Genomic DNA, 57,671 nt, shown 5'->3' with positions numbered 1-57,671 from the left:
TCGGGGGGAGTACGAGGTGATCTTGGAGACCGTCGCCGAACCTGGGACGATGAAAGTGTTGGATTATTTTTTGGAAGGAGAGACGAAAGAGACCATTCTCTTCAACGCCCATGATTGCCACGCGGGACAAGCGAACGACGACGTCTCCGGGATCGTCGTGACGGTGGAGATCATGAAGCGTCTGGCCCAGAGAAAGAAGAGAAAATACAGCTACCGGGCGATCATCGCGCCGGAGCATTTGGGAACCGTTTTTTATCTGGCGAACCTCCCGGAGGAGGTGGTGAAGACGTTCCGAGGGGGGATGTTTCTCGAAATGCTTGGACATCAAAACCGATTTGCCTTGCAGAAATCGTTCACCGGAGAGAGCCTCATCGACAAAGCGGCGAAGGTCTATCTCACGCGAAATTTCTCCGACATCCATGAGGCCGACTTTAGGAAGGTGGTCGGAAACGACGAGACCGTCTGGGAAGCCCCCGGCTTCGAGATCCCCTTCATCTCGCTCTCCCGCGCCCACCCGATGTATCCGGAGTATCATTCCAGTCTTGATGACGAGCGGATCATCTTCGAGGACAAGCTGGAGGAAGCGGTCCAGACCGTCTTGGGGATGCTCAATATCCTCGAGACGAACACGACGTTGAAGCGCCATTTCAAGGGACTGGTCGCCCTCAGCAACCCGAAATATGATCTCTACATTTCGACCGCTGATCCGAGCATCCGTCCGACGGTGGCCGAAGATCAGAAAAAATGGAATTATCTGATGGACTGTCTCGGCCGGTATTTCGACGAAAAGACGACCCTGCTCGAGATCGCAATCAAACACGATATCGATTACACCAAGCTCCATCAGTACGTTCAGAAGTACGAGGAAAAGGGACTGGTTTCCTTTGTTGATAAGGAGTGAGAGCGTGATCGATCAAGAGATCGTTCAACGGTTGCTGGATGGCGCTTCATTAAGGACCTTTATGGTCCCGGATGACGCCATCGCATCCAACCGTCCTGAACATATCGAGACGTATGACCTGCCGCATGTCCTCATCAATGGATATTCTTTCTGGGGGAAATCGGAAACGACCCATCTGGGGCACGCTCCGGGATCGGGGAAGACGGCAGAGGTCGCCTTTGCCTATACCAATATCGGGCCTCTCTTTTGCAGCTACAACCCCTTCACGCGGGGGGCGAGATTGATGAGCAAGAAGCGATACAAAAAACATGAATGGGTCCTTAGAGATCATTTCAGATTGGTTTGGGATTCGGAGAAAGGGGATGCGACAGAAGAGATCAGACGAGAGATCGAATCGGCCTCTAAATTCAAAATCGCCATGCTCGATTCGGAGGAGATCTGGAATATCCATCCGGTCGACCTGCCGATGTATTACTCGAAGGAGGGATTTTTCGAGTTCAAAACCGTCGTGGATCAGTATCCAACTTTCTTCCGGTATCCGGCGCAGACAGGGGAGATCCTCCAAAGATATTCCGATTTCCTCAATCATCGACCCGCAGACGGCGACCCCGAAATAATCCGACTGAGCGAATGTCCGCAGTTCCATACTTTTTACGCAATTCGGTCCGACGGCAGCTATTATAATTTCTTCGATATCCCGAGAAACACGGTCCAGAGATACAAGAGGTTAATGGTGTTTGCCGATGTCTCGAATGGATAAGCGCTTGAAAGGAGTTCGTTTGAGACAAAACGCTGATTAGACAGTTTCAGATTAATCAATTTTAACCATCTGGGCGCCGGGAGTGGACGGGTTCGAGGGGACGAAATCATGAGGGAGCTCGAAAGTGGATGTATTCCGACTGCATGATTTCCAAAAAGGAGCAACTTCTTTGTCGTGAAGGAGATCAAGGCCGGGGAGATGTTTACCGAGGAAAACGTCCGGTCGATTCGGTTTGGATTTGCCTTGCCCCAAAATACCTTGGAAAGGTCCTTGGGAAAAAATAGAAGTGTCACATTCAAAGAGGAGCGCCGCTGACATGGGCGCTCGTCGAAGGAAAATCAGATGACGACTGAATCGTATACGGCCAATTATCATTCGGGCCTCTCCTATCTTAAATTGAACTTGAAGGATCCGGCCAGGGAGACGCTAAAAAGGGCGCTGACGCAGGTCTCCCAGGAAGAAATACGGGAAGACAACCCGGTCTATTTGGGGATCGTATCGACCCTCGCCGTTCTCTCGCTGGAACAGGCCGATTTCGAGGGGGCCTGCCGATATGTCGATCAAGGGCTTTCCGTCAAAAAAGATTATCTCGATTTTCTTTTTATCAAAGCGCTTCTCCTGATGGACCAAAAAAGATATGACGAGATGCTGGAGACGCTGATCCATTATCTGTTGGCGAAGGGGAATGGAGACGCGGCGGTTTATGATTATCGATACAGCCACGAAGGGGTCTTAAAAGAGGTCTACGAAAATCTCCTTCCGACGTCGTATCGGCTCGCCTTCCAGCAGGTCGAGATTAAAGCGCTCGTCCGGAAGTTATCCTACGCCGCCCGGAATGAATGGCTCAAAAAAGCGTATGAGATTATCGACAAAATCGACTGCCCGCGGAATCAACAGGAGCATTGATGAAAAAGTTATTGTTGCCGATCGGCCAAAGAGATTATGAAACGACCCAAGGAAGGATTGGGAACCTGGTGAAATTATTGTCGAAGACGTTCCGGGTGGAGCTGATCACCAATTCCAAAGAGGTTTGCGACGACCTGAATCAAAAACTCGGCCCGGATCATCCTATTGTCGTCACGTTTGTCGAGCCGAAGTTTCTGCCGCTCACGTTTGACTATCGGGATAACCTTGCAAAGATATTCGTTCAATATACGCATGATCTTTGCCTGCCGAAGACCGATCTGGAAATATGGAAGACCGCCGCGTTCGACGACTTCTGGGGGCATATCTCCACCTGCGCTTTTCCCGAGATACAGACGGTCGACGCCGATGTGGTGATGTTCCCGTTGATGTCTCATGACGACGCGCCGTGGGAGGAGACCGATATTTTTTACACCACCCTCCTCTTTATGGCGAAGGAAGCCGGGATCAAGGTGGTCGGTTATCAGCTTTATCCTGTTTTCAACGGGGTGAAGTTGATGCCGCAGTTGATGGACGCGATTATCGTCCGGAAGGAATTTGAAAGGGAATTCCATGTCAAGATGGGGATCGCTCCTGAAAAGATCCACCTGCTGACGGAGGAGAAAGACATCTATTCCCTTTCCACCATCGAGGACACGTATAAAAACCATATCTACAATTCTCAAATCGAAATAAGCCGGGATGAGTTGGGGGTCGTCGTTTGCAACCATGGAAAACTCAGGCCGCAGATTATCGAAGTTTTTAAGGCGCTCGAGGAATCGAAGATACCGGTGGTGTTGTTTTTATTGAAGCGGGATTTCGTAATTCGAGAATTGCAGGAAGACGAAATCATAAAAGATCTCTTCTTCGATCCGATCCGGAAGATCGGTTGTCGATTCTATTTGGTAGAGCAGCCGAGTCTGGTCCCGATTGTAATGACCTCCGATGTGGTGATTGCGCCAACTTATGTCGTGCCGTTGGAATTTGCCGCCCGATACGGTATTAAAGCGTGGGTGTATAACCCCTGTTATGATCCGCTCCCGGATGTGAATGGGGTGAACTTTAAGAACCGTCTGGAAGACCTCACGGCGTCGCTGAAGAAAGCCTATGAGGAGAAGAGAAAAAAGGTGGGGGTCGTCGATATCTTAAATCGTTGCGTGAGGACATTCCATGAAGTTGAAAAATAAAAAGATTGCCTGTTTTCTGGCGCTCCCCCACCATACTCGGTTTTTCATCCCGCTTCGGGAGGAGATTAAAAAGCAGGGAGGGGAGATCACTTTCATCGTCCCCTTGTCCGACTATCCCTTCGAAAGGGATTTGATCAAACGAAATCTTTCTTTTAAGTATTTTACCGATTATATGACGGCGGACGTGCGACAGAAGATCCGAGAGACCCACATCGAATTGTCCGGTCGCTGGACGGAGACCAGTTATAAATGGGATGGATTCAGTCGATGGTCTTTGTTCAAGCAGGGCTGGTTTTTCGATTCCCTCGTTGAAGAGTACTTCTGCATGGAGAAGTATATTGAGGTGGAAAATCCGGATATGTTCATCGCCCACCATGAGTGTAATCGATGGGGCCAAATCATCGGACATCTGGCCCGGGGAAAAAAGGTTCCCTTCGTGACGTTTCAGGAGGGAGATTACTACAACGACTACATTGGGCTCATCGTTCATACCGAATACTCGAATGTCGATTTATTGTGGGGAAACAAAACGAAGGAGGTATTAAAAGAATATCTCTGCTCGGACGATAAAATGTTTTTGATCGGAAACACCCATATCGACAGCGCCATCAAGACGTATGGCTCCCCGGGAACGGTCGATCAGATCAAGAAGGAGCTGTCCATCCCCGGCGATAAGAAGGTCATTCTTTTTCTGGTCGATATTAAATATGGGGGGATCGTCGATCGAGAGAACTGGCAGAGTTTCCTGAAAGGTCTGGACCAACTCGATTCGGAGGCGGTGCTGCTCTTTAAGTGGCATCCCAACGTGATACAGGGGGCGTATGAAAAAATCGAAGCGATGTTCAAGGAGATCTATCCGTCGGCTACTCTTTATTACATGTACGACCCTTATAAATTAATCGCCATCTCGGATTACTGCGTGTCGTTGGGAAAAACCACCCTGGCGATCGAGGCCCTGGCCTTCGGGAAACCCCTTTTCACCCTTCCGACGGCGGATACCCTGGATGACTATTACGTCAAGATGGGGATCGCTCAAACCGCCTTTCCCCCGGGGAATTGGTCGAATCTGCTGAATACGGTTCAAAGCGGCGTCCCTCCGGAGGTGACGGTAAAAGTGGATCAATATCTGAAGGAATATTTTTATAAAATTGACGGCAAGTCAGTCGAGCGGGCGGTCGAGGTGATGGGGACGATTTTTGAGACGCGGAGCGGGCGCGCAAAATCGAAACGGCTTAAATTGCAAGAAGCTGTTGCGGGCCGCGTCAGCGTGATCGTCCCTTCCGGTTCCGACGCTGAAGCGCTCCTCGCGACAATGACATCCCTCGCCCAAAAAGTTCAATGGCCCGATTGGGAAGTGGTGATCGTTGTGAACGATGAGGAGATGAAGCCATTCCTCCCGGCGCTTTCCGGCGATCTGAGGATCGTAGAGGCCAACGATGACCGTCTTCCGTTTCTTTACAACCGGGGGGCGGAGTGCGCCACGGGCGATCGTTTCATTTTTATGAAGCCGGGGGTTCTTTATCTTAAAGGGACCGGGTGGCCGGAGGCCATCCAGGAGGGGATCGCGGGAGCGCCGATCCGGAATGTCGACATGACCCCTTATTGTCTTGGGATGGCGTTTGATTTCAATGCGGCCCCTTATCGAATCATGACGGAGATTTGGGCGAATGAGGGATTTCAGAATCCGGAGTTCGTCGGAGGGGGGATGATCGGCGTGGCGCGGGCGCTCTTTGAATCGATCGGGGGATTCGATGAAGGGATCGCGAATCATCTTGTCGAGGTCGATTTTTGTCTTTCCGCAAAAGAGAAAAATCATCCACCGCAATATCTTCCGGAATGTCTCGGTGTTTTGTTTAAAGACACGTTCAATCCTGTTACCGGCGACGAGGTCTCAGATTCCGATGATACGTGGAAACGGAGAGTCCGGTTTTTCGCCAAATGGGTTGGACAGCTTCCGAAAGACGAGAACTTCATGCAGTTCGCAAAAGATCTATTGAAGGTGTGATGCACAAGCGGGAGGCCTTACACAAGTATGGAAACCGAATAGGAGATCGGAGTCGATGGTCATCGAAGTCAACAGCGCGAAATTGGGACCTCTGAAGGTGGAATCGGATCAGCTGATTACTTTTCCGGACGGCATTCCGGGATTTCCGAATGTGAAACGGTATTTCCTCATCGAGAATGATATAGGACATCCCTTGGGTTGGCTCCAAGCGGTGGAGGACCCGGAGCTTGCTTTTGTCGTGACCGATCCGATGCTCTTCAATCCGGATTACAAACCTCAAGTCCCCTTGGAAGAGTTCAAGCATCTTGAAATTGACGGGGGAGAGTCGCTCGCCTTGCTGGTCATTGTGAATGTTCCTCAAGAAGACCCCCTTAAAATGACCGCCAATTTTATGGCGCCGCTGGTCATCAATGCCAAAATTCGTGTGGGAAAACAAGTCATTCTGAATGATACGCAATATAGCCACAGGGAGCCTCTATTGATGCCGGCCGCCTCCGGCCGAACCTAAAGTTTTTCTTTTCCGAACCGATAAGTAAAGGGAGCGGGAACACTATTCCTATGGAATCCCGTTCGGAGAAGAGAAACAGGGTCTTAATCATTCGGGCAAGGAGGCCCGGCGGTGTCTGGGGCGTTTTATCGCGCGTTCCGGCCCGACACAATTCAAGGAGGACTTTTCATGGCTTTAACAGTTAATACCAACATGTTTTCAGTCATCGCGCAGGGGAACCTATCTAAAACGGAAAGACCGTTGATGACGTCGATGCAGCGCCTCTCTTCGGGCCTTCGAATCAACTCTTCCAGGGACGACGCGGCCGGTTTGGCCATCGCCACCCGGATGACCCGGTCGATCAACGGTCTCACCGTCGCCGCGAGAAATGCCAACGACGGCGTTTCTTTCGCTCAGACGGCGGAAGGTGCCATGGGGGAGATGCTCAACAACCTTCAGAGAATTTATGAATTGGCCAACCAGGCGGCGAGCTACAATACATCGACCGATCGGAGTTCCATGAACCAGGAGGTCGCCCAGCTGGTTTCTGAATTGAACAGGGTGGTCAGCCAGACCCGATTCAATGGGGAAACCTTCTTGAACCAGGCGTTCAGCGGCGCCTTCCAGGTGGGGATCGAGGTCAATGAGACAATCTCGATCTCGACCACCAACGTGTCGCCCGACACGTTGGGTGTCCAGTCATCGAGGACCGATTTTACCGACACCGCCACTAACCGAACGGTGATCGCGAGTGCGGTCGCGGGGGCCACCCTCCGGGCGAACGGTATCTCAGCGTCCGCGACATTGGCCGGGGTCGATTTAGGAAACGCCATTACCCAAAGCGATGCGAAGAACAACAGTCTCTCCATCATTAACCGGGTCAATCAATTTACCGGGTCGACTAATGTGACCGCATTTTCCTTCGGGAATGCCTATGTCGGAACCGCAGCGACCGGTAACGCGAGCGCAGGCGATGTTAACAGCGGCTATATTACGATCAATGGTATCGCCATCGGCTCAACCTCGTTGGGGGCGCTTTCGAGCGGTTCCGTGGTGGCCGCCGCCCTCGCTTCGGCGATCAACGCCAAAACAGCCTCCACGGGGGTTTATGCCATTGTGCTCGGCACCTTTGATGTCGGTTCTGCGAATACCGCCAGCATCGCGCTGGTCAATACGACCGGCGCGGCGATCACCGTGGCCATTGCAACGGTGAACGCCGGAGCGGGGAGCGCGGCGGTCGCTTACTTCGGGGCAACCGGAGGGAGTGTCTCCGCGGGGCAGAATGGACAGATCATCGTCAGCACCCCCTTGGGGACAACCAGCGCGGCGACCAACGCCGCCTCGGATACCCTCGGGCTTGGTTTCGGCTCTGCGGCCGCGTCGATTTCGATCAGCGGCAGCGCGTCGATCAACTCGGTGACCGTCAATACGGTCGGGAGCGCCAACCTGGCGATCTTGGCGGCGAAGCAGGGATTGGACAGCCTCAACGCCGAAAGATCCAAACTCGGTGCCGTCATGAACAGGCTTCAGTCGACCATTGCCAACATCATGAATGCCAATGAAAATACCACTGCAGCGAGATCCCGAATCATGGACACCGATTTCGCGGCAGAAACCGCGAACTTAACAAAATCGCTCATCACACAGCAAGCCGGTATCTCGATCCTCGCTCAAGCGAACACCCTGCCTCAGCAGGTGTTGGCGCTATTACAAGGAGCATAACTCAGTCAAGGAGGAAGGGGGGTGGGGGTTCCCCACCCCCTTTTGAGATAATATGGAGATAAAAAGCATAGACGCGGGCTCTCCCTCCATTGTTCCCGAGATTGGCCGGACCAAAAAGGGTGGGAAGAACGTCCAAAAAAAAGAACAGGTGGCAGCGCAGATCAGCGCGAAGCATCAGGATGCTCAAAGTGCTCCTGCAGCCACAAACTTTGAAACCATCGCTTTTAAGGCATTTTTTGCGATTGATGAGAACAAGAATGTGGTGATCAGAATTAAAGACGCTGAAGGGAATGTCGTCAAACAGATCCCGCCGGCAGAGTATTTGAAAATGGCGGAAACGCTTTTAGAAAACAGCAAAACCCTATTCCACCTTGAGGCATAAATGGCGACGAACCCCCTTTCCGGAATGTTATCCAACATCACCGGCATAGAGACCACTACTATTATCAGTCAGTTGATGATTGTCGAAAGACAGCCGCTTCAGTCGCTGACCAACAGAAAGGCCGCTTTTGAATCGAAGATCACCGCCTATGGAAATCTTTCGAGCACCCTTTCCAAGTTGAAGACCTCCCTTTCTTCCCTTAAATCGGCATCGATCGAGGGGATGACCGCTTCTTCCTCGGATTCAGCCGTTTTCACCGCCACCGCCGATACCTCCGCTTCGGAGGGGACGTATAATATCAGGGTAAGCAATCTCGCCACGAAACAAAGCGTTTATTCAGAGACGTTTCTTTCGGACGGATCTGAAGTCGCCGATCTTTCCTCGGTTGCGTCGCAGAAGCTAAGAATACAGGTCGGTTCTACTACCGCCGTCGAGGTGACGGTCGATGCGACGAATAATACGCTGAACGGCGTACGGGACGCGATTAACGACGCAGAGGCGGGGGTGACGGCCTCCATTGTGAACGATGGAACCGGGTACAGACTCATCCTCTCCTCGAACACTACTGGGGCGTCCAACCGGATCATCCTCCAAGCGGATGAAGACAATGACGGGGTCTATTCGGAGGCAGGGGCCGAGTCGGATACGACGGGACTTTCCAAACTCGCCCTGAACGCAACGTATGATGCGGCCGGGGCGGTGACCGGCGGTATCACCAACATGACGCAATCCCAAGCGGCGGTCGACGCCTCTTTGCTGGTAGATGGGTTGACCATTACCCGGAACGCCAACACCATCACCGACATTTTCACCGGGGTCACCCTGAATTTATTAAACGACTCGGACGGGAACACATTGACCCTCACCGTTTCGAAGGATACACAAAAGATAAAGGATAATGTCAACGCATTCGTCGGGGCGTATAACACGGTTATGGGGCTTGCCAGAGGTCTCTCTAAACCCACGCCGGGGAGATCGGTTCTTCTGGCGGGGGACAGCACCGCGAATGGAATTATCAATCGATTGAATTCAGCGATCACCTCCCTCTATGCCGGAAAGAGCCCGGCGAGCCTCGGCTTGAGCCATGATTCGCAAGGGGCGCTTTCTTTGGACACAGAAATTTTGGATGCCGCAATCGAAGCCGACCGACAGGGGGTGATCGATACTTTTGACGGCATGGCGGAGGCGCTTGAAGAGACGGTGACCGATTTTATCAATGTCCAGATTCCCGCGCGCAATGATGGGCTGAACATTTCGAGCAAGGGGGTTCAAAGGAACATCGACAACCTGACCTTCCGGCTTCAAACGATCGAGGCGACCTACAGAAGGCAATTTTCCGCCTTGGAGCAGACGATTTCACAACTTCAGGCGAGCGGCAACTTTTTATCGCAGCGGCTCGCGGCGATCACAAACGGAAGCGACTCATCCGGCGGATGATATTTTGTCTGAACGCCATTTAAAGGAGCGCCACTCACACCAACACGACGGAGCCGACACAATGAATCTCAGTCCCAATTACCCGATGAACGCCTATGTTCAGGCCAGCCTCCAAACCGCGGCGCCTACCGCCGACCCACACAAGTTGATACTGATGTTATTTGACGGGGCGATCGAAGCGGTTCATTCCGCCAATGAATATATGCTCGATCAAAATTATTCAGAAAAAGGCCGGGCGGTTTCCAAGGCGATTGCCATTATCGGGGAACTGGCCAGCAGCTTGAACTATGAAGTGGGCGGGGAAATCGCGGCGAGCCTGGGGCTTTTATACGCGCACATGACCGTTGAGTTGCTCAATGCCAGTATCGACAACAATCCGGAGGATTTAAGCCACGTGGGACAGCTACTGACCGAGTTAAGAAGCGGGTGGGCTGCGATCAACCTTCAGCAAACGGTGGCGGAGAGCGCTCCTGAACCTCACCCGCAGCAGACCGTTACAGGCAGTTATGGAAAGGTCTAGCGCCATGGGTGCGGAGGAGCTCATCAAAGAGTATGAGATGTTCAGAGTATTAACACAGCAGATGTTAGAAAGCGTTAGAAACGATGAATGGGACCGCATTGCTCAAATCGGGGAGCGCCGCGAAGAGCTGCTGAAAGAGTTGATGGCGCTCGATGATACCTTTATGACCGACCTCTCCGAGCGGGTGCGCTGGTCCGATCTGATTCGTCAATGCCTCGAAATGAATGGAGAGATGCAATCGTTGATCGAGGAGAAGATGGGAGCGCTGCAAAAGAATTACAATGATGGAAAGAAAATGTTTCAAGCCTATCACCAGCATTCCGGAGGATAACTCCTGCCGATTCCTCTCGCCTACATCCGTGTTGTTAGTCGACGAAAAAGTTAGAACAAGCATCGCGGTTTAATCATTCTGTTGAAAGATAGCGTGCCCTTACGCCGGGGTCTTCATCGAAATGACCGTTCATCAAATCCATAATGTTCTGAGAACGTACTTTTACCTTTTCAATTCGAAAGAAGTTGAATCAATTTCAAAAGAACAGGAAAGTTTGTCTTCTCGCGACCGTGTGACCATTTCTCCCGAAGCGAAAAAGAGATTAGAGGAAATTCCCCAATCCGAGGAAAGATAACCAGGCGAAGATCTTGCACCTCCATATTAGGTGGAGAAGATAAGCAATACAGGGGAAAAAATGCCGGGACAAGAGTCGATTCAAATCCTCGTCGTGGATGATGAAGATGGACCGCAAGAGGTCCTCAGGATTGCCTTGGCGAGTCGCGGCTTTCAGGTCAAAATCGCCAAAAACGGCCGTCAGGCCTGTCAAATGTTTGACGCGGAACATTTCGACCTCGTTCTAACGGACCTTAAGATGCCTGGGATGGGGGGCATCGAATTGCTCCGGCAGATTCGAGAGAGATCTCCCGAAACGATCGTCATCTTTATGACGGGGTATGCCTCCCTTGACTCGGCCATCGAGGCGGTCCGGGAGGGGGCCTACGATTATTTAACAAAGCCCTTCCGAATCGAGGAGCTTTATATCGCCGTCAAAAATGCAGTTGAACGGATCAAGTTAATCAAGGAAAACAAAAAGCTTTTCGATGAGTTGAAGATGGTCCATCAGAAAATGAAAGAAAATCCTCCTGATGAAAATTTAGGAGGGGAAAATAGAAACTTGGAATTGCTCCAAGCCCTCCAACGTCAGCTCCTGCAAATTTATACTCGGACCGGTCCCATCAATCAGGTAAAGTAAGAATCCCTTCTGATAAATATTTTCCTGCGATAAAAGTGCTCGGAGAGAAGAAGAAATCATTCTTGCCTAGTTTGGTATAGTCATTGCATATATCTTGAGAGAATTTGTTATCCCGGAGCAGGCTCATAATGAAAGAATCGGCTCATATTCTTCTGATTCACCAGAACCTCGATAAAATAGACGGAGAGATTTCGTTTTTAAAAAGCCGCGGTTTTGGCGTTTCTTCTCTTTCGGCTTCGAAGATCGGGTCTTTCTTTAAGGCAATCGATATCGGAAAAGTTGATGTCATTGTTTTAGACGGGGGTCTTTCTCACGCGTCTATTTTCGATTTCCTGAAAAAGCTCCGCTCGATGCAATCCACCGCCTGTGTTCTCCTTTCCGAAGTCGTTTCGGATGGGAATAAGGCCGCTGCGCTTCTTCGAGCCGGGATTTTCGACATGTTGAAAACACCCTGCCCTCTCGATCGACTGGAGAGGATGATTCGGCAAGGTTTAAAGAATCGACAAAAACTGACCCGCATCCTTCAACTCTCCGATCGGCTTGATTCTGCATACAAACAGTTGGAGGAGGATCGAAATCATCTCCAGAAGTGGAGCGACGATCTCGGACGGCTTTATACCTTGAATCAAACCTTAAGCGAATCGCTCGAAATTGAGGAAGTCGCACAATCACTGACCGTCAATTTGCGAAAAGTTATTCCGTATGACATCGCTTGTCTCTTTCTCAAAAACGGGCAGAAAGTGCAGATCTATACCGATCAACAAAAGTCGGCTGCTTTTCTCGAGCGGGTCTCCTCCGACACCATCCGAAGCGCGCAACAGCTGCTTGAGAAGGGGGATCTTCCATCGGGACCGATTGTTCGCAAGGGGGGGGCTGAGATATTGGTTCCCCTCCGGGTCGCGACGGAAAAGATCGGGATTTTGAGGTTGATTCGATTTTCGAAGGAGGTATTTAACGATTATCAATCGAGAATTCTTGCCATGATCTCGACCTCTATTTCATTGGCCATTCGAAATGCCGAGATTCATCAGGAAGTGCAGGAGTTGGCGTCTAAAGATGAATTAACCTCTCTCTTGAATCGGCGCGCCTTTTTGAATGTGGTCAATCGAGAGTTTAAAAGAACGGCGCGTTACGAGACGTCTCTGGCGCTCATCCTCATTGATGTCGATAATTTCAAGGAGATCAACGATGGTTTCGGACATCTGGTCGGCGACCAGGTGCTCCGGGAAATCTCTCAGCTCATCATCAAGAGCGTTCGTGATGTCGATACCGTCGCCCGTTACGGCGGAGATGAATTGGTCGTGGTTCTGCCGAAGACAAATCTTCAGGAAGCGATGATTGCGGCGCAACGAATTCGGAAGCGCATCCGGACCGCGCTCTTTCAGTGCGGCGATCAAACTGTCCGCATTACAATCAGCATGGGAATCGCTCAGTGTCCCGCCTCGTTGATCAAAACACCGGAAGATCTTTTCCGATTGGCCGATCAGGCGTTGTATGCCGCCAAAAAGAAGGGACGGAATCGAATTGAGAGTCCGCCGTTGTCTGCGGTCGGAGCGCGGGGGGGATCTCAAATTGATGGAATTCGACGATAAAGAAAACGATGAAGCTTCCCAAAGCGGCGCGAACCGGAGAGGATATATCCGTGTCGCTGCGGAGTGCCCCGTCATCTATCGGATTGTTGATCCGGCCGCCCCTAAAAGAAACCCTAAAAAAAAGATCCATCATGTTCCTTCCCTTCCTCCTTTTGATCTGACGCAGACGAGAGGAACCGAGGAGGGATTGAACCCGCAGATCATCGAGCTGATTCTCTGGCTCGATTGGAAAATGAACTATCTTTTTAAAGCTCTGACAAAAGAAAAAGATGCGGAGATTTTCCCCTATCAGGCGGTGATCATCGATCTGAGCGCGACCGGAATGAGATTTTCCACTGCGAAGGAGGTGAAAGCGAGAGGCATCCTCGAATTTGAATTTATTCTGCCGATTCTTCCATTCCGTGAAATGAGCTTGATGGGAGAGGTGGTCCGGTGCGTTCGCTCCGATAACGAAGAGCTTTCCGGTGAATATGAGGTTGCCATTGAGTTCCGGAAAATCAAAGAGACCGACCGGGAACATATTATCCACTACGTCGTGAAAAGGCAGCTCCAGCTCCAGAGAGAGGAAAGAAATACAAGATAGGCGAAAGGTGTTTCGAATCGATTGACGCGGTCTCCTGACAGCCCGATTGGAAGTTGTGAAATCCTCACGATCCTCATAAAACATTTGACTTTTTCCGTTCAGAAGCATATTCTCAAAAACTTGTATCCTCCGATAAAGAAGGAGACCGGAGTAACAAAATTGAGACGAATAAAATTCCTTTCTCTCCCTGTCCTATTTATTTCGTTTTTTTTCCTCTTTTCCTCCCGTGATGGATCTGCCGCAATAGATCCTGGTGTTGTCCAGGGAAATATCGACGACATCGCGAAGACCGTCTTGACCTATTTCCCAAAGGTGAATGGATCGGTGACCTCGGTTGATAATGAAATTGTGATCGTTAACCTGGGGAAAGAAAAAGGGGTCACCAAGGGAGTCCTCTTAACCGTCTACAGGGAAAAGGAGTCTTTTTATCATCCGGTGACGGGGGTTGAATTGGGCCGATTCGAAGAGGAGATTGGGATGATTGAGGTCGATCAGGTGGAGGGGGATCATCTGAGCGCCCGAAAGATCTCAATCACCGAGCCGATTCGTGTGGGAGACCTGGTCCGCCTCTCCGCCGCCCGAATCCCGGTCGGTGTAACCTCCCTTTCTTCGGACGGACCCGATTTTTTGGCGACCGAATTGGTCTCCGCGCTCTCGGAGACGGGACGATTCCGAGTCGATCTTCTCCCTCTGCAAACGAACGCGAGTGATGCATTAAAGCGAAATAAGCTCTACCTGATTCGACTGACCACTTCCAAAGAAGAGGGCCGTTTTCTGATGAAGCTTGAGATTCAGAATACGCAAACGGGGAAATCTCTCTCGGAGATGACGGTCCAGGTGGTCCAATCGGAAGAGAGTGATTTAATCTTGGAACATCTGCAATACCAGCTCTTCCAAAGGCAACAGGCGCAGCCGAATTAATTTCTCACCTTGTCTGTAGGAAAGTTTGATTGATGGCTGATCGGATGAAGGATTCGGAGAAATTGAGCGAAGAAGCGCTCTTCGCAATGCTCGATCCCCAAAATCTTCCAAAACATGTCGCGATCATTATGGATGGAAACGGCCGGTGGGCCGCCCAGAAAAACCTTCCCCGTATCGCCGGCCATCGAAGGGGAATCCAATCGGTCCGAGAGATCGTGACGTTCTCCCGGAAATTGGGAATAGAAGCCTTGACCCTCTTTGCTTTCTCGAATGAAAACTGGAACCGTCCGGTTCCGGAAATATCCCAACTGATGATGCTTTTGGAGAGATACTTAAAGCAAGAGTTGAAGACGATGATGGAGAACGAGATCCGCTTTCGAACCATCGGACAGATCGAACGTCTTCCCTCTTCCGTGCTCCGGATGATCCGATCGGTTGAAGAGAAAACAGAAAAAAATAAAAGAATGACGCTGATCCTGGCATTGAGCTATGGCGGCCGGGCGGAGATGGTCGATGCGGTCCGGCGGATGATGGAGGAGTTTCAGGAAGAGAAAATCTCGATCAAAGATCTGGATGAAACACTCTTCTCCCGTTATCTCTATACGCAGGAGATTCCCGATCCCGACCTCATGATCCGGACCAGCGGCGAGATCCGGATCAGCAATTTTCTTCTATGGCAGCTTGCTTATACCGAGCTTTTTTTCACCAAAACGTTTTGGCCCGATTTCAGGCGGAAAGACTTCCTCCTGGCCCTGCTCGATTACCAGGGAAGAGAGCGTCGATTCGGCTTGGTGACGGAACAGGTTTCTCATCCAGGCGTCCCTCGAAAGGAAGGTTCCCCGGGTACTTCCGTGAAACGATTGTTGGAAGACCTTCAGGGGGGAGAAGAGCGTGAATTTTAAGTCGAGCCGTCTCGCGACGGCCGTCGTGCTTCTCCCGATTCTTTATCTTCTTATTCGATACCTCCCACCGCTTCTTTTTTCCCTTTTTGCCGCTATGGTCATTCTTCGGGTGCAATACGAATTCTACCTTCTCGTTTTTCAGGATCGGGAGAGGGTTCCGATCTTCACCGGTTTAGGGCTCGGCTTTCTTTTCTCTTGGAGTTTTTATCGGGCCGATCTCTTCTGGGGGGGGGGATCTGGTCCGGCGCTCGTCACCCTTTCGTTGATGGCCGTTTTGATCGTCACCCTCTTTTCTTTTCGCGATATCAAGATGACACTGACTCATTCCGCTGCCGTCTTCCTGGGGATCGTTTATATTTCCGGCTTTCTCAGCCACCTCATCTTCCTTCGGCAGATGGCTCAGGGAAGCGCGTTGATTCTCTTCCTTCTTCTGATTGTCTGGGCGGGAGACGCGGCCGCTTATTACGTCGGAAGGTCGATGGGGAAGCATAAACTCTATCCGGAAGTGAGTCCCAACAAGACGATCGAGGGGGCGATCGGCGGTTTGTTCGGAAGCTTTCTTGGAACGCTCGCGGCCCAATTCACCTTTCTTCCCATTTTTAAAGGGGTTGATTTCATTTTGATTCCTCTTCTTGTCGGCGGGATGGGCCAATTAGGGGACCTGGCGGAATCGATGATGAAGCGAAGCGCCGGCGTCAAAGACTCCAGTGCCTTGATTCCGGCCCACGGCGGTCTTTTCGATAAGCTGGATTCTGTTGCCTTTGCCGCCCCGGTCCTTTATTATTACCTCTTTTGGGTGAAGGGGTAGGAAGCTAGGTTCAGCAGCTAGGTTTAAATAGAGAGACCTGATGAAAAAAATCGTGATCCTCGGCTCAACCGGTTCGATCGGCACCAATACGCTGGATGTTATCCGTCGTTTTCCCGATCACTTTCAGGTCGTTGGTTTGACGGCCCGATCCAACAATGTTAAGCTAGAAGAACAAATCCGGCGGTTTAAGCCGAAGGTTGTTTCTTTGTCGGATGAAAAAGCCGCCCTTGCCCTTGGAAAGAAGTTTCGGCGAGCCGGCGTCGAGGTATTGGCAGGGGAGGCCGGAACGGTGGAAGTGGCCCGGATGGCCGAGAGCGATCTGGTCGTCTCGGGCATGGTGGGAGGAGCGGGGCTCCTTCCGACCTTCTCCGCAGTTCAAAGCGGCAAGAGCGTGGCGCTGGCCAACAAGGAAACGTTGGTCATGGCGGGGGAGATCATCCAGCGCGAGGCCCGGCAGAAAAGGGTCCAGATCCTCCCGATCGACAGTGAGCATTCCGCGATCTTTCAAGTGATGGTTTCAGAGCGGCTCCAAGATGTCCGAAGAATCATCCTGACGGCATCGGGGGGGCCGCTTCTTCGTTTTTCCAACAAGGCGAAGCGGACCGTCTCTCCCAGAGAGGCGTTGGCCCATCCGACGTGGAAGATGGGTCCGAAGATCTCGATTGATTCCGCCACCCTGATGAACAAAGGGTTTGAAATTATGGAAGCGCGGTGGCTCTTCGACGCGCCTCCTGAAAAAATTGACGTTGTGATCCACCATCAAAGCATTATCCATTCCATGGTAGAATTTGTGGACCGATCGGTCGTTGCCCAAATGGGACTCCCTGATATGAGGGTCCCCATTTCTTATGCGCTTCATTATCCGGAGCGGGCGCCGCTTTCTCTCCCTTCGCTCAGCTTGGAAGAAGTGGGGCAGCTCACCTTCGAAAAGCCCAATCTGAAAGCGTTTCCACTCCTCTCCTGCGCCTATGAGGCGCTCAAGGCGGGGGGATCGGTTCCGGCCGTTCTCAATGCGGCCAACGAAGAGGCGGTCGAAGCCTTTTTATCGGAGAAGATCGGCTTTCTCGATATTCACAAGGTGATCCGTCGCACCATGGATGCCCATTTGCCCACTGCGATTCGTACGCTGGACGATGTGATCTCAGCGGACCGCGGGGCCCGGCTGGAGGCCCGCCGGCAAATTCAGAGATGCAGCGCATGAAAATCGCAGCGGCAGATCGGAAGGAGAAGGAGCATGTTTAGTTTATCGGCCATCGTGACCTTCCTCATTGTGTTGGGGGTATTGGTCTTTGTTCATGAGTTCGGTCATTATATTGTCGCCCGTTTCTGCGGAGTTCAGGTGCAAACCTTTTCGTTGGGGTTTGGGCCGAGACTTTTCTCTCGTAAATGGGGGCCGACGGAATATTGCATCTCGATCATCCCATTGGGGGGGTACGTCCGGTTGCTGGGGGACGATCCGAAGGAAGAGATCAGCCCGGAAGAGCGCGACCGGTCGTTCTTGACCCAAAGTGTGAAGAAGAAGATCGCCATTGTTGTGGCCGGTCCTCTCTTTAATCTTCTCCTCGCGCTGTTTATTTTTGTCGGCGTCTTCATGACCGGGGTTCCTTCGTTGACCTCTGAAGTCGGCGAGGTCCAGCCGAGCTCCGCCGCGGGGCAAGCCGGCATGCAGCCGGGGGATCGGATCGTCGAGATTGAAGGGAAGCCGATCAACCAATGGGAGGAGATCCGCGAGACGCTGCAGATGAACGGGGGAAAAGAGCTCCAGTTTGTCGTCGAGCGGGAGGGACAAAGAGTGAATCTGAAGATCACCCCGATGTTGAAGGAGACCCAGGATGTCCTTGGAGACTCCCACCAGCTCTGGCTGATCGGCATTCTTCCGAAGGGAACACACACGATCAAGCAGTATGATCCGCTGACGGCGGCGATGATGGGGGCCAAGCGGACCTGGGAGATGATCTCTTTGAACGTGACCGGGATTTTTAGGCTCATTCAGGGGAGAATCTCGTCCGATTCGATCGGCGGGCCGATCCTGATCGCCCAGATGGCGGGCCAGCAGGCGAATGAGGGGATCTTGAATGTGGTCCTCTTCATCGCCATTCTCAGCATCAACTTGGGAATCATCAACCTCTTTCCTATCCCCATTCTGGACGGCGGCCACCTTCTCTTCTTTATCATCGAAGGGATCATGGGCCATCCGCTGAGCCTGAAGACGCGGGAGATCGCTTCACAGGTGGGACTCTTCATTATCATCTCGCTCATGGTGTTCGCGTTCTATAACGATATTATGCGGTTGTTTATCAAGCAGGGATGATCGTAGGGGCGCGATTCATCGCGCCCTTGCATGAAATCAAATCCGGGCGCAATCAATTGCGCCCCCTACGGTTTTGAAAAAACGATGAAGGTGACCCGCAGGAAGACGAGACAAATCTCGGTCGGCTCGGTGAAGATCGGGGGGGATGCACCGGTGGTGGTCCAATCGATGACCACCTCCGATACTCGAGATATCGCCGCCACCGTCGCCGAGATCAAACGGCTCGAAGAGGTCGGTTGTGAGATCGTCCGCGTCGCCGTCCCAGAGAAAGAATCGGCCGAAGCCCTTCCGAAAATCCGCGCCCAAATCCGCATTCCGCTGATTGCCGATGTTCATTTCGACTACCATCTCGCGATGGCCGCGCTGGAGGCGGGGGTGGATGGGCTTCGATTGAATCCCGGCAACATCGGGTCGCGCGAGCGGGTCGAACGTGTCGTCAAAATGGCGAAAGACAAAGGGGTGCCGATCCGGATCGGCGTCAACGCCGGCTCCCTGGAGCGGGAGCTTCTGGAAAAATACGGTTATCCGACGGCCGAAGCGATGGTCGAATCGGCGATGCGCCATATCGAGATTTTGGAGTCGCTCGGCTTCTATGATACAAAAGTTTCGCTGAAGGCCTCGCATGTCGGCCTGGCAGTGGAGGCATACCGGCTCTTCTCGAAGCAGTCGGATTATCCCCTTCATCTCGGCATTACCGAGGCGGGGACCGCCGCAACCGGCGCCGTGAAGTCGTCTGTCGGGATCGGCATTCTCCTCTCCGAAGGGATCGGGGATACAATCCGGATCTCCTTGGCGGCCGACTCCACCGAAGAGGTCCGCGTCGGCTACGAAATCCTCAAATCGCTCAACCTTCGAAAACGAGGGGTCAATATCATCGCCTGTCCGACCTGCGGCCGTCTTGAAATCGACGTGATCAAGCTGGCGGCGACATTGGAATCGAAGCTCGGCCACATCACCGAGCCGATCGACATCTCGGTCCTCGGCTGCGTTGTGAACGGCATCGGCGAGGGCAAAGAAGCCGACATCGGCATTGCCGGCGGGCGCGGCGTCGGGCTTCTTTTCCGAAACGGCGAAATCATCCGGAAGGTTCCTTCCGAGCAACTGGAATCGGTCCTTTTGTTCGAGGTGGAGCAGTTAGTTAAAGAGAGGAAGGCCTTGAAAGAGGGGAAGGGGTAGGCGCCCACCGCCTTCCTCCTCCCGTTTCTTGGATTTAAGATGCGTTACTCCAAACTTCTCATACCGACATTGCGTGAAGATCCGACCGAAGCGGAGGTGATCAGCCACCGCCTGATGATGCGGGCGGGGATGATCCGGAAAGTTTCCGCCGGAATTTATAATTTTCTTCCGGTGGGACTCCGTGTTCTCTCTAAAGTTGCGAAGATTGTCCGGGAAGAGATGGAGCACGCCGGCGCCCAGGAGATCTTGATGCCGGCGCTCCAGCCGGCGGAGCTTTGGCAGGAGACCGGCCGGTGGCAGCAGTACGGCAAGGAGCTGATGCGCCTCAAGGACCGGCATGATCGCGACTTCTGCCTTGGTCCGACGCATGAGGAGGTCATCACCGATCTGGTCCGGCGCGAAGTTAAATCGTACCGCCAGCTTCCGATCAATCTTTACCAAATCCAGACCAAATTCCGCGATGAAATCCGCCCCCGTTTCGGTTTGATGCGCGGGCGCGAATTCGTCATGAAGGATGCGTACAGCTTCGACGCCGACCTGGAGGGGGCGAAAGAAAACTATAAGAAGATGTACGACGCTTATCATAAGATCTTCAGCCGTCTCGGCCTCCGGTTTCGCGCGGTGGAGGCCGACACCGGCTTGATCGGCGGCAGCTCCTCGCACGAGTTCATGGTCTTAGCGCAGACCGGCGAGGAGGGGATCGCCTCCTGTACGAAGTGCGACTATGCCGCGAATGTCGAACGGGCGGAGTTGAAGCCGGGGGTAGGGGGTAGGGGACAGGGGATAGGGGAAGCCGAAAACTTGGAGAAAGTTCAAACACCGGGCAAGAAAACGGTAGAAGAGGTGAGCGCTTTTTTGAAGGCGACGCCGCCCCAGCTGGTGAAGACCCTTCTTTTCTCGGCCGACGGGCGGCCTCTGGCGGTGCTGGTTCGCGGGGATCATCAGGTCAATGAGATCAAGGTCAGGCGCCTCCTCGGCGTTTCCGATCTCGTGCTGGCCGACGCGGGAAAAGTCGAAGCCTGGACCGGCGGACCCTCCGGATTTTCCGGACCGGTCGGCCTAAAAAATATCGAAATCATCGGCGACCTTTCCGTGGAAGCGATGCCGGAGGCGATCGTCGGCGCAAACGAAAAAGACGCCCACTATCTGCATGCGGTTCCCGGACGGGATTTCAAGGTCGATCGTTTCGCCGATCTCCGGAATGCCGTGGCAGGGGACGCCTGTCCCCGATGCGGCGCGCCGGAGTCGATCGATCGCGGCATCGAGGTCGGGCATGTTTTCATGCTCGGAACGAAGTATAGCGAGGCGATGAAAGCGACCTTCCTCGATCCGAAGGGGGAAGAGCAATTCTTTGTCATGGGATGCTACGGCATCGGGGTCTCCCGGATCATCGCGGCGGCGATCGAGCAGAACCATGACGAGAAGGGAATCATCTGGCCGATGCCGATCGCGCCGTTCGCCATCCATATCATCCCCGTTCAGGATCAATCGGAGCGGGTGATGATCACCGCGGAGTTGATCTACGGGTCGATGATCCGCGCCGGGATCGAGACGATTATCGAAGACCGCTCCGAGCGGGCTGGGGTCAAGTTCAATGATGCCGATCTCCTCGGCGTCCCTTACCAGGTCGTCCTCGGCGAGAAGAATCTCCACGAAGGATTTGTGGAACTAAAGAACCGCCGCACCGGCGAAAAACAAAAGATCGAAGTTGAAAAAACGATCGACCACCTCATCGAGTTAGTTCAAGGTCCCAGGCCTCAGCCCGCTTCTTAAATTTCTCAATTCGAATCTGTTCCGTAGGGCGATTTTCGTGATCGCCCTATTATTTTTAATGTCGGTATTTCTTTCTATTCGACTCAAACTGATCCCTACCGACCCATTTCCTTACGGATCCCCCTTCCCTATAATAGAAATAGACGCAAAAAGATCGCCCTTGTTTTTTGTAGATTCGGACTTATTTCTATAAAACCTGCTGAGAAAGGAAGCGTATGGGTGCAAAGCGGGAACCGAGACATAAAACTTCCCGGCGCTACGGCATGGACCTCTTCGGTACGGGGGGAGCGTCTCTCCAGCGCCGGCTGAATGTTCCTCCGGGGGGAAGCCGCGGCGTGCGCCGGCCGACGGAGTATGCCCTCCAATTGCGCGAAAAGCAAAAGGTCAAAGATATCTATGGCGTGCGGGAAGCGCAGTTCCGTCGGTATGTAGCCGAAGCGCAGCGTTCGGGAGAGCCGCTGGGGCGGGCCTTGTTGGAGATGCTCGAGCGCCGCCTGGATAATGTGGTTTATCGATTGGGGCTGGCGCGGACCCGTTTGATGGCGCGTCAGATGATCGCGCATCGGCACGTTCTGGTAAATGATGAGACGGTGACGATCTCCTCTTATCTTGTCTCCCCCGGCGAGAAGATCGACTTGAAAGAAGGGGCATTGGCGATGCCGGAAGTGCAGGAGGAAATGACTACGCGCCAGCCGACGGTTTCCTGGCTTCGTCGGGAGAACGGAGGGGGGGAGATGACCGACCGGCCCCATCGGGAAGAGATCGATCTCGAGATCGATGAAGCGTTGATCGTTGCGTTCTACACTCGTTGACCGGCTGAGTCATGCGACGACAGGAGGGAATATGCGCTATCGCTTGATACGTTACCGTTATGCGGAGGTCGCTCAAGATGCGCCGCCGCAATCTTTGGAAGATTTATGGGGATCCCGGCGCCGCGTGATGGTGGCCCGGCCCCAATGGCGGCCGCCGGTCGATCTTTATGAGACCGAAGATCGGCTGATCGTGAAAGTGGAGATTGCCGGATTGAGGGAGGAGGATTTTGAGATCACCCTTTATGACGATACATTGGTGGTGGAGGGGGTGCGCTCCTGGCTGCTTTCCGACGCGGCGCGTTTTCACGCGATGGAGGTTCGTTACGGTCCTTTTCGCATCGAAGTGCCTGTTGTACCGAATATCGATCGCGAGCAGGTCAGTGCCCGATATGAACTCGGCTTTCTCTGTGTGATCTTACCGAAAATGGAGGTGAATCGATGACGGCGGATGAAAGAGATGGAAGAGAAGATGTGAAAGGAACCTCCCTCCCGGACGCGCTCTCGGTCCTTCCATTACGAGACACGGTGGCGTTCCCCATGGCGGTGATCCCGCTTCTCGTCGGCCAGGAGCGCTCGGTGAAGCTGGTGGAGGATGCGATGCGCTCCAATCGGATGATCTTATTGGTCGCGCAAAAGAGCGTCGAGGCGCGTCCCGCCGGGCCGGAAGATCTCTATCGGATGGGGACCGCGGCGGTCATTCAGCAACTCCTTCGGGCGCCGGATGGGACCCTCCGTCTGGTGGTCCAAGGATTGGAGCGGGTCCGAATCGTCGATTTCGCCAGGACGGAGCCCTACCTTGTCGCCCGGATTGAACGGGCACCCGAGATCATCGAAGAAGGGGTCGAGGTCGAAGCGTTTATTCGCGCCGTTCGAGATCTGATCCAGCGACTGACGCCGCTGATCCCCGAGCTTCCCGATGAACTCAGCGGCGCCATTCAGGCGCTCACCGACCTGCGTCAGATCGTCTATCTGGTGGCGTCCAGCGTTCCGATTTCGGTCGCCGCGCGCCAGGATCTTTTAGAGATCAATTCCCTGCCGGCCAAATTGCGGCGGCTGATCGAATTGCTGCAGCATGAAGTGGCGGTTCGAGAGCTGGGGCAGAAAATCACGCGCGAGACCGAAGAGGAGATGTCGAAGGCGCAGCGGGACTACGTTCTTCGCGAGCAGATGAAGACGATCCAGCGGCAGCTGGGGGAGGAGAATCCCGAACAGGCGGAGATCGAGGGGTTCCGACGCCGGCTGCAAGAAGCGCCGCTTCCGGAAGAGGCGCGGAAAGAAGCCGAGCGCGAATTATCCCGGTTGGAGCGTCTGCCGCCGGCCGCCGCGGAGCATGGTCTGATTCGCACCTATCTCGATTGGTTGTTGAGCCTTCCTTGGGGAAAGACGACCGGGGGGCAAATCGACGTCGGTCATGCGCGGAAAATCCTTGATGAGGATCACTACGACCTCGAAAAAATCAAAGAGCGGATTCTCGAATACCTGGCGGTGAGAAAGTTGCGGGAAGAGCGCCGCGCCGCCGTTCCCCTGACCGGGGCCGGTGAGGCGGGACTTGTCGCGGAAGCGGGGCCGCTTCCACAAACGCCTGAAGATGAAGCGCTTCGCGAGCCGATTCTCTGCTTCGTCGGGCCGCCGGGGGTCGGCAAAACGTCGCTCGGCCAGTCGATCGCGCGGGCGATGGGCCGGAAATTCGTCCGAATCAGCCTTGGCGGAATCCATGACGAGGCGGAGATCCGGGGGCATCGGCGGACCTATATCGGCGCCATGCCGGGCCGGATCATTCAAGCGCTCCGGCGCGCCGAGACGTTCGATCCGGTCTTTATGTTGGATGAGGTCGACAAGCTCGGCGTCGGCTTTCAAGGCGATCCCTCCGCCGCCTTATTGGAGGTGCTCGATCCGGCCCAGAACCATGCTTTTGTCGATACCTACTTAGGCGTTCCGGTGGATCTCACAAAAGTCCTTTTCATCTGCACCGCGAACACGATCGATACGATTCCATCCGCCCTTCAGGACCGGATGGAGATCGTCTCTTTGTCGGGTTATACCGAAGAAGAGAAGCTTCACATCGCCCGCCGTTACCTTCTTCGGAGGCAGCTTCGCGCCCATGGCCTGCAGGAGCAAGAGGTGACCCTCGAAGATGAAGCGATCCGGCGGATTATTCGGGAATACACACGCGAGGCGGGGGTGCGAAACCTTGAGCGGGCGATCGCCGGAGTCTTGCGGAAGGTGGCCCGGCGGATCAGCGAGGGGGCGCAGACGCCGATCGCCGTCACCGCCGACAAGATTCCGGAATATCTGGGGCGGCCTCGATTCATGAACGAAGTCGCCGAACGGATCGATCGGCCCGGCATCGCAACGGGATTGGCCTGGACGCCGACCGGCGGCGATGTCCTCTTTGTCGAGGCGACGATGATGCAGAGCCATGAAGAGCATTTGATTTTGACCGGAATGTTGGGCGACGTCATGCGGGAGTCGGCGCAGGCGGCCGTTTCCTACGTTCGATCGAATGCGGAGCGGTTGGGAATCGATCCAAAGGTCTTCGATGGGAAGACCGTCCACATCCACGTCCCCGCCGGCGCGATTCCGAAAGACGGTCCGTCTGCCGGGGTCACGATGGTCGCGGCGATTGCTTCACTTGCATCCGGCCGGCCGGTGCGGAACGATCTCGCCATGACGGGGGAGATTACCCTTCGGGGGAAAGTGCTGCCGGTCGGCGGTATTAAAGAGAAGGTTTTGGCCGCCTACCGGGTGGGGGTGAAGACGATTCTTCTTCCGCAACGGAACGAGAATGACCTTGAGGATGTGCCGGAGGAGGTGAAACGTTCCCTCACCTTTATTTTGCTTGGTTCTGCGGAGGAGGTGTTGAAGAACGCGCTCATCCCTGTTCCAACGGAGAGCGGATTATTGGTCTAGAAACAAGGGGTGTGGGTGAACCCCCACCCCTTGTTCTCGATTCGTCATTACTATTTCTTCTTAATCACCCCACACGCGGCCCGGGGGCCGGCGTTGCCGATCGGATCGCTCTTTTCGTCGTCGGGAGCGACGTGAATGACGAGAGCGGTGCCATCCGGTTGGAAGAGGGAGTTCTTTCCCTCACCTAAGGTGACCCGTTTGGTCGTCACTTCGGTCTTGGCGTTCCCGTCGGGGCCGACGCTCAGGTTCGGAAGATCGCCGGCATGGGGACCCTCCGGGCTTTGCAAGCCGTGTTTTTTCCCTTCCGGGTTAAGATGTCCTCCGGCCGATTTAAAGTCGGGACCCTCGCATTTCCCGACGGCGTGAATGTGAAGGCCATGTTGTCCGGGCGAGAGCTTGGAAACGGAAATTGCGATCTTCACCCCCTCTCCCCCTTCCGTAAATGTCGCGGCGCCGATCTTTTCCCCCTGTCCATTGATGATATCGGCTTCCGCTTTCGTCTCCGCGAAAGCGTTGGAGCCGAGCAGAACCAATCCAAAAGCAACCAGAAGAGCGTATCTCATATCAGAGTTCCTCCTTTTCGTCGACGTATGTTCATGATGTGGGAAGCGGTCCGTGTCTCAAGGTGACTGCGACACCGGGCGGGAATAATTCAGAGAGTATAGGACGGTTCGGTGCAGAGAGTCAAGAATCTTTGAAAGATGGATGAGGAGCGACGATCGGTGAATGGATCCGCTCGTCGCGTTCCAGGCCGAGGTGGCTTAAGAGCAGATTGCAGAGATCGACCGCTCGGAGCGAATCGGCTTTCAGGAGATCGGGGCGTTGCGTGATGAAGAGCGGTCCCTCGTCGGCCGAGTCGGTGACCCGTCCGTGGGAGCCTTTAACCAGGGCGGCGTCGAGCGGAATGACATCGAGCAAGGCCCGAAATCCGAGCGCTTTTTGGAGGAGCCGCCCTCCGATTTTTAATTTCGGGAAAGAGATCGCGGGATCGATGAAAAGCTCCACCGGGTCATATCCCGGCTTGCGATGGATATCGACCGTCCTCGCGAAGTCGGGCGCCCGGCGATCATCCAACCAATAATAATAGGTGAACCAGGCGTCGCTTGAAGCGACGGCGATCATCTCCCCGGCCCGCGGGTGATTCAAGTGATGTCGGCGTTTCCCGTCTTCATCGAAGATCAATTCGATCCCGGACGTCTTCTCCAGGACGGCGCGGACCGCATCCTCCTTCGACAGGTCGTTCAGATAGATATGGGCGACTTGATGGTCGGCGACGGCGAAGACGGCACTCGCCCCCGGATCAAGCAATTCCCGCCCCATCTCCTCGCGGATAGCGATCCAACCTTGTTCCCTGAAAATTCGATTGAGGTGAATGGGTTTTGTCACCGGCGTGATCCCATATTCCGAAAGAAAGAGGATCTCCGCATCGGCCGCCGCGTAGTGCCGGATCAGGTCGCCGCAGACGGCGTCGATCTCCCGGAGGTCGTGCGCGAGAGAAGGATCGTCGGGGCCGCGCCGCTGCAGGTTGTAGTCGAGGTGCGGAAGATAGATCAGGGTGAGGGTCGGGTTGTAGCGCCGGTCGATCCACTGGGCTGCTTCCGCGATCCACCGGCTTGATTGGATCGAGGTGGCCGGCCCCCAGAAGTGAAAGAGGGGGAAGGGACCAAGATCGGCCTGGATCTTTTGCCGGAGCGCTCCCGGCTGGGTATAGATATCGGGGATCTTTCGGCCGTCGGCGGGATACATCGGGCGCGGCGTGATCGAATAATCGACGGTCGAGTGCATGTTGAACCACCAGAAGAGATTGGCGCAGGTAAAACTCGGATCGGCCGCGCGGGCGATCTCCCAGAGCTTCGGCGCCTGAACCAGCCGGTTCGACTGCCGCCAAAGTTTGATCTCACATTCATCCCGAAAATACCAGCCGTTTCCGACAATCCCATGTTGCGCGGGCCAGGTTCCGGTCAGGTAGGTCGCCTGGGCGGCGCAGGTCACCGCCGGGGTGGCCGTTTCGATCGGAACAACCTTCCCTTGCTTTGCCCATTCCGACAGAGAAGGGGTGGCGGGGCCGAGAAGCCGCTGTGTGAGTCCGACCACATTGATGACGACGGTTTTCTTCAGCATGAGGGACCGTTCATGATTTCATCTGCTCCAACACCCAACGATACTCCTCGGCGATCGATTCAACCAGGTCCCGCTTCAAACCTGGGGGGAGGATGTCCCAGGTGTAGGTCTCGATCTCGAGATGAGAGGTGAACCGCCGTTTGTTAATGAGTTGGAGGAGACGAGCGGTTTCGTCCCGTGTGGAGTGAAGCGGTCCCTCCCCGGGGAAAAAGAGGGGAAGGTGAAAGTGAATCCGCCACTCGCTGGAATCGAGGCTTCGGATGATCGGGAAGAGATCGCTTAAATCGGTATAATGGCGAAAACCTTCTTGCGCAGTGCGCTCGATGACCTGGTGAAGGTAGATCGACTCCGAAAAAGGACGGAGCCGATCGGAAAGCGCCTTGAGCGGCTCCGGATCGGAGGGAACGGCCATCTTCAGCGCGGCGCTGATCTGAACCTTTCCGATTTGGATCCCCGCCTTTTGGAGGAGGTCGAGGGCGCTCTCCGCCTCCTCGTATTCGACCGCCATATGGGAGGTATCGTAACAGATTCGGATATGTTCGAGGAGATCGCGTTCGGCCCGGGGAACCGGGCGTTGGAGCGCGGCGGCCAGAAGCGGCGCGCCGATCGGGAGGAGGTATTTTCTGAAAAAATCGACCGCCTCGATGCTGTTCTCGATCAGGCCGTCCGGCTCCGGCTCGATGTCGAGGTGGATCACTTTTCCCGTCTCCTCTTTTGTGCAGACCAGGGCGGAGGCGACCCGGACGAGATGGCGAATCATCGTCTCCCAGCTCTCCGGATCATTGGGGATGACCCATCTTTTATATGACAGCGGGGAGGTCGAGATGCTCCCTTCCATCCCGTCGGGGAGGAGCCTCCGAAGGATCTCGATCAGCCGGAGGGTATAGCGCAGCCGCTCTTCGGTCCGCCAGTCGGGCGCGAAGACCCCCGCCTTGACCCGTTGCCGGTGAAAGGCGCCGAAGGGAAATCCGTTGAGGGTGAAGAGATAAAGACCATGATCGTCGAGGAACGATTTGAACCGATCGATTTCTTCTCCCGCCAGCAGCGCCTCGCTCTCTTTGGAGGAGAGGCGCAGGCCGATGCCGAACGGCGCCTCAGGGGAGAGGCGTGATTTGAGCGCCGGCGCATACTTCTCCAGATTGCCGAAAACCTCCGGCCATCCGTTTCCGGGATGGATGTTGGAGCAATAAGTCAGATGAAAGCCCTTGTCCGGTCCGATCCGCATCTTTTTACCGCGCTCCCAAAGGAGCGGAGGGAGCCGCTTTCTGCCCGTTCCGGTCCGTCGCGTCTTCAAGCATGAAGCGGGGAGACTGGCTCAGAAAGGCGGCCGGATTCTCATAGATGATTTTTCGAATCGATCTTTCCGTATGGCGCCGCCGCCGCATCTCCAGGGCGAAGCGGGGAATGGCGATCGGAAGACTCGGCCCCCAGTCGCAGGCGGAGCTGACGCAGATCCGCTCCGGTCCGGCCCGCTCGACCATGTCGATCGCCCGCTGGGGTGAAACCTTGGTCTGGGGGTAGAGGGTGATCCCTGCCCAAAAGCCGTTTTCCAGGATCATCCCGATTGTATGTTCCTCCGCGTGATCGATCAGTATCCGTCCGGGATCGATCCGCCCATCTTTCAAAAGGGTCTCCACGATGATCCGTGTTCCTTTGTATTTGTCCTCAAGATGAGGGGTGTGGATGAGGATCATCTGATTGTGCGCGACGGCGAGGTCGAGATGGTCCTGAAAGGTCGCCACCTCGTTCCGTGTGACCCGGTTCAATCCGATCTCCCCGATCCCGAGGACATTCGGCCGGTCGAGATACTTCGGGATCTTTTCGATGACTGCCCGTGCCAGGGGACGATTATCGGCCTCTTTCGGATTAAGACAGAGCCAGGTGTAGTGGCGGATGCCGACCCGGGCCGCCCGCTTCGGCTCCACTTCCGTGAGCTGATGGAAATAATCGTCGAAGCCGTCGGCCGAGGAGCGGTCGAAGCCGGCCCAGAAGGCGGGGTCGGTCAGCGCCACGCAGCCGGTCAGCGCCATCTGTTCGTAATCGTCGGTCGTTCGGGACGCCATGTGGGCGTGCATGTCGATATACTCCATCATCGTTCTCCTTTTTCCGGGCGGTAGGCCCCGCAGGCCGACTTTTGGTCGAGGCCGTCGGTCGGCTCCGTCCGCGGATCGCTGAAGATCATCTGAATCCGCCCGACGCGGTCCCCGTCTGAGTCGGACAAGGTACGGACCGCCTCCCGAAACGCCCGCATCCGAAAGTCGGCATCGACGGCGGGATCGGCGGCGCGGTCGAGACGGTCCAAGAAAGCGGCGAGATCGAGCAGCCGGGTCCGGTTTTCAATAAAATATTCATCGACTAATTGCACGCCGGTCATTGGGCCGGCGAAGGGACGGCTTTCCATCGTTGTTCTCCTTTTGCTCCGCGGATCTCTCTTTTTTCCAAGAGGTCGATACTCTTCAGAAGAATTTCCCGTTCAACCTCATGAACCTCCATTCCTCGACCGATCGCCTTGAGAAGGGTGATCGTGAGCGGTCCGCCGAGATGCTCCCGAAATTCATCGAGGCCGTGCATCAATGCCGGGTGGCGCAGCTCCGGAAGGGTGCAGGGAAGTCCGACGGCCGAAAGGAGCGCGAGAATTTTCTCCCACTCGGACCGTTCGAGCAGACCGGCGAGATAAGAGTAGGTGGTATCGAGGGCGATTCCGACGGCGACCGCCTCGCCGTGCCGGACGGTATAGCCGGTCAATTGTTCGAGCTTGTGGGCCGACCAGTGGCCGAAATCGAGCGGGCGGGAGGCGCCGCGCTCAAACGGATCGCCGTTCGCCGCAATGTGCGCGACGTGCATCGCCGCGCAGCGATGGATCAGCGCGGCCATGGGATCCATCTCGCGCGAGGCAAGGGAGTCGGCCTGACGCTCCAGGAGGGAGAAGAAGTCGGGATCTTTGATCAGGGCGACCTTGATCGCCTCGGCGATTCCGCTCCGCCAATCCCGGTCGGAGAGGGTCGATAAAAACGCGCGGTCGTTCAGGACGGCATGCGGGGGGCTGAAGGCGCCGAGGAAATTTTTCTTCCCGAAGGCGTTGATGCTGTTTTTTACCCCGACCCCCGCGTCGTTTTGCCCCAACACGGTCGTCGGCACTCGGATCAGCCGAATTCCCCGGTGCGCCGTCGCCGCGGCGTAACCGGCCATGTCGAGCAACGCCCCGCCTCCGATCGCAACGAGATAGGAGTGCCGGCAGAGTCCGGCTTCATGAATCGCCTCATGGACGCGCACGACATGCTCCGGATGATTTTTCGCCGCTTCGCCCCCCTCGATGAGGAGAGGGGGAAGGGATTGTTGTAGGTGGGTGTGATATTCGCTGCAGTAGGCCTCGATCGCCGCCGGCAGTTCCGGATGATGCGCGTAGAGGCCCCGATCGATGACGAACAGCGTCTTGTACGGCCGATCCGGATTCCCTGCCCCAACCGTATCGATGAAAAGTCGATTCTCCGGCGAGAAGAGATGCATCGTGAAGTGAACGGGGTAGTGATAAGGAACATCGAAAGCAGCGTGGATCGATTCCGACATAGAGGTCCTTTCAATCATGGAGGCGTGGCCGGTGCAGCCGACCGATTCAGGTGACTGCGAAGAGACGGGCGGTCCGGGAAGCGAATAGCGCCAATAAAGAAATCATCAAGCCGGGAAGGAAACCGGCATAGAGAGCCGCGAGGGTTGCGTCGAGCAGGACAATTGAGAGAACCCCGCGCTTCACCGCGGTCCGGATCGGAACGGCCTGCGGGACGCGATATGCTTCCCAAAAGGGAGGGACGACCCGGAAAGCGAAGAGCGCCAGAAAAGGGAGCGTCTCCCAAAGAGGAATCGCGCTCTGAAAGGCGAGCGCGGCGAGGGCCAGCAGAACCGCACCGATCAATCCGATCGAGAGGAGGATCGTCCCTTGCCTTCCGCCGTGGACCTCTCCTTTGCTGGTCAGGGTGACGGCGGCGATGTAGGTCAGCGGGATCAGGCCGAGCGGTGCATAGTCGAAGAGGAGGAGCGGTGCGGCGCTGAGACCGAGGAGAAGATTGAGTCCCCGGCAGAGCCCCATATTGAGCGGGCCGACGATCGGATGCTCCTTCGTCCAGGCGTCGTAGCAAACCGCCGAGAGGGCAATGGCGATCGCGAGAAGTCCGCTGGCGAGTCCCGCCGTGAACGCAGCGCCGATTCCGGATAAGAGGAGAACCGTTCCGAAGAGCGCGGCGCGGCGGGGGGTGATCCGCCCGCTCGGAATCGGCCGCTCCGGCCGTTCGGCGGCGTCCCGTCGCGCGTCGAAGAGGTCGTTGAGGACCACCCCGCCGCCGTAAAGGCCGATCGTCGAGAGCGCAAGGAGGAGGATTGCAGGACCGGCGGCGCCGACGACGGCGGCGCCGGCGAAAATATCGGCCGCGGCCGTCCAAAGGTTGGCGGCGCGGATCAACTCCAGATAGGATTTTAGGAAAAGCGGTCGGGCAGGGTGATCCCGTTGAAGAAAGAGGGAAGGCTCCTTTGTCCTCAGCATCGGCAGGGTCCTCTTCATGGGGTGGAGGTGGAGAGGCGATCGCGTTGACCGGTCTTCCCGATCTGCGGTTGATTCTAACGCAACGCTTTTAAGTATGCAACCAGATCGTCGAGCTCTCGATCGCCGATCTCCTTTTCCGAGAAGGCCGGCATGGCGCCGAGACCGTGGCGGACTTGAAACCGGATCATCCACTCGGGAAGAGGTTTGTTGTTGAGGGCGGGACCGAGACCGGCTTCCCCTCCGGGATGGCATTGATGGCACCGTTTCATGAATATCTCTTCTCCTCGAACGAGCGTCGGAGCGGTCATCGGGGGGGGAGGGGTGATCGGCTCGCCCCGTCGGGCCGAGCCGCATCCGGTGATGGAGAGGAGGGTGGCCAAAAGCATGGGGAGAGGAGGCCGAAGGAGCGTTCTGGAGATCACGGCATCGTCCCTTCCGCGCGGGTGATCCGCCAGAGCACGCCGGTTCCCTTCCGCGGCTCGCTGGTGACTTCCGGCTCGGAGAAGGGAACCCGGACCTCACCCCCCTCGCCCATCGTCATGACGCCGAAATCGACGACGTAGAGGGCGATTCCGTTCGGATCGAACCGCGCCGCCACCGGGCGTTCGAAACCCCCGCCGCCGATCCGGGAGGCCGGCCCGTTGGTCTTTCCTTTGTTGACGGCGAAGTCATGGATCACGCCGGTCTCGACATCGACCCGGACGACCTTGAAGCCGACCGGGGAGAGGACTTTGCCGACCACCGGCGCTTGATCGCCGAACTGAGCGATGAAGGCCTGGCCGGTGTAACCGAACTGAGGGTTCCGTGAGAAATCGAATCCGTTTGAGGACGAATGGACACCGAGAAGGGTGACCGGCTCGGGGAGTTCGTCCGGAAGAACGGCGAGCAGGCGTTTCGGGCGCTCCTTGCCGGGAGGGATATGGTGATCTCCACGATCGAGCGGGGATCTTCCGTGAAAATCGGGCCATCCATGCCAGGTGCCCGGCGTGACCCGCCAGAGCGGGTCGCCCGTTCCATGTACCGGCCGGCTGCCGCGGTCGTCATAGCTGTTCTCGGTCAGATAAAGCGCTCCGTCCGGAGCGAAGGCCAATCCGAACGGGTTGCGAAACCCCCAGGCAACCAGCTCCGGTTCTCCGCCGTCGATCGGAATTCGCAAAATTGATCCGCTGCAGGGGATCTTTCCGGAGATGACTTCATTCTTTGCTGTTGCCGTGCCAAACGGGGAGAAGGCGCCGGTGACGGCGGTGTCGTTCGGATCGGGGGTCCTCGGATCGTTGGAGGTGTAGTTTTCGCCGTTCAGGGTGATGTCCCGGCAGGGAATGTCGTGCGCTTCGGGATAACGCGCCAGCCATCCGAAGTGGGCGTTATCCTCTCCGACGACGCCGGAGTTGGTGAAGGTCCCCACCGCGAAGTAAAGCGCGCCGTCGGGGCCGATCGCCGGGCCGTTGGTGTGATGATCTCCCATGCTCGGGAGATTCTCGATCAATGGGGTAATGGTTCCGTCCGGGGTGATCTTCAAGATGCGCCCTCCGAGAAGGGTTCCCCCCTCGGCGACATAGAAGGCCCCTTGATGGTAAGCGACGCCGTTCCAAGGACCGTTTTTCCCGCCCGAAGCGATCACGGTGATTCCCGCCGGGTCGATCCGGAGCAGCCGGGGGGTGGTCCAGACTTCGCCGTAGGAGTAACCCGATTCGACGACATAGGCCCGGCCCTCTTCATCAAATGTCACACCGGTTGGAAAGGTCAACTCGGTCGCCGCCGGCTCGATCCGGTACCCGTCGGGGAGTGCGATGTCGCGGGGGGAGATCTTCCTCGGCGGATCGAAAGTGGTTTCGCCGCCTCCGTGCGAGCCGCGCAGCCTGAAGCATCCGGCCAAGACGATGCCGATCAAAACAAAAATTGAGAAAAGAGCAACCGGCCGGAAGAAAACCAGGTCAACGGAAAGGATTTGGTTGAATCGACAATCAGGACGGCCCATTTTGATTTTGCGCATTTGATTTCAACAATGTCATTGCAAAAGAAAAATCCTGTCGCTCGTCGGTGTGCAACCTCTATACCTGGGGAAAGCAAGAAGGTAAGAGCGCTTTTTCGCAGATTTAACGATAAGGGGGAAGGACGCTGCAGGATCTTCGCAGCGATTTGCAACGAAACTCAGATTAAAAGCAATGAGGATGGTGCTTATTGTGGTTTAACTTACAAATTCCGGAACCTCGACTATACTGTAAAGGTTATGAACGATACGCTTCTTCGGATGATCATGCATCTTTATAAGAGAAACCATTTTTGTTTGATCACGATTTTCCTCTTCGCCGTTTCATTTCCCTCCTACACAAAAGCTTTCGAGGTTGAGAATACCCTGACGACCGAATTTTCCTGGGCCGATTTAGAGAAAGAGGAAAGCCGCCTCCGTGAGAATCACTGGGGAGATCTGATCTTCGACGGTCCCAATCTTCAAACGTCGCTTTATTCCCGGTTTTCCGTCGGGGATTCTTTCTCTGCGGTCTTGATGCCGGTTCAAGTTTCTCCGCGGGAGGGGAGAGACCTGTTTTTGCGAAAGGGTTATCTTCGTTTCGAGTTTTGGAATGTCGCGCTGAAGATCGGACGCGACTCCCTCTGGTGGGGGCCGGGTCGTCACGGGGCGCTGCTTGTTTCCAACAATGCGTTCCCGTTTGACCTCATCCACGTCGGATCCGCCGCCCCCTTCTCTCTGCCCGGTTTTTTGGCGCGGCTGGGAAGGTTTGAAGTGGAAAGTTTTTTGACCCGGCTCGAAGAGAATCGGGATTTTTCGAACGTCCGCTTATTGGGTCTTCGGTTGGTTTATCGTCCGCGAGAGGAAATCACGATCGGCGTTTCTCGCATCACGATGTTCGGCGGGGAGGGTCGTCCGGATCTCTCGCCGGTCGACTTTGCAAGGTTGTATTTCAGCGATCCCAATCGGTCCGGCAAGTACGAGGTCAACGAGCTGGGGGGAGTCGATGTGCGCTTGCTTCTACCGATCGGAGGGATCTTGCCGGGACAGGCTCTGGAAATTTATGGTGAGTACGGAGGGGAGGATGAGGCCGGTTTTCGGCCGAGCAAGCCGGCCCTTCTCGTCGGAGTGGAATGGATGTATCAAAACCGGAGAGTCATTATCGAATATGCGAATAACCATGTGAGTGGGTTCCCGAACGTTTGGTATAACCATTCTCTCTACACCTCCGGCTATACCTATCGTGACAACATCATCGGCCATCATATGGGGAGCGATGCGAAAGATCTTTATGTTCGGGCGGAATTACCATTTCGGGGAGGATGGATCGGTGGAGTGGATTATGAACAGCAGAATCGTCGCCTCTCTTCGCCTGTTCAAGAGAAAATACGCCGTTGGGGGGGAGATGCCGTTTATTCCGAAAGAACAGGATTTTCCTATTCCGTTCGGCTGATCTATGAGGAGATTGAGAACGTAAACCTCCTCTCGTTGGATGAACAAAACATGTATGGGATTTTGACGGCCGCGTGGCAATTCTAGATCAGAACAGGTAGCTTGCATAAAGAATGAATCGATCGGGATTGGTATCCTCGATTTCTACATCCTCATCATCCTGTTTTAAGCGGCGTTGCATCCCTCCCGTCAGCTGGAAAGAAGAGGTCACATATCGGAGCGCTGCGGTCAGGCCTGTATAATTACCCTGCAGCGGGATTTCGTTTCTCAGGGTCGTGTTTGCTTCAAAGATCAGTTGGATTTGGCGGGATGGACTGAGGGGGAGCGCCATTCCCAGATCGAGTAATCCGTGTCTTTCTTCCGTCGGTTTGCCGAGGTCTCGAATAAAAATACCCGCATTGGCATAGAGACCGGCGTGATAGTAGTAGTGCAACGAAGGAGAGATGTCGACTTCGGCCGATGCCAAGAAGAGTCCCTTCAGCCCCCAGGAGTCGACGACATCGAATGCACTGACCTTGCTGTCGATCGGTGAGAAATAGGTCAGAGAAGCACCCATTGCAGGAAGACCGAAATCTTCATCTTGATTGAGAAAACGCCACTTCAGCGAAAGCTCCCCTCCTTGAATTCCATCCGTTTCGATCCCGTGACTTTCAAAGCTGTACATGTAAGGAACACGCGCGGAGACCTCCGCCCAAGGCAAGACGCCGGCCGTGACCGTGGCAAAGACCTCATTAATCGTGTAGTCGGGGTTGTTGCTGCTCTGTTCGTGAGCGAACCCCATGCCGATCTCCACTTTTCCAGGAGAGAGGGTATCTGTCGATTGGGTAAAGAGGAGGCCGCTCGGTCCGGAGGTCGTGGAGGGGAGCCGGATGAGTGCTGTTTCTGCAGCCCAAGCCATTGGAGCGATAAGAGTCATGATGAAGACTACCGTCAGATAAAGACGATACACGGATACCTCGGTTATGCTTTTTTATCTATCGATTGATTTCTGACGCGGTGCAGTATCATTTTGTGCGTCATAAAACTGCTACAAAGTATAGTCAGTATACCAAATAAAACCATATTAGGATGCTCGCCGTCATAAACTTGACAAAACACAAACATGGGCTATACTTTTTTTCACTTCCACATTTTGGTCTATCCCAATTCACAATTGGGATCTCTTAGCAAAGGCAAACATCGTTAAAAAGTCTGAATGGTACTGATATACCCGTTCTTCGGTGATGTGTTTTGAAGTGAATGTGTGTCAAGCCGTAATGTCACTTGCTTTGTCCATTTATATTTACTCGTCACGCCTTCAAAATGACTCTGGTTTTATCCGATAAGGTGAATATTTCCTTGTGCAGGAGTTTAAAAAACTTCCAACTACTTCATAGAGGATCGATGATCTTAGCTGTCCTAGTGCAAGTTATCTTGTTTGTCTCGATCTCCTTCGCTCAGGAACTTCCATCCGCTCCTCAGAGCTTCGGTGTTCCCTCAATAACCACTGAATCGTTTAGCTTCGATCAGATCAAAAAGGGAAAGGATGCGTTCCAACAAAAGTCAATACAACAACCTGTTGTCGAGCGATTGCAAGAAAGTCAGTTTGAGACGCCTGCTAGACTAGTGCCGGCCCAAACGACTTCTAAAAAACTATCTTCCTTTGAAGAGTATATTCAGGGAAAAAGTCCGAACACGATTTCTACTGAAATTAATCAGTTCGGTTATGACCTTTTCCTACCTCCGAGCACTTTCGCCCCCATTGATGCTGTTCCAGTGGGTCCCGATTATCTCTTGGGACCGGGAGATGAGATCCGGATTACCTTATGGGGGAAAGTAAATGCGGAAAATCCGGCGACGATCGATAGAGATGGGAAAATCAGCTTGCCCCAAATCGGTGTCCTTCATTTGGCGGGTCTTCGTTTTTCGGAAGCAAAGACCTTTTTGGAAACAGAGTTCAGCCGGTACTATAAAGCTTCTGAAGTGAAGATGAACGTTAGCATGGGCCGACTTCGATCGATCCGTATTTTCGTCGTCGGAAAAGCCCAAAGACCGGGAAGTTATACTCTCTCATCTCTTTCGACCCTCATTAATGCCCTTTTTGCGGCAGGGGGACCGAGTAAAGCCGGAACGATGCGGGATATTCAGGTTAAGAGAAATGGAGAAACCCTGGTCCATTTCGATATGTATGACTTCCTCTTAAAAGGAGACAAGACGAATGACATCCGATTAATGCCGGAGGATGTCATCTTTATCCCAACGATAGGTCCTCTTGCCGGAATTGCGGGGGATGTTCGCTCTCCAGCAATTTACGAGCTAAAAGAGGAGATGGAACTCAATCGCTTTATCGAAATGGCGGGCGGGTTGAACGAAATTGCTTTTAAAGGCCGGATACAGATTAGTCGTGTTCTTCATAACACTGAACAGAATACTTTTGAATCAAATTTGGACGAGATAAGAACAAAATCTATAAAAGTTCAATCAGGTGATCTCATCAAAGTATTCTCGGTCGTTCAAGATAAAAAGTTTGTAAGATTGTCCGGAGCAGTCCAAAGAGAGGGTGAATACGCTGCTAGCCCGGGGATGACGATCAAAGATTTAATCTCAATGGCAGGCGGGTTAAAGGATTATGCCTATACCAATGAGGCTGAACTGACGCGGATTACTCCTACTCTGGAAGGGCCAAAGATAGAGAAAATGATGATTGCTCTGGACAAAGCCCTAGCAGGAAGTTTGAGTGAGAATATAATTCTTAAAGAAAACGATTACCTGTTAATAAAGGCCGTTCCCGAGTGGGGAATGTACAAAACGGTCGAGATTGTCGGAGAGGTGAGATTCCCTGGAAGCTACACAATTAAAAAAGGAGAAAGACTTTCAAGTCTCATCGAGAGGGCAGGAGGGTTTACAGATAAAGCCTATTTAAAAGGAGCGACGTTTACAAGGGAGTCGGTGCGGAAGCTCCAACAGGCTCAGCTTGACGAGTCGATTGAACGCCTTCAACGGCAGGTTCTTTCTAAGTCGGCGACCGCAATCCAGGCAGCGTTGACTCCTGAAGATGCCTTACAGCAGAAGGCTGCGCTAGAGCAGAGAAGTGCTCTTATTGAAAAGATGAAGGCGGCCAAAGCGAAGGGAAGAATCACGATTAACTTAAATCACCTCGATGAATTGAAGGGTTCTTCTTCGGATCTTCTTCTGGAAGAGAGTGATACCTTGATTATTCCAGAAAGACCCCAGCACATACAGGTAATCGGCTCTGTCTATAATCAAACCGCCTTTATTTATAATTCGAATGGGACCGTCTCAGAATACTTAAAAAGAGCAGGCGGTATGACAGAGGATGCTGAAGAGAGCGCGCTTTATGTTCTTAAAATAGATGGTTCAGCTGTTTCCCAGAAAGCCGAAAGAGGATTCTTCAACAAGGGTCTTTTATCTTCAAGCCTTCATCCCGGAGATACGATTGTGGTTCCAGAAAAGCTGGAACGTGTTTCCTGGTTAAAGGAGATCAAAGATATTACTCAGATTCTTTTTCAGATCGCTGCCACTGCGGGAATCATTATAAAAGTGTTTTGAGGATGGATAGGAACTTCAGTTCTGGAATCTCTCTCGATCTAAATTGTTCTAAAAGGAAGAGATGGACGAGACAATAGACATTCTCCACTGCTGGAGGTTGTTGATTAAACGGAAAAAGCTGATTTTGTGGATCGTCGCAGGGGCTTTCTTTACATCGATTGCCATCAGCTTTTTCCTTCCAAAGATCTATGCTTCCACGACCACACTTCTTCCTCCTCAGCAGGAAAGCACTATCGGCATGCCTGGAATGGCTGCATCTCAACTGGGAAGCAATCTAGGAGGTCTGGCGGGAAGTTTCTTGGGTAGCAAGTCTCCCGCTGATGTCTGGATGGCTATTCTGAAGAGCCGAACGGTCCGGGATGCCATCGTCGCCCGATTTGAACTGGCGAGTGTTTTCAAGACCCAGTCGGAAGAAAACGCCATCGATGTATTGAATGGAATGGTGAGGATAACCAAGTCGAAAGAAGACCTCCTTTCCATCAGTGTCGAGGACGAAGACCCTAAACGAGCCGCCGCTCTCGCAAATGCCTTTGTAGAAGAGTTGGATAAGGTAAATAAGCGTGTGGTGATGACTTCGGGTGGAAGGATGAGGGCATTTATTGAGAAGCGATTAAGCGAACAAAAAATAGAGTTGGTGAAGATAGAAGAGGAGGTGAAGGCATTCCAAGAGAAGAATGGCGCGGTTAAATTAGATGATCAGTCGAAGGCGGTCATCGATGTGATGGGGCGTGTCAAGGGCCAACTCATGGCGAAGGAAGTTGAGCTTCAGACACTACTCTCCTTTGCTACACCGAATAATCCCCAGTCGGAGCTATTAAGATCCCAAGTGGAAGAACTTCAAGGAAGTCTCCGGGAACTGGAAGAGGGGAAAAAAAGTGGAACTCTTTCTAAAAGCATTTTCATCCCAACCGCTAAGATACCGGACCTGGCACTCCAATATGCCCGCCTTCTAAGAGATGCCAAGATCCAAGAGACACTATTTGGATTATTAACTCAACAATATGAGATGTCCCGAATCCAAGAAGCCAAAGACAGCCCAACGGTGCAGGTGCTGGATGTCGCGAAAGTGTCTGGGGTAAGAATAAAACCAAAGAGGAAGCAGATCGTTCTCCTATCGATTTTCTCTGCAGCATTTATCGCTGTCTTTTTGGTTTTTTTTATGGAATTCCTCGAAAGGACAAAGACACTACAGGCAAATGGTCAACGTGACCTTCCTCTGAAGGTGGGTTTAGAAAATGAACCGTTGCATTTACGATGAATGAGTGAAAAACAGGGAGGTTCCCTCTATAGCATCGAGTGATCTTGGGACCCTCATCCATATATAAAACGTGGGGATATTGAAATGCTAAAAGGGAAATCAATTCTTGTTACAGGCGGGACGGGTTCGTTCGCCAAGAAATTCATTGAAACCATCTTACTGAAACATCCTGAAATCGAACGTTTGGTCGTCTACTCGCGCGATGAGCTAAAGCAATATGAGATGGCCCAGCAATGGCCGGCGAACCTTTATCCTCAGATCCGGTTCTTTATTGGCGACGTACGCGATAAAGAGCGGTTGTCGAGATCGCTGGAAGGCATTGATGTCGTCATTCATGCCGCCGCCCTCAAGCAGGTCCCCGCTGCGGAATATAACCCATTTGAAGCGATTAAGACCAACGTGATTGGCGCGCAGAACGTGATTGAGACCTCGATCGACCAAGGGGTTAAGCTGGTCGTCGCCCTCAGCACAGACAAGGCCGCCGCACCGATCAACCTTTACGGCGCCACGAAACTTTGTTCCGACAAGCTATTCATCGCCGCGAATAACTTCAAAGGAAAACACGATATTAAATTTTCAGTTGTCCGCTACGGGAATGTGATGGGAAGCCGGGGGAGTGTCATTCCTTTCTTTTTGGAAAAACGCAAGGAAAGCATCCTGCCCATCACCGATGACAGGATGACCCGGTTCAATATCGTCCTGGAAGAGGGGGTCAAACTGGTTCTCTACGCCCTTCAAAATATGTGGGGAGGAGAGATCTTTGTTCCTAAAATACCGAGCTATCGAATCACGGATGTGGCGGAAGCGATTGCTCCCGGCGCCGAAAAAAAAATGACGGGAATCAGACCGGGAGAAAAGCTCCATGAGGAAATGATTACGGAAACCGACGCCTTGAACACCATTGAGTTCGATAAGTACTTTGTCATCCTTCCCTCCGTACCGTTGTGGAATATCAACGACTTTATACGAAAGTTCGATGGAAAGCTCTGCCCGCCTGGCTTCAGGTACCAGAGTGGAACAAATCCCGAGTGGCTGACCGTCGAGCAGATCCGAACCTTGATCAGATCGCATGTCGATCCCAGTTTTGCCGTTTAACGGAGGAAGCGTGAATCGGCTTTCAATCTCCTATGGACGACAGTCGATTTCCGAAGAGGACATTCAATCGGTCGTCGATGTGTTGAAGTCCGATTTTCTGACGCAGGGACCGGCCGTGGAACGGTTCGAGAAAGCGGTCGCCGGTTATTGCGGCACGCAGTACGCCGTTGCCGTCAACAGCGGGACGAGCGCCCTGCACATTGCCTGCCTTGCGTTGGGGGTGGCGCCGGGCGACCGGGTCTGGACCAGCCCGATCACCTTTGTGGCCAGCGCCAACTGCGCGCTCTACTGCGGCGCTCAGGTCGATTTCGTCGATATCGATCCGGATACTTACAACCTGAGCGTCGATCGCCTGGCGAAGAAATTGGCCGAGGCCGAGAAGGAAGGGCGACTGCCGAGTGTGGTGATACCGGTCCACCTCTGCGGCCAGCCGTGCGACATGGCCGGCATTCACGCGCTGAGCCGGCGATACCGCTTCAGGATCATCGAAGATGCCTCGCACGCCATCGGAGGAAAATATCGGGGCGAGCCGATCGGTAATGGCCGCTATAGCGATATTGCCGTGTTCAGTTTTCACCCCGTCAAAGTCATCACAACCGGGGAAGGGGGAATGGCGGTGACCCAGGATGCGCAATTGGCCGAACGGATGCAACGGCTGCGCAGCCACGGAATCACCCGCAACGAAGCAGAGATGACCTGCCTGCCGGACGGGCCCTGGTACTATCAACAGATCGAACTCGGCTTCAACTATCGGATGACCGATCTCCAGGCCGCGCTTGGCCTCAGCCAGATGGAGCGGCTCGATGCATTCGTTGTCCGCCGACATGCCCTTGCCCGGAGATATGACAAATTGTTGGGTGGATTGCCGATGCGCACCCCTTGGCAACACCCGGACAGTTACTCAGGGATGCACCTTTATGTGATCCGTCTCAAGCTCGGCGAAATCGGCAAGTCGCATCGCGCGGTGTTCGAAGCGATGCGCGCCGCAGGGATCGGAGTGAACCTGCATTACATTCCGGTCCACCTGCAGCCCTATTATGAGCGGTTTGGCTTCAAGCCTGGGGCGTATCCGGCGGCGGAGGAGTATTACACGGAAGCGGTCAGCCTGCCGATGTACCCCGGCCTGACCGAAGAAGAGCAGGATTACGTGGTGCGGGAATTGGAGAAGGCGGTCAAATGATGAGACTTGCGCTCGGGTCCGCCCAATTCGGTATGACTTACGGTATCGCCAATCGAAAGGGTCAAGTCAGCCGGTCGGTGGCAAAGGCGATGCTTCAACTGGCCGCGGAAAATCGAATCGACACGCTCGATACCGCCATCGCCTATGGCGACAGCGAAGTTTGCCTGGGTGAAGCGGGGACCCGAGGGTTTCATCTGGTGACGAAGCTACCCGCAGTGCCCGACGGTTGCGCGCATGTAAGCGATTGGGTTCAAGAGCAGGTGGACGCATCGTTCTCCCGGCTTGGTGTGAGTGCCGTATATGGCTTATTGCTGCATCGACCCCAACAGTTGCTCGGGGTTGAGGGCGAAGCACTTTATCAGGCCTTGCAAGGTCTGAAGGAAACGGGACGGGTAAAAAAGGTAGGAGTCTCCGTCTACGCTCCAAGCGAATTAGAAGCGCTCACCCCGCGATACCGTTTCGATCTGGTTCAAGCTCCGTTTAATCTTGTGGATCGTCGGTTGTACACAACCGGTTGGCTGCAACGGCTCAAGGCGGAGAAGATTGAGATACATACCCGTTCGGCATTTTTACAAGGGTTGCTGCTGATGTCCCCGGTCACCATCCCCACGAAGTTTGCAGCATGGTCTGACTTATGGAGCAAGTGGGACGACTGGCTTGGGTGCCATACCGCTTCGGCAGTCCAAGCATGTCTGGCATACCCACTTTCTTTTCCTGAGATTGATCGTGTCGTCGTGGGTGCGGATAGCGTGACTCACTTACAGCAGATTATCGATGCTGCGAACAGTGCCGCACCGGTTGATTTGCCCGATTTATATTGCAGCGCAGAGAACCTGATTAACCCATCCCGTTGGTCTCAACTATGAAAATTGTCGCACTCGTTCAAGCCCGCATGGGTTCCACCCGACTACCCAATAAAGTAATGAAGCCGATCTGCGGCATCCCTATGATCGAGTTGTTGCTCTCTCGCTTATTGAGAGCCAAAGAAGTGAATCAAATCGTCGTCGCTACTTCGGTCGATCAACGCAACAGGCCGTTGATTGAGCATGTCCGAAAACTGGGTTATGCCTGCGAGCAAGGCAGCGAAAACGATGTGCTCGCCCGTTTTGTACAAGCCGCAAGGACCCACCAGGCCGATGTCGTTGTACGAATAACCGGTGATTGTCCCTTGCTCGATCCGAAACTTGTGGACGAGGTGATCCGCGGCTTCAAAGCGGCAGGGGTCGATTACTTCAGCAATATCGACCCGCCCACCTACCCGGACGGGCTTGACATTGAAGTTTGCACTTTCAAAGCGCTGGAACGGGCGAGTCAAGAAACGGACAGACCTTATGATCGGGAGCATGTGACTCCCCACCTGCGCACGTCAGGGCAGTTCAAGACCGCCTCGATGAAACATCACAAGGATTTTTCGGCACTGCGCTGGACCGTCGATGAGTCGGCCGATTTCGCCGTCATTGAAAAGGTCTTCGAACATTTCCACCCCCGCGCCGATTTCTCCTGGTGTGAAGTGCTCGAGCTGCAACACCGGCAGCCGGAGATTTTTAACATCAACCAAAAGATTGTCCGCAACGAAGGAGCCACGATGGGCACGGGACAAAAACTTTGGAAACGGGCGAAGCGCGTCATTCCCGGCGGCAGCATGCTCCTCTCCAAACGTGCCGAGATGTTCCTGCCGGACCAATGGCCCGCCTACTTCAGCAAAAGCAAGGGCTGTAAAGTCTGGGATCTGGACGGCCGCGAATATACCGATATGTCTATCATGGGGATCGGCACCAATATCCTGGGATACGGCCATTCCGAGGTGGATGACGCCGTCCGTAAGACGATCGACGCCGGCAACATGTCGACCCTGAATTGCCCGGAGGAAGTTTATCTGGCCGAAAAGTTGATCGAACTCCACCCCTGGGCCGGGATGGTCCGCCTTGCCCGGTCCGGAGGAGAGGCGAATGCCATCGCGATCCGGATCGCCCGGGCGGCATCGGGCAAAGATAAGGTCGCAATCTGCGGCTATCACGGCTGGCATGACTGGTATCTGTCGGCCAACCTCGGCGATGACAAAAATCTCGCGGGCCATCTACTGCCGGGTTTGGCGCCGAACGGCGTCCCGCAAAATCTTCGCGACACCGTTTTCCCATTCAACTATAACAATTTTGCCGAGCTGGAAGCGCTGGTCCAGACCCATGACATCGGTGTGATTAAGATGGAAGTGGTCCGCAATCACGGCCCGCAAGACAACTTCCTGCAAAAGGTCCGCCGGCTCGCCACCGACCGAGGGATCGTGCTGATCTTCGACGAATGCACCTCCGGCTTCCGCCAGACCTTCGGCGGCCTGCACAAGTTATATGGCGTGGAACCCGACATGGCGATGTTCGGGAAGGCACTCGGCAACGGCTACGGCATCACCGCCACCATCGGCCGACGGGAGGTCATGGAGGCGGCGCAGACCACCTTCATCAGCAGCACCTTTTGGACTGAGCGGATTGGACCGACCGCCGCGCTCAAAACCCTTGAGGTAATGGCGAGGGAGAGGTCCTGGGAGCAGGTTACGGAGACCGGCAGAGAGATCACATCCAAGTGGAAGGCGCTGGCCGAAAAATACGGTCTTTCGATTACCACGAACGGCTTGCCGGCGCTGACCGGTTTCTCGTTCAACGGCCCGAACGCACTCGCCTATAAAACCCTCATCACCCAGGAGATGCTGGCCAAAGGATATCTGGCCGGGACCAGTGTCTACGTCTGCACCGAACATTTGCCGGAGGTGGTTGACCGTTTTTTTGAGGTGCTCGATCCGGTCTTTGCGCTCGTCAAGGAATGCGAAGGGGGACGCGACGTGATGACCCTCCTGAAAGGGCCGATCTGTCATGCCGGCTTTAAGAGGTTGAATTGATGATGCAGTCGATCCTTGTAATTGCCGCCCACCCGGATGATGAAGTCCTCGGCTGCGGCGGAACAATCGCCAAACTGGCCGACAAAGGAGCAATCATTCATGTCACCTTTCTGGCCGACGGGGTATTCTCTCGATCGGCCGAGAAGACCAAACAACAGGAGGCGCTGCGCTCCCGCCGCGCAGCGGCCCAGGCTGCTTGCAATACGCTGAGGGTGAAGTCGGTCTCCTTCGGCGATTTCCCCGATAACCGGATGGATTCGGTCGCGCTCCTCGAGATTACTCAGGAGGTGGAGAAATCAATTGCCGAGCACCGGCCCGACACCGTCTTTACTCACCACGCGGGGGATCTAAACATCGACCACCGGCTGGCCCATCAGGCGGTGGTCACGGCGTGTCGTCCGCAGAGCGGGCATCCGGTCAAGACAATTCTCTGTTTTGAGGTGCCATCCAGCACCGAATGGCAATTACCCGGCAGCGCACCGGTTTTTGCTCCGAATTGGTTTGAGGATATTTCCGGTGTGCTCGACCGCAAGCTTGCTGCGCTGAATGCCTATGCCGCCGAACTCTATGCCTGGCCGCATCCGCGTTCCAGGCAGGGAGTGGAATCTCTGGCGCGATGGCGCGGTGCCATCGTCGGAGCGAATGCCGCGGAAGCGTTTATGTTAGGGAGGCACCTGGCATGAAGGTCGTCTTTCGTGTTGATGCATCCATCCGAATGGGAACCGGACACTTCATGCGTTGCTTAACCTTGGCGGAAGCCTTTCGCGAGCGTGGCGTGCAGACGCAATTCATCTGCCGGGAGCACACGGGTCACCTCCTCCCTATGCTGCAGCAAAAAGCCATTCCCGTCACGGTGTTGCCCGCCCCGGCAACGGGCGATACTCCGCCAGGCGAAGATTACTCCGCCTGGTTAGGGGTGACACAAGCCGAAGATGCCGGACAGACTATTAAGGTGCTTAACGGCGAAAGACCCGATTGGCTGGTGGTCGATCATTATAGCCTTGATAGGGAATGGGAGCAGCGGTTACAACCGCATATAAACAAGCTGATGGTCATTGACGATCTCGCCAACCGCCCTCATGAATGCGATCTTCTCCTAGATCAAAACTATTCTGCAGAGGGGGAGCAGCGCTACGCGGGTCTGGTGCCGGGTCATTGCAAGCGGCTGGTGGGGCCGCGTTATGCGCTCATGAAGCCTGAATATGTAGCTCACAGGGAATTCCTTCTCCCCTATGCCCGAAAAGCCCGCCGCGTTTTGGTGTTCTTTGGCGGCACCGATCCGGACAATATCACCGGTTTGGCATTGACTGCGTTGTCAATTCCTGAGCTTCGCCATTTGATGGTGGATATTGTGGTCGGAGCAAACAATTCGCATGTTGAAGCATTACAGCGGCAGGCAGCGAAAAGGACCGATACCACGATCCATCGGTCCAGACCTTCCCTCGCCGATTTGATGGCGCAGGCCGATCTCGCCATCGGAGCAGGTGGCGTGACAACCTGGGAGAGGATGTGTTTAGGCCTACCCACTCTCATGGTGACGATTGCCGACAACCAGTGTCCTGCCGCTGAAGCACTCGCAGCCGCACAATTGATTTGTTATGTCGGCCATTCTTCAGAAATCTCCTCTGAGAGGATTTCAGAGGCAATCATTGAATTGGTCTCCAACCCCGGCCACCTGACGGAGATGAGCTTACAAAATCAACTCTTGGTCGATGGACTGGGAACGCTGCGGATTCGAGAAGTCATGTCGCCGACGGGTACGGCTCAAACGCGACTCCGCGCAGCTTGCGAAGAAGATGTGGTCAGCTACTTCGACTGGGCAAATGATCCAGAAGTACGAAAAAACGCATTTCATACAGAGACCATCCCTTGGGTTACACATAAAGAGTGGTTTGCAAAAAAGCTGAATGATCCAAAAAGTCATTTATATGTTTTCGATGCTGAGGGACTTCCGGTCGGACAGATCCGATTCGATAAAGAAGGCGATGAGGCCAGAATCGACTATTCGCTCGATACATTGGTCCGCGGCAGGGGATGGGGTTCTAGGCTGGTTTCACTCGGTTTGGAGTTGTTGGAAAAAAAAGAGGCGATCCGATTACGAGCCGAGGTGAAACCAGACAATGAAGCATCCCGATCTATTTTTTTAAGCTTGGGGTTTACGCTGACAGGAAGTAGAAATAACTGTTTCGTTTTTAATCGGGGTCCAGAGGAGAGAGCCAAGCCACTTCAATAATTATTTTTTCAGAGAGGGAAAATGCCCGGTGCTCGGAATAATAAAGTCTATGTTTTAGCGACGAGTCGTTCCTGGAATGAAGGGATGGCGGAGCGCCTGTCTGCTCGAACCGGCTACGACTTTGTCCTGATCACGTCCAAGGAGGATCTCACAACGGCGCATCTGACCTCCATCAATCCGGAGATCATCTTTTTTCCGCATTGGTCATACCGCATTGACGCCAGCGTTTTCGGCCGCTTTGAGTCTGTGATTTTTCATATGACCGATCTCCCTTTCGGCCGGGGGGGAAGCCCTCTTCAGAACCTGATTGTTCGCGGCATTTATGAAACGAAGATCTCCGCCCTTCGCTGCGTTGAAGAGATGGACGGAGGTCCGATCTACCTTAAAAAGCCGCTCACTCTTCACGGCTCTGCCGAAGAGATCTTCCTCCGGGCATCCAAAACAACTGAAGAGATGATCGTCGAAATTCTGGAAAAAAAATTAAAACCGATCGCCCAAACAGGGGAGTCGACCCTTTTCAAACGCCGCAGACCGGAAGAAAGTAATCTGGCCGTCGCCTCTTCGCTCGATCAGCTCTTCGATATGATCCGCATGCTCGATGCGGAAGGCTATCCGAACGCCTTCTTGGATGTCGGAGATTTTCGGCTCGAGTTTACGCGCGCCGCCCGAAAACAGGACCAGGTGATCGCGGATGTTCGCATCACGCTCGCTAAACAGAAGAAAGTGAGCCGTCATGATTGAAATTTCGGGCCGAAAGATCGGTCAAGACGACCCCCCCTTCATTATCGCCGAAATGTCGGGCAATCATAACCAATCGCTCGACCGCGCGCTGGAAATCGTCGAGGCCGCGGCTAAGTCGGGGGCGCATGCGCTCAAAATCCAGACATACACCCCCGACACGATGACCATTGATTTAAACGAGCGGGAGTTTCACATCAGTGACCCCAAAAGTCTTTGGGCGGGCAACTCGCTCTATCACCTTTACGGCGAGGCATATACTCCCTGGGAATGGCACAAGTCGATCTTCGAGCGGGCAGCCAAGCTGGGCCTGATCCCATTCAGCACGCCCTTTGATGATACGGCGGTGGATTTTCTCGAAAGCCTGAACGTTCCCTGCTACAAGATCGCATCCTTTGAGAACACCGATCTGCCGCTGATCCGGCGCGTCGCCGCGACCGGAAAGCCGATCATCATCTCAACCGGTATGGCCACGGTCGCAGAGCTGGACGAAAGCGTTCGTGCGGCCCGTGAAGCGGGCTGCAAAAACTTGATCTTGCTCAAATGTTCCAGCACCTACCCGGCCACTCCCAAGAATACCAACATCCTGACCATTCCTCACCTTCGGGACCTCTTTGACTGTGAAGTCGGTCTGTCTGACCACACGATGGGGGTCGGCGTTTCGGTAGCCAGCGTGGCCTTAGGTGCGACGGTCGTCGAGAAGCACTTCACTCTCAGACGCGCAGATGGCGGTGTGGACAGCACCTTCTCCCTGGAACCCGCCGAGATGGCGCAACTGGTGGTAGAAACCGAACGTGCCTGGCAGGCGCTTGGTCAAGTGACCTACGGTCCGATGGAGGCCGAGAAAAAGTCTCTACAGTTCCGTCGGTCGCTTTATGTCGTGCAAGACCTCAAAGCCGGAGATCTGCTGACACGTGAAAATGTTAGGGCGATTCGGCCGGGGCTGGGGTTACCGACAAAGTATCTCGAACAAGTATTAGGAAAGACCGTGAAGCAAGATGTAAAGCGTGGGACGGCGTTGGGCTGGGGACTGATGGGGTAAGTTCCATAGAGTAATTTAAAAGAGTTGTCTATAAAGCGGAGCGCTTGGTCTAATGAACAATGCTCAAGCCGATAGAAATGAAAAGGTTTTTCTTGCGACGACGGCGTTAGAACAATATTGGGATACCACGAAGCCGATTGTCTTTTTAGGGGAATGGTGTTTGCTACACGGGAGGCGTTCATTTTGGGAGCCGCTCCACGGCCAGATTCTGGAGACGCCGTTCAATACCGCAGACGCCGCCCATGCCGCCTATGTTTATATTCATGCGCTTTATGAGCGGATCTTGCCAATCGTGGGCAAGGTCCTGAACACCCTCCATGGAAAAGAGTATAGCGAACGTTATTGGAGAATCGTCCTCGGCCCCTGGCTGCGGCTTTATCTTTCGGTGAGTTATGACCGGTACAGCCATTTACAATGTGCACTGGAGCGATATCCCGACTGCGAAACCCTCGTGCTACCGGAGGCTTCCTATGCCGTTCCATCCGATACGCTCGATTTTGCCTGGCTCGTGAAGGACGATTCCTTCAATCTTCAGATTTACACTAAGATCCTTGCCGCACAGGGAAGGACTTTTCCTTCTGGAGCGCCGATTGTCCATACCTCCGCTCACGGGAACTCCGCCGATCAGTCGTGGAAGGAGAATGCCCTGAACACCATTGCGAAAATAGTCGTCGGTATCGGCTCAAAAAATAAGCGGTCTATTTTTCTGAGAAATTCTTACTTTTCGAAGTCCTCTGAAATCCGGTTATCCGTAAAAACGACAGGCCGCGTGTTGCCGATCCTTCGTCCGCTGACGAAGCAATCTCTCCCTCCGGCCAACTCAGATCTCCGAAAAAGCTTGCCAAAAATCGAGATTGGCCAGGGTGAATTCGAACGATGCTTATCGGCCATCCTCCTTTCCGATATCCCTCGAAGTCTTTTGGAAGGGTACTCCAGCATCAACCATGATGTCGAAGAGGTTTATCCTAAAAACCCCAAGGCCATATTGAGTGCAAACGCCTGGCATTTCGAAGAGACTTTTAAGCAGTGGGCGGCAATCTCTGCTGAAAAGGGGACGCTCCTGATTGGAACTCCTCATGGAGGAAACTATGGAGGACCGACTGACATGTCCTATGAAGATCACGAAACGTCGATCGTCGATCGTTATTACTCATGGGGGTGGGAGCGAAAAGATTGTGCAGCGGAAGTCATCCCATTTCCCGCAAACAAGTTAGTGGGGAGGGAAAAAAACGGTGCCAGTAATCTGAAGGAGGGTATTTTATGGGTGACCACTTCAGAACCAAGGTACCTGATCCAATATTCCCTCCTGCCAAAATCTTTTCACGAATACCTCCGTTGGCAGGGCCGTTTTGCCAAAACGCTGGATTCGAGCATCGTCTCCTTGTTCCGGCTGCGCCCTCATCGTGAAGATCAGGGTTGGTCTATCGCCCAGCGAATTACCGAATGCATTCCGGATATCAAAATTGAAACCTGGGATGTTTCTTTTCAGGAAAGCTTGGCCAATTGTCGTCTTTATGTTTGCGATCACCTGTCGACGACCTTCGCCGAAGCGCTCGCGGCGGACAAGCCGACCCTTTTGTTTTGGAATCCTGAAGCAAATCGATTAAGAGCTGAAGCCCAACCGTACTATGACCTGCTGCGAAAAAGTGGCATTCTTTTCGACACGCCCGAGAGTGCCGGAGCCGCCGTCCATCGAGTCTATGATGACGTTGAAGCCTGGTGGAAAGATCCGGATCGACAGGATGCGGTCAAGAGATTTTGCGAGCGGTTTGCTCGGAATTCTCCGGATGCAATTGAATTGTGGACCGCCGAATTCAAACGAATTGCAGCGGTGCCGGGGAATCGCAAAGGGTAGGTTACGAAGACATGCTCCACTCCACATCATTGAAAACCAGGTTCTTGGGGCACGAAGAGATGCTCCATTCCACGTCGTTGAAGACCAGGTTTTTGGTGTCTGTCGGCTCCAACGGGATCCGCGCCACGCTTGGGTTCGTTTCCGGAGTGCTTATTGCGCGTGGATTGAATCCATCCGGTTATGGCGATTTGATGTTTCTGATCGGAAGCTTTGTCGCGATTCGGTCGTTGCTCGATATGGGAAGTTCGAGTGCGTTTTACACCTTTCTTTCCCGGCATGCCCAAGGGCCCCGGTTTTATCTGTCCTATATTTCCTGGCTGGCACTCCAATTCATGATCATGCTGTTGCTGGTTGCCATGATTATTCCGTCCAGCATTTTTGAAAAAGTTTGGCTGGGACATAACCGCACGATTGTCCTCATCGCTCTCTTGGCGGCATTTATGCAGCAACAAGTATGGCAAACCGTGAGCCAGATCGGCGAGAGCATGCGGAAGACAATAAAAATCCAGCTGTTGAACCTCTCCATCGCAATGATCTACCTGATAATGGTCTCGTTCTTATTAATCACAGGTCGCATGTCTGCCGAAAATATCCTGTTTTTAATCATCGTCCAATATGCTGTCGCGACGTTATTGGCCTACCGATTCTTGAGAGATAATCAAGCGGTGCCTTCCGAGGCCGAGGTGACCCTCAAACAAATTATTCGGGAGTATTGGGTCTATTGCAAGCCCCTGATGATGCTTTCTCTTATTGGGTTTTTTTACGACTTCGCCGATAGATGGATGCTTCAAAAGTTTGGAGGGGCGACGCAACAGGGCTATTTTCAGATTGCGAGCCAGTTTGCAAATGTCAGTCTCTTGGCGACCGCCTCGATCTTGAATGTTTTTTGGAAAGAAATGGCCGCCTCTTGGGCAAAGCGCGATAATGAGAGGGTCGCCATGCTTTACCACAAGGTCAGCCGAGGACTGGTGATGCTGGGCGCCATGATCACCGGCTTACTGCTCCCTTGGTCGAAAGAGATTGTGATGATTTCCTTAGGACAATCGTACGCTCAGGCTTGGCCGGTCCTGGCCATCATGCTGCTCTACCCGATTCATCAATCGCTGGGCCAAATCGGCGGGACCATGTTTCTGGCGAGTGGGCATACCCACAAATATATGCTTGTCAGCGCCAGTATAATGTTGGTTTCTATCCCCTTTTCTTATTTGATGCTCGTCCCGACGCAGGGTGGATGGGTTCCCGGTTTAGGGATGGGAGCCATCGGCATTGCAATCAAAATGGTGCTGTTGGGAATTTTCTCTGTCAATATTCAGGCATGGGTGATCGCCCGTTTCAGCGGATGGGGGTTCGATTGGATCTTTCAAGTCGTCGGTATTCCTCTGATGATGGGAGCGGGATATTGTGCGAAGATGCTCGTCGGCTTTCTCTGGAATCTAGAGTCTTTCGATTTGGCCGGCCTACTGATCCCGGTGATCGTTGCGTCCTTTATTTACGTTGTTTTGGTGATGTGGATCGTATGGCTCCTTCCATGGCTCATCGGAATGGAACGAGAAGAAATGAAGCGTTCGCTTCGGAACTTGAAAGCATGGAAGATTTAGCCTCAATGTAAAGGAGCGTCATTTCTAATGACCATGGCCCTGGTATGGACAAACAATGACGATAAAACGCTGGATGTCGACGGCGGGAGCCGCAAAACGATCGGGCGCGATCGGTATTGATATAAATTTACGGTCGCAAGCAGATTTTGTGCATGACATGAATATTGTGTCTTACCCATTCGAAGCACTCACGTTCGATAATATATTGGAGCACTTGAATGATGTAATCAAGTCGTTTGAAGATCTCCACTATATCGGCATGCCCGGAGAAGAATAAACGATGAGCTCACTTTTCGTCTTCACGGAAAATTATGTCCTTGGCGGCGGCAATCGATATCTTATCGATCTTGTGAATGGTGTTTCTGGCCTATACAAACGCGTGATCATCGGGAGCAATGCGGGTGGGCTATTCCCAGCCGATATTCATCGGCTCGAGCGCCCTGCAACCGTACTTGCTGTAAAGTTTCTAACCGCATCGATGGTTGCATATCGGCTCGGTAAAGCCCCCAAACTGATAAGGAGGTTCTGCTTGCTGCCGTTCATTCTTGCTGATCCGCTGTTATTTTTCGGGAACATCCTGGTCTTTCTTGCGTTGTTAGCTAAAATGAAACCCTCCGTGGTTTTGTGTTGCAATGGCGGCTATCCTGCAGCGAGATCAACCCTTGCAATGGCCGTGGCCGCGCGGTGGTCCCGTATCCCGGTTGTCCTGAGTATTGTCAGCATGCCTGCCCCGCGTCGTCTTTTAGTGCGATTCTATGATGGACTGCTCGACAAGCTGGTTTGGAACTCTGCTGACTTAGTGATTGTCAATGCGCAGGCGATATTGTATTCATTGCAGATAACGCATGGTATGCCCCTCCAGAAGGGAAGAGTGATTCATAATGGCATTGAAGATGCCTCTTCTCCTGGGCCAGCAACGATTAAATCCAATTCTGATGTTATCGGCTGCATCGCCCGCATGGACAGGGGGAAAGGGGCGATCCATCTCCTGGATGCATTTGCGTTGCTTGCGCGGAAGTATGCCTCGGTTGAATTAGTCATGGCAGGTGAGGGTAATGCATCGGTAGAACTCGCACGTCGTGTCTGTTCCATGGGTTTACAAAACAGAGTCCGGCTCTTAGGCCGTTATCAAGGTGATGTAAATAAATTACTCCGTTCATTTGATATTTATGCATTTCCTTCTTTGTGGGAGGGGTTTCCGTATAGCATTATTGAAGCGATGCATGCCGGCTGTGCAATTGTGACTACAAATGTGGGCGGCATTCCTGAGGCATTAGCGGATGGAAGGGAAGGGTTACTGGTCGAACCTGGATCGAGCGAAGCGCTTTTTGAGGCCATGGATCGTTTGTTGGCGGATAAGAATTTCCGGGAAACTTTAGGGCGCAATGCGCGGGCAAAGTATGAGCGCACGTTCTCGTTAGACGTCATGCGTAAGCGTGTGCGCGAGGTCTTCATCGCCTCCGGTTTAGCACCCTGTGCATTTAACACTGCGGGGGAGGTCACGAATTGAAAGTCGTTATCCTTTGCGGCGGCTACGGTACGCGAATACGCGACGTCGCCGACAATCTTCCCAAGCCGATGATCCCCGTCGGACGGTATCCGATTCTCTGGCATTTGATGAAATACTACGCCAGCTTCGATCATAAGGACTTTGTCTTATGCTTGGGATACAAAGGCCAGGTGATTAAGGAGTTCTTTCTCAATTATGAGGCGCAAACGCGCGACTGCACGGTGACGTTGGGCGCTCAAAAATCGATCGAGTATCACACAAATCACGAAGAGATGGATTGGCGGGTGACGCTGGCCGATACCGGAACCGATGCGATGACGGGAGCCCGCTTAAGGAAAGTGCGGTCCTACATCGGTGATGATGAGCATTTTATGCTGACCTACGGCGATGGCTTGGGCAATGTTGATCTGGACCAGGTACTCGCCTTCCATAAAAAACACGGACGTATTTTGACGGTGACCGGTGTGCGTCCACCCGGCCGCTTCGGCGAGCTGATGAATTCTCCCGAAGGGTTAGTGACGGAGTTCAACGAAAAGCCGCAGGCGACCGGCGGTCGTATCTCCGGCGGATTTTTCGTATGCCGTAAAGAGATCTTCGACTACCTAGAGGATCGCGAAGATTTGGTGTTTGAACTGGAGCCGATGCGTCGATTAGTGAAGGATGTACAGATGATGATGTACCCGCATGAGGGTTTCTGGCAACCGATGGACACCTATCGCGATTACACATTCTTAAATGGCTTGATTGCCAAAGGCGAAGCGCCATGGATGAAATGGTAAGCGGAAATCGGTTCAACGAAGTATTTCGCGGCCGACGTGTATTGGTGACGGGCGACACCGGTTTCAAGGGTTCCTGGCTCTGTCTCTGGCTGCATCAATTGGGAGCTCAGGTTTTGGGATATGCGCTGCCGCCCGAACGGGAAAATGATCACTTTAATCTGTTGGGCCTGGAGAATCTCATCGAACATGTCACCGACGATATTCGCGATTGCACCGCCGTCCACAAAGCTTTTGATGGATTTCAGCCGGAATTTCTATTTCACTTGGCGGCCCAACCGCTTGTGCGCCTTTCGTACTTGGAGCCGAAACTGACGTTTGATACGAACGTGGCGGGCTCGGTCAATATTCTTGAAGCGGCGAGACGGTGTGAATCACTCAAAGCGGTCGTTTATGTCACGTCGGATAAGTGTTATCGCAATAATGAATGGATCTGGGGGTACCGGGAAACCGATCCACTCGGCGGGCATGATCCCTATAGTGCATCGAAGGCCGCGGCAGAGTTGGTCTTCTCCGCGTATCAAGACTCCTACTTTAATGCGCGGCCTGACTTCGGCGCGGCGACGGTGCGTGCGGGCAACGTGATCGGGGGAGGGGATTGGGCAGCCGATCGTCTCGTGCCGGACGCGATCCGCGCCTTGAAAGCGGGTAAATCGATTCAGATACGGAATCCTCATTCAACGCGTCCCTGGCAACATGTACTGGAGCCGTTATCGGGTTATCTGTTGACGGCGGCCCGCTTGTTTCAGGAGCCGAAGCGCTTTTCAGGACCATGGAATTTTGGCCCGGACGCGAAATCGATTCGCACCGTCGGCGAATTGGTCCAGTTGGTCATCGCCGGGTGGGGGAGCGGGTGTGTTGAAATTGCATCGCAGGCAGGTGCACCGCATGAAGCTCGATTGCTTCATCTGAACTGTGATAAGGCAAATCAGCTGATGCAATGGCGGCCCAAGTGGGACGCGGAGCGCGCGGTTGCAGAAACCATACGTTGGTATCGGGGCGTACTCGAGGGTCAAAGCGCATTAGAGATCTCCCGCAGACAGATCTCGGAATATATGGAGATGTAAATGATTGAAGGGGTAAAAGTCACCCCGCTCAAGCAGATTTTGGATGAGCGGGGGAAGATCATGCACATGCTCCGCTGTGATTCGGAAGGTTTTCAAGGGTTCGGGGAGATCTATTTCTCCTGTGTACATCCGGGAGCAATAAAGGGATGGCATATCCATAAGGAAATGGTGCTGAACTACGCCGTTCCGCATGGCAACATCAAGTTCGTTCTCTTCGATAATCGCCCGACCAGTCCGACGCGAGGTCAGTTACAGGAAATATTCATGGGTCCCGACAATTACTGCTTGGTTACGGTGCCGCCGGGAGTCTGGAACGGGTTCAAGGGGATCGGACACGAGACAGCCATCGTTGCCAACTGCGCCTCCATTCCTCATCTGGCCGATGAGATCGATCGCCTCGATCCTTTCGATCCATCGATCCCCTACAATTGGGAGCTAAAACACCGGTGAGCAAACGTGTCCTAATCACGGGCGGATTGGGCTATCTGGGCGGACGGATCGCGGTTGCGTTGACGCGTGAGCCGAACATTCGGATGCGGTTAGGGAGTCGAAAGGTGAAATCAGCACCCGATTGGCTTCCTGCGGCGGAAACAGTGGCCATGGATGTGTTGGAACGCGATTCCCTCTCGGAGGCGATGCGCGATGTCCAGGCGGTCGTGCACTTGGCGGCAATGAATGAAAATGAATGTGTGGCCGACCCCGGCAAGGCGGTTTTGGTCAATACACTCGGTACGTTGAATGTCCTCCAGGCCGCGATCGGTGCAGGAGTCGAGCGGTTCATTTACTTCTCCACGGCGCATGTCTATGGCGCGCCGTTGGTGGGCCATCTGACGGAGGCCACCCTGCCGAGACCGATTCATCCCTATGCCATCACCCACCATGCGGCCGAGGATTTTGTGCTTGCGGCGCATGACGAGAAAAAAATCACCGGCATTGTGATGCGGCTTTCAAACGCATTTGGAGCGCCCACTCACCTGGACGTGGACCGCTGGACATTGCTGGCGAATGACCTCTGCCGCCAGGCGGTGCAAACCCGCAAGACGGTCCTACGATCGAGCGGGATGCAGCAACGTGATTTCATCCCGCTGGAAGATGTTGGGCGGGCGGTCGGGCATCTGCTTGGACTTACTCGGGAGGGGTGCGGCGATGGCCTGTTCAACCTGGGGGGAGCTTCATCGAGCATCTGGGAGATGACGCAGCGGATCGCGGCGCGCTGCAAGATTATTTTGGGATTCCATCCTGAAATTGTCCGTCCTGAGCCGGCCGTCGGCGAACCGGTTCGAGCACTCCGATACGATTGCGAAAAGCTTCAGAGAACCGGTTTTTATTTAAAAGGCATTGTCGAGCAGGAGCTGGATGACACGCTCGTTCTCTGTTCGAAAGCATGGGGTCAGGCCAAATGATAAGCGCGCAATCACTTCAGGCTGTATTTCAGGTTTTGGCAAATACGAAAATCTCGCCGTTGTTA

General features: G+C 54.0%; 52 protein-coding genes (1 of these 52 cut by a window edge). 42 read left to right on the top strand and 10 right to left on the bottom strand.

Translation table 11 applies throughout. From position 1 onward, the window contains the following. The 24 genes from MCM46_01280 to lon all read left to right on the top strand — a co-directional run. Nucleotides 1-901: the 3' portion of a DUF4910 domain-containing protein gene (locus tag MCM46_01280; GenBank protein MCG3110429.1), read on the top strand. 413 nt of this gene lie to the left of the window's left edge; the window shows 901 of its 1,314 coding nt (coding positions 414-1,314); the start codon falls outside the window, past its left edge; its stop codon occupies nucleotides 899-901. A 4-nt stretch (nucleotides 902-905) separates the two neighbouring features. Further along, entirely contained in the window at nucleotides 906-1,661 is a 756-nt protein-coding gene (locus tag MCM46_01275) for a hypothetical protein (GenBank protein MCG3110428.1), read from the top strand. 342 nt (nucleotides 1,662-2,003) lie between these two features. Continuing rightward, the gene (locus tag MCM46_01270; protein MCG3110427.1) at nucleotides 2,004-2,567 is read left to right on the top strand and encodes a hypothetical protein; all 564 of its coding nucleotides are present in this window, start codon (nucleotides 2,004-2,006) and stop codon (nucleotides 2,565-2,567) included. Beyond that, the gene (locus tag MCM46_01265; protein ID MCG3110426.1) at nucleotides 2,567-3,751 is read left to right on the top strand and encodes a hypothetical protein; all 1,185 of its coding nucleotides are present in this window, start codon (nucleotides 2,567-2,569) and stop codon (nucleotides 3,749-3,751) included. The genes MCM46_01270 and MCM46_01265 overlap by 1 nt, the downstream gene beginning before the upstream one ends. Beyond that, on the top strand, nucleotides 3,735-5,756 hold the full coding sequence (locus MCM46_01260; protein MCG3110425.1) for a hypothetical protein: 2,022 nt from the start codon (nucleotides 3,735-3,737) through the stop codon (nucleotides 5,754-5,756). Before MCM46_01265 ends, MCM46_01260 begins: the two co-directional genes overlap by 17 nt. Before the next feature lie 55 nt (nucleotides 5,757-5,811). Continuing rightward, nucleotides 5,812-6,264, top strand: coding sequence for a flagellar assembly protein FliW (locus MCM46_01255; protein ID MCG3110424.1), 453 nt, complete (start codon nucleotides 5,812-5,814; stop codon nucleotides 6,262-6,264). Between the two features lie 168 nt (nucleotides 6,265-6,432). Beyond that, nucleotides 6,433-7,965: a hypothetical protein gene (locus MCM46_01250; protein MCG3110423.1), complete on the top strand. Its 1,533-nt coding sequence runs from the start codon at nucleotides 6,433-6,435 to the stop codon at nucleotides 7,963-7,965. A 52-nt stretch (nucleotides 7,966-8,017) separates the two neighbouring features. Next, nucleotides 8,018-8,347: a flagellar protein FlaG gene (locus tag MCM46_01245; GenBank protein MCG3110422.1), complete on the top strand. Its 330-nt coding sequence runs from the start codon at nucleotides 8,018-8,020 to the stop codon at nucleotides 8,345-8,347. Beyond that, nucleotides 8,348-9,784, top strand: coding sequence for a flagellar filament capping protein FliD (fliD, locus tag MCM46_01240; GenBank protein ID MCG3110421.1), 1,437 nt, complete (start codon nucleotides 8,348-8,350; stop codon nucleotides 9,782-9,784). A gap of 61 nt (nucleotides 9,785-9,845) precedes the next feature. Then, nucleotides 9,846-10,304 (top strand): flagellar export chaperone FliS, encoded by a 459-nt coding sequence (fliS, locus tag MCM46_01235; GenBank protein MCG3110420.1) that lies wholly within the window; start codon nucleotides 9,846-9,848, stop codon nucleotides 10,302-10,304. A gap of 37 nt (nucleotides 10,305-10,341) precedes the next feature. After that, complete coding sequence (locus tag MCM46_01230) at nucleotides 10,342-10,635, top strand: flagellar protein FliT (GenBank protein MCG3110419.1); 294 nt, start codon at nucleotides 10,342-10,344, stop codon at nucleotides 10,633-10,635. Nucleotides 10,636-10,990: 355 nt separating this feature from the next. Then, complete coding sequence (locus MCM46_01225; protein MCG3110418.1) at nucleotides 10,991-11,548, top strand: response regulator; 558 nt, start codon at nucleotides 10,991-10,993, stop codon at nucleotides 11,546-11,548. Between the two features lie 128 nt (nucleotides 11,549-11,676). Then, nucleotides 11,677-13,140 carry a diguanylate cyclase gene (locus MCM46_01220; protein MCG3110417.1) on the top strand — a complete coding sequence of 488 codons (1,464 nt, stop codon included), beginning with the start codon at nucleotides 11,677-11,679 and terminating at the stop codon, nucleotides 13,138-13,140. Further along, complete coding sequence (locus MCM46_01215; protein MCG3110416.1) at nucleotides 13,124-13,723, top strand: PilZ domain-containing protein; 600 nt, start codon at nucleotides 13,124-13,126, stop codon at nucleotides 13,721-13,723. The genes MCM46_01220 and MCM46_01215 overlap by 17 nt, the downstream gene beginning before the upstream one ends. A 294-nt stretch (nucleotides 13,724-14,017) precedes the next feature. Next, entirely contained in the window at nucleotides 14,018-14,644 is a 627-nt protein-coding gene (locus tag MCM46_01210; GenBank protein ID MCG3110415.1) for a hypothetical protein, read from the top strand. A gap of 32 nt (nucleotides 14,645-14,676) precedes the next feature. After that, nucleotides 14,677-15,546, top strand: a complete 870-nt coding sequence (locus tag MCM46_01205) for an isoprenyl transferase (protein MCG3110414.1) — start codon at nucleotides 14,677-14,679, stop codon at nucleotides 15,544-15,546. Continuing rightward, complete coding sequence (locus MCM46_01200; GenBank protein MCG3110413.1) at nucleotides 15,536-16,354, top strand: phosphatidate cytidylyltransferase; 819 nt, start codon at nucleotides 15,536-15,538, stop codon at nucleotides 16,352-16,354. The genes MCM46_01205 and MCM46_01200 overlap by 11 nt, the downstream gene beginning before the upstream one ends. 40 nt (nucleotides 16,355-16,394) lie before the next feature. Next, nucleotides 16,395-17,555, top strand: a complete 1,161-nt coding sequence (locus MCM46_01195; protein MCG3110412.1) for a 1-deoxy-D-xylulose-5-phosphate reductoisomerase — start codon at nucleotides 16,395-16,397, stop codon at nucleotides 17,553-17,555. Nucleotides 17,556-17,588: 33 nt separating this feature from the next. Further along, a complete protein-coding gene (rseP, locus tag MCM46_01190; GenBank protein ID MCG3110411.1) occupies nucleotides 17,589-18,665 on the top strand; it encodes an RIP metalloprotease RseP in 1,077 nt (358 codons plus the stop codon). A gap of 30 nt (nucleotides 18,666-18,695) precedes the next feature. Beyond that, a complete protein-coding gene (gene ispG / locus MCM46_01185; protein ID MCG3110410.1) occupies nucleotides 18,696-19,841 on the top strand; it encodes a flavodoxin-dependent (E)-4-hydroxy-3-methylbut-2-enyl-diphosphate synthase in 1,146 nt (381 codons plus the stop codon). A gap of 39 nt (nucleotides 19,842-19,880) precedes the next feature. Continuing rightward, nucleotides 19,881-21,614, top strand: coding sequence for a proline--tRNA ligase (locus MCM46_01180; protein ID MCG3110409.1), 1,734 nt, complete (start codon nucleotides 19,881-19,883; stop codon nucleotides 21,612-21,614). A gap of 215 nt (nucleotides 21,615-21,829) precedes the next feature. After that, nucleotides 21,830-22,426: a 30S ribosomal protein S4 gene (gene rpsD, locus MCM46_01175; protein MCG3110408.1), complete on the top strand. Its 597-nt coding sequence runs from the start codon at nucleotides 21,830-21,832 to the stop codon at nucleotides 22,424-22,426. A 31-nt stretch (nucleotides 22,427-22,457) separates the two neighbouring features. Continuing rightward, the gene (locus MCM46_01170; GenBank protein ID MCG3110407.1) at nucleotides 22,458-22,868 is read left to right on the top strand and encodes an Hsp20/alpha crystallin family protein; all 411 of its coding nucleotides are present in this window, start codon (nucleotides 22,458-22,460) and stop codon (nucleotides 22,866-22,868) included. Continuing rightward, nucleotides 22,865-25,336, top strand: a complete 2,472-nt coding sequence (gene lon, locus MCM46_01165; protein MCG3110406.1) for an endopeptidase La — start codon at nucleotides 22,865-22,867, stop codon at nucleotides 25,334-25,336. The genes MCM46_01170 and lon overlap by 4 nt, the downstream gene beginning before the upstream one ends. 50 nt (nucleotides 25,337-25,386) lie before the next feature. Here lon and MCM46_01160 read toward each other — a convergent pair whose 3' ends face one another. The 9 genes from MCM46_01160 to MCM46_01120 all read right to left on the bottom strand — a co-directional run bounded on the left by MCM46_01160 (nucleotide 25,387) and on the right by MCM46_01120 (nucleotide 33,984). After that, nucleotides 25,387-25,899 carry a superoxide dismutase family protein gene (locus MCM46_01160; protein ID MCG3110405.1) on the bottom strand — a complete coding sequence of 171 codons (513 nt, stop codon included), beginning with the start codon at nucleotides 25,897-25,899 and terminating at the stop codon, nucleotides 25,387-25,389. Nucleotides 25,900-26,020: 121 nt separating this feature from the next. Then, on the bottom strand, nucleotides 26,021-27,457 hold the full coding sequence (locus MCM46_01155; protein MCG3110404.1) for an alkaline phosphatase family protein: 1,437 nt from the start codon (nucleotides 27,455-27,457) through the stop codon (nucleotides 26,021-26,023). A 10-nt stretch (nucleotides 27,458-27,467) separates the two neighbouring features. Next, entirely contained in the window at nucleotides 27,468-28,682 is a 1,215-nt protein-coding gene (eboE, locus tag MCM46_01150; GenBank protein ID MCG3110403.1) for a metabolite traffic protein EboE, read from the bottom strand. Nucleotides 28,683-28,686: 4 nt separating this feature from the next. After that, a complete protein-coding gene (locus tag MCM46_01145) occupies nucleotides 28,687-29,550 on the bottom strand; it encodes a TatD family hydrolase (GenBank protein MCG3110402.1) in 864 nt (287 codons plus the stop codon). Next, entirely contained in the window at nucleotides 29,547-29,858 is a 312-nt protein-coding gene (locus MCM46_01140) for a hypothetical protein (GenBank protein MCG3110401.1), read from the bottom strand. Before MCM46_01140 ends, MCM46_01145 begins: the two co-directional genes overlap by 4 nt. Then, nucleotides 29,828-31,024 (bottom strand): 3-dehydroquinate synthase, encoded by a 1,197-nt coding sequence (locus tag MCM46_01135; protein ID MCG3110400.1) that lies wholly within the window; start codon nucleotides 31,022-31,024, stop codon nucleotides 29,828-29,830. Before MCM46_01135 ends, MCM46_01140 begins: the two co-directional genes overlap by 31 nt. Nucleotides 31,025-31,070: 46 nt before the next feature. Beyond that, nucleotides 31,071-31,991 (bottom strand): UbiA-like protein EboC, encoded by a 921-nt coding sequence (eboC, locus tag MCM46_01130; GenBank protein MCG3110399.1) that lies wholly within the window; start codon nucleotides 31,989-31,991, stop codon nucleotides 31,071-31,073. Between the two features lie 74 nt (nucleotides 31,992-32,065). Beyond that, on the bottom strand, nucleotides 32,066-32,413 hold the full coding sequence (locus tag MCM46_01125) for a cytochrome c (protein ID MCG3110398.1): 348 nt from the start codon (nucleotides 32,411-32,413) through the stop codon (nucleotides 32,066-32,068). Continuing rightward, on the bottom strand, nucleotides 32,410-33,984 hold the full coding sequence (locus tag MCM46_01120) for a PQQ-dependent sugar dehydrogenase (protein ID MCG3110397.1): 1,575 nt from the start codon (nucleotides 33,982-33,984) through the stop codon (nucleotides 32,410-32,412). The genes MCM46_01125 and MCM46_01120 overlap by 4 nt, the downstream gene beginning before the upstream one ends. 264 nt (nucleotides 33,985-34,248) lie before the next feature. On the opposite strand from MCM46_01120, the gene MCM46_01115 reads away from it, so the two are divergent. Continuing rightward, nucleotides 34,249-35,499: a capsule assembly Wzi family protein gene (locus MCM46_01115; GenBank protein ID MCG3110396.1), complete on the top strand. Its 1,251-nt coding sequence runs from the start codon at nucleotides 34,249-34,251 to the stop codon at nucleotides 35,497-35,499. A 1-nt stretch (nucleotide 35,500) separates the two neighbouring features. Here MCM46_01115 and MCM46_01110 read toward each other — a convergent pair whose 3' ends face one another. Then, complete coding sequence (locus tag MCM46_01110) at nucleotides 35,501-36,310, bottom strand: hypothetical protein (protein ID MCG3110395.1); 810 nt, start codon at nucleotides 36,308-36,310, stop codon at nucleotides 35,501-35,503. Nucleotides 36,311-36,795: 485 nt separating this feature from the next. Between MCM46_01110 and MCM46_01105 the strand changes: the two genes are divergently transcribed. The 17 genes from MCM46_01105 (at nucleotide 36,796) to MCM46_01025 (ending at nucleotide 57,606) form a co-directional block, all read left to right on the top strand. Continuing rightward, nucleotides 36,796-38,961 carry an SLBB domain-containing protein gene (locus MCM46_01105; protein MCG3110394.1) on the top strand — a complete coding sequence of 722 codons (2,166 nt, stop codon included), beginning with the start codon at nucleotides 36,796-36,798 and terminating at the stop codon, nucleotides 38,959-38,961. A 61-nt stretch (nucleotides 38,962-39,022) separates the two neighbouring features. Then, entirely contained in the window at nucleotides 39,023-40,219 is a 1,197-nt protein-coding gene (locus MCM46_01100) for a Wzz/FepE/Etk N-terminal domain-containing protein (GenBank protein MCG3110393.1), read from the top strand. Nucleotides 40,220-40,303: 84 nt separating this feature from the next. Beyond that, a complete protein-coding gene (gene pseB / locus MCM46_01095) occupies nucleotides 40,304-41,314 on the top strand; it encodes a UDP-N-acetylglucosamine 4,6-dehydratase (inverting) (protein ID MCG3110392.1) in 1,011 nt (336 codons plus the stop codon). 10 nt (nucleotides 41,315-41,324) lie between these two features. Beyond that, nucleotides 41,325-42,494 (top strand): UDP-4-amino-4,6-dideoxy-N-acetyl-beta-L-altrosamine transaminase, encoded by a 1,170-nt coding sequence (gene pseC / locus MCM46_01090; protein ID MCG3110391.1) that lies wholly within the window; start codon nucleotides 41,325-41,327, stop codon nucleotides 42,492-42,494. Beyond that, nucleotides 42,491-43,360, top strand: a complete 870-nt coding sequence (locus tag MCM46_01085) for an aldo/keto reductase (GenBank protein ID MCG3110390.1) — start codon at nucleotides 42,491-42,493, stop codon at nucleotides 43,358-43,360. The genes pseC and MCM46_01085 overlap by 4 nt, the downstream gene beginning before the upstream one ends. Before the next feature lie 56 nt (nucleotides 43,361-43,416). Beyond that, entirely contained in the window at nucleotides 43,417-45,384 is a 1,968-nt protein-coding gene (locus MCM46_01080) for an aminotransferase class III-fold pyridoxal phosphate-dependent enzyme (protein MCG3110389.1), read from the top strand. Then, a complete protein-coding gene (locus MCM46_01075) occupies nucleotides 45,384-46,067 on the top strand; it encodes a PIG-L family deacetylase (protein ID MCG3110388.1) in 684 nt (227 codons plus the stop codon). The genes MCM46_01080 and MCM46_01075 overlap by 1 nt, the downstream gene beginning before the upstream one ends. After that, the gene (gene pseG, locus MCM46_01070) at nucleotides 46,064-47,617 is read left to right on the top strand and encodes a UDP-2,4-diacetamido-2,4,6-trideoxy-beta-L-altropyranose hydrolase (GenBank protein MCG3110387.1); all 1,554 of its coding nucleotides are present in this window, start codon (nucleotides 46,064-46,066) and stop codon (nucleotides 47,615-47,617) included. The genes MCM46_01075 and pseG overlap by 4 nt, the downstream gene beginning before the upstream one ends. A 21-nt stretch (nucleotides 47,618-47,638) precedes the next feature. Then, nucleotides 47,639-48,358 (top strand): hypothetical protein, encoded by a 720-nt coding sequence (locus MCM46_01065; GenBank protein ID MCG3110386.1) that lies wholly within the window; start codon nucleotides 47,639-47,641, stop codon nucleotides 48,356-48,358. After that, a complete protein-coding gene (gene pseI / locus MCM46_01060; protein ID MCG3110385.1) occupies nucleotides 48,351-49,397 on the top strand; it encodes a pseudaminic acid synthase in 1,047 nt (348 codons plus the stop codon). The genes MCM46_01065 and pseI overlap by 8 nt, the downstream gene beginning before the upstream one ends. A gap of 52 nt (nucleotides 49,398-49,449) precedes the next feature. Continuing rightward, nucleotides 49,450-51,252 (top strand): LIC12162 family protein, encoded by a 1,803-nt coding sequence (locus MCM46_01055; GenBank protein MCG3110384.1) that lies wholly within the window; start codon nucleotides 49,450-49,452, stop codon nucleotides 51,250-51,252. After that, nucleotides 51,198-52,850, top strand: a complete 1,653-nt coding sequence (locus MCM46_01050) for a lipopolysaccharide biosynthesis protein (protein ID MCG3110383.1) — start codon at nucleotides 51,198-51,200, stop codon at nucleotides 52,848-52,850. Before MCM46_01055 ends, MCM46_01050 begins: the two co-directional genes overlap by 55 nt. 280 nt (nucleotides 52,851-53,130) lie before the next feature. Next, on the top strand, nucleotides 53,131-54,360 hold the full coding sequence (locus tag MCM46_01045; GenBank protein MCG3110382.1) for a glycosyltransferase family 4 protein: 1,230 nt from the start codon (nucleotides 53,131-53,133) through the stop codon (nucleotides 54,358-54,360). Beyond that, nucleotides 54,357-55,139, top strand: coding sequence for a glucose-1-phosphate cytidylyltransferase (rfbF, locus tag MCM46_01040; GenBank protein MCG3110381.1), 783 nt, complete (start codon nucleotides 54,357-54,359; stop codon nucleotides 55,137-55,139). Before MCM46_01045 ends, rfbF begins: the two co-directional genes overlap by 4 nt. Beyond that, nucleotides 55,124-56,203 carry a CDP-glucose 4,6-dehydratase gene (rfbG, locus tag MCM46_01035; protein ID MCG3110380.1) on the top strand — a complete coding sequence of 360 codons (1,080 nt, stop codon included), beginning with the start codon at nucleotides 55,124-55,126 and terminating at the stop codon, nucleotides 56,201-56,203. Before rfbF ends, rfbG begins: the two co-directional genes overlap by 16 nt. Continuing rightward, the gene (locus MCM46_01030; GenBank protein MCG3110379.1) at nucleotides 56,204-56,653 is read left to right on the top strand and encodes a dTDP-4-dehydrorhamnose 3,5-epimerase family protein; all 450 of its coding nucleotides are present in this window, start codon (nucleotides 56,204-56,206) and stop codon (nucleotides 56,651-56,653) included. After that, nucleotides 56,650-57,606 carry an SDR family oxidoreductase gene (locus tag MCM46_01025; protein ID MCG3110378.1) on the top strand — a complete coding sequence of 319 codons (957 nt, stop codon included), beginning with the start codon at nucleotides 56,650-56,652 and terminating at the stop codon, nucleotides 57,604-57,606. The genes MCM46_01030 and MCM46_01025 overlap by 4 nt, the downstream gene beginning before the upstream one ends. Nucleotides 57,607-57,671: the final 65 nt, after the last annotated feature.

This window comes from Candidatus Manganitrophus morganii (assembly GCA_021651055.1).
Classification (GTDB): Bacteria; Nitrospirota; Nitrospiria; order SBBL01; family Manganitrophaceae; genus Manganitrophus; species Manganitrophus morganii.
Note: the sequence above shows the minus strand (reverse complement) of the source record. Positions and strands in the feature narration are given on the sequence as shown.

What these genes read in the sequence shown, in the direction of transcription:
- MCM46_01205 (MCG3110414.1), top strand. Translation starts at nt 14,677, where the DNA reads ATGGCTGATCGGATGAAGGATTCGGAGAAATTGAGCGAAGAAGCGCTC.
- eboE (MCG3110403.1), bottom strand. Translation starts at nt 28,682, where the DNA reads ATGCGGATCGGACCGGACAAGGGCTTTCATCTGACTTATTGCTCCAAC.
- pseB (MCG3110392.1), top strand. Translation starts at nt 40,304, where the DNA reads ATGCTAAAAGGGAAATCAATTCTTGTTACAGGCGGGACGGGTTCGTTC.
- MCM46_01180 (MCG3110409.1), top strand. Translation starts at nt 19,881, where the DNA reads ATGCGTTACTCCAAACTTCTCATACCGACATTGCGTGAAGATCCGACC.
- MCM46_01230 (MCG3110419.1), top strand. Translation starts at nt 10,342, where the DNA reads ATGTTCAGAGTATTAACACAGCAGATGTTAGAAAGCGTTAGAAACGAT.
- MCM46_01065 (MCG3110386.1), top strand. Translation starts at nt 47,639, where the DNA reads ATGCCCGGTGCTCGGAATAATAAAGTCTATGTTTTAGCGACGAGTCGT.
- MCM46_01270 (MCG3110427.1), top strand. Translation starts at nt 2,004, where the DNA reads ATGACGACTGAATCGTATACGGCCAATTATCATTCGGGCCTCTCCTAT.
- pseI (MCG3110385.1), top strand. Translation starts at nt 48,351, where the DNA reads ATGATTGAAATTTCGGGCCGAAAGATCGGTCAAGACGACCCCCCCTTC.
- pseG (MCG3110387.1), top strand. Translation starts at nt 46,064, where the DNA reads ATGAAGGTCGTCTTTCGTGTTGATGCATCCATCCGAATGGGAACCGGA.
- MCM46_01115 (MCG3110396.1), top strand. Translation starts at nt 34,249, where the DNA reads ATGCATCTTTATAAGAGAAACCATTTTTGTTTGATCACGATTTTCCTC.
- MCM46_01155 (MCG3110404.1), bottom strand. Translation starts at nt 27,457, where the DNA reads ATGCTGAAGAAAACCGTCGTCATCAATGTGGTCGGACTCACACAGCGG.
- MCM46_01075 (MCG3110388.1), top strand. Translation starts at nt 45,384, where the DNA reads ATGATGCAGTCGATCCTTGTAATTGCCGCCCACCCGGATGATGAAGTC.
- MCM46_01265 (MCG3110426.1), top strand. Translation starts at nt 2,567, where the DNA reads ATGAAAAAGTTATTGTTGCCGATCGGCCAAAGAGATTATGAAACGACC.
- MCM46_01055 (MCG3110384.1), top strand. Translation starts at nt 49,450, where the DNA reads ATGAACAATGCTCAAGCCGATAGAAATGAAAAGGTTTTTCTTGCGACG.
- MCM46_01250 (MCG3110423.1), top strand. Translation starts at nt 6,433, where the DNA reads ATGGCTTTAACAGTTAATACCAACATGTTTTCAGTCATCGCGCAGGGG.
- MCM46_01260 (MCG3110425.1), top strand. Translation starts at nt 3,735, where the DNA reads ATGAAGTTGAAAAATAAAAAGATTGCCTGTTTTCTGGCGCTCCCCCAC.
- MCM46_01160 (MCG3110405.1), bottom strand. Translation starts at nt 25,899, where the DNA reads ATGAGATACGCTCTTCTGGTTGCTTTTGGATTGGTTCTGCTCGGCTCC.
- MCM46_01105 (MCG3110394.1), top strand. Translation starts at nt 36,796, where the DNA reads ATGATCTTAGCTGTCCTAGTGCAAGTTATCTTGTTTGTCTCGATCTCC.
- MCM46_01080 (MCG3110389.1), top strand. Translation starts at nt 43,417, where the DNA reads ATGAAGCCGATCTGCGGCATCCCTATGATCGAGTTGTTGCTCTCTCGC.
- MCM46_01110 (MCG3110395.1), bottom strand. Translation starts at nt 36,310, where the DNA reads ATGGCTTGGGCTGCAGAAACAGCACTCATCCGGCTCCCCTCCACGACC.
- rseP (MCG3110411.1), top strand. Translation starts at nt 17,589, where the DNA reads ATGTTTAGTTTATCGGCCATCGTGACCTTCCTCATTGTGTTGGGGGTA.
- rpsD (MCG3110408.1), top strand. Translation starts at nt 21,830, where the DNA reads ATGGGTGCAAAGCGGGAACCGAGACATAAAACTTCCCGGCGCTACGGC.
- MCM46_01245 (MCG3110422.1), top strand. Translation starts at nt 8,018, where the DNA reads ATGGAGATAAAAAGCATAGACGCGGGCTCTCCCTCCATTGTTCCCGAG.
- MCM46_01220 (MCG3110417.1), top strand. Translation starts at nt 11,677, where the DNA reads ATGAAAGAATCGGCTCATATTCTTCTGATTCACCAGAACCTCGATAAA.
- MCM46_01030 (MCG3110379.1), top strand. Translation starts at nt 56,204, where the DNA reads ATGATTGAAGGGGTAAAAGTCACCCCGCTCAAGCAGATTTTGGATGAG.
- MCM46_01120 (MCG3110397.1), bottom strand. Translation starts at nt 33,984, where the DNA reads ATGCGCAAAATCAAAATGGGCCGTCCTGATTGTCGATTCAACCAAATC.
- eboC (MCG3110399.1), bottom strand. Translation starts at nt 31,991, where the DNA reads ATGCTGAGGACAAAGGAGCCTTCCCTCTTTCTTCAACGGGATCACCCT.
- ispG (MCG3110410.1), top strand. Translation starts at nt 18,696, where the DNA reads ATGAAATCAAATCCGGGCGCAATCAATTGCGCCCCCTACGGTTTTGAA.
- MCM46_01140 (MCG3110401.1), bottom strand. Translation starts at nt 29,858, where the DNA reads ATGGAAAGCCGTCCCTTCGCCGGCCCAATGACCGGCGTGCAATTAGTC.
- MCM46_01255 (MCG3110424.1), top strand. Translation starts at nt 5,812, where the DNA reads ATGGTCATCGAAGTCAACAGCGCGAAATTGGGACCTCTGAAGGTGGAA.
- rfbG (MCG3110380.1), top strand. Translation starts at nt 55,124, where the DNA reads ATGGATGAAATGGTAAGCGGAAATCGGTTCAACGAAGTATTTCGCGGC.
- MCM46_01145 (MCG3110402.1), bottom strand. Translation starts at nt 29,550, where the DNA reads ATGATGGAGTATATCGACATGCACGCCCACATGGCGTCCCGAACGACC.
- MCM46_01195 (MCG3110412.1), top strand. Translation starts at nt 16,395, where the DNA reads ATGAAAAAAATCGTGATCCTCGGCTCAACCGGTTCGATCGGCACCAAT.
- MCM46_01170 (MCG3110407.1), top strand. Translation starts at nt 22,458, where the DNA reads ATGCGCTATCGCTTGATACGTTACCGTTATGCGGAGGTCGCTCAAGAT.
- MCM46_01225 (MCG3110418.1), top strand. Translation starts at nt 10,991, where the DNA reads ATGCCGGGACAAGAGTCGATTCAAATCCTCGTCGTGGATGATGAAGAT.
- MCM46_01215 (MCG3110416.1), top strand. Translation starts at nt 13,124, where the DNA reads ATGGAATTCGACGATAAAGAAAACGATGAAGCTTCCCAAAGCGGCGCG.
- MCM46_01045 (MCG3110382.1), top strand. Translation starts at nt 53,131, where the DNA reads ATGAGCTCACTTTTCGTCTTCACGGAAAATTATGTCCTTGGCGGCGGC.
- MCM46_01100 (MCG3110393.1), top strand. Translation starts at nt 39,023, where the DNA reads ATGGACGAGACAATAGACATTCTCCACTGCTGGAGGTTGTTGATTAAA.
- fliD (MCG3110421.1), top strand. Translation starts at nt 8,348, where the DNA reads ATGGCGACGAACCCCCTTTCCGGAATGTTATCCAACATCACCGGCATA.
- fliS (MCG3110420.1), top strand. Translation starts at nt 9,846, where the DNA reads ATGAATCTCAGTCCCAATTACCCGATGAACGCCTATGTTCAGGCCAGC.
- MCM46_01135 (MCG3110400.1), bottom strand. Translation starts at nt 31,024, where the DNA reads ATGTCGGAATCGATCCACGCTGCTTTCGATGTTCCTTATCACTACCCC.
- lon (MCG3110406.1), top strand. Translation starts at nt 22,865, where the DNA reads ATGACGGCGGATGAAAGAGATGGAAGAGAAGATGTGAAAGGAACCTCC.
- MCM46_01085 (MCG3110390.1), top strand. Translation starts at nt 42,491, where the DNA reads ATGATGAGACTTGCGCTCGGGTCCGCCCAATTCGGTATGACTTACGGT.